The 57,164-nt window shown below is 45.1% G+C and carries 61 protein-coding genes, 1 tRNA gene and 1 other RNA gene (1 of these 63 cut by a window edge); 40 read left to right on the plus strand and 23 right to left on the minus strand.

Features of this window, described 5'->3' with window-relative positions; translation table 11 throughout:
• Window position 1: 1 nt before the first annotated feature.
• Window positions 2-463, minus strand: coding sequence for a phosphate-starvation-inducible PsiE family protein (locus J7W08_RS08645; protein ID WP_233084103.1), 462 nt, complete (start codon window positions 461-463; stop codon window positions 2-4).
• 229 nt (window positions 464-692) lie between these two features.
• Here J7W08_RS08645 and J7W08_RS08650 point away from each other — a divergent pair, with 229 nt between their 5' ends.
• Window positions 693-1,373: a class I SAM-dependent methyltransferase gene (locus J7W08_RS08650; protein WP_233084104.1), complete on the plus strand. Its 681-nt coding sequence runs from the start codon at window positions 693-695 to the stop codon at window positions 1,371-1,373.
• A gap of 61 nt (window positions 1,374-1,434) precedes the next feature.
• On the opposite strand, the gene J7W08_RS08655 is transcribed toward J7W08_RS08650, so the two are convergent.
• Complete coding sequence (locus J7W08_RS08655) at window positions 1,435-1,950, minus strand: GNAT family N-acetyltransferase (protein ID WP_233084105.1); 516 nt, start codon at window positions 1,948-1,950, stop codon at window positions 1,435-1,437.
• 61 nt (window positions 1,951-2,011) lie between these two features.
• Window positions 2,012-2,614: an IMPACT family protein gene (locus J7W08_RS08660; RefSeq protein WP_233084106.1), complete on the minus strand. Its 603-nt coding sequence runs from the start codon at window positions 2,612-2,614 to the stop codon at window positions 2,012-2,014.
• Window positions 2,615-2,742: 128 nt separating this feature from the next.
• Here J7W08_RS08660 and J7W08_RS08665 point away from each other — a divergent pair, with 128 nt between their 5' ends.
• From J7W08_RS08665 to comE, 7 genes are all read left to right on the plus strand, one after another.
• Window positions 2,743-3,876: an aldo/keto reductase gene (locus J7W08_RS08665; RefSeq protein ID WP_233084107.1), complete on the plus strand. Its 1,134-nt coding sequence runs from the start codon at window positions 2,743-2,745 to the stop codon at window positions 3,874-3,876.
• Window positions 3,877-3,963: 87 nt separating this feature from the next.
• Entirely contained in the window at window positions 3,964-5,961 is a 1,998-nt protein-coding gene (locus J7W08_RS08670; RefSeq protein WP_233084108.1) for a PAS domain-containing sensor histidine kinase, read from the plus strand.
• A gap of 271 nt (window positions 5,962-6,232) precedes the next feature.
• A complete protein-coding gene (locus J7W08_RS08675; protein ID WP_259370138.1) occupies window positions 6,233-8,953 on the plus strand; it encodes a sensor histidine kinase in 2,721 nt (906 codons plus the stop codon).
• Window positions 8,954-8,999: 46 nt separating this feature from the next.
• On the plus strand, window positions 9,000-9,233 hold the full coding sequence (locus J7W08_RS08680) for a cytochrome b5 domain-containing protein (protein WP_233084109.1): 234 nt from the start codon (window positions 9,000-9,002) through the stop codon (window positions 9,231-9,233).
• 185 nt (window positions 9,234-9,418) lie between these two features.
• Window positions 9,419-10,663 carry a cysteate synthase gene (locus J7W08_RS08685; protein ID WP_233084110.1) on the plus strand — a complete coding sequence of 415 codons (1,245 nt, stop codon included), beginning with the start codon at window positions 9,419-9,421 and terminating at the stop codon, window positions 10,661-10,663.
• Window positions 10,664-10,712: 49 nt separating this feature from the next.
• The gene (gene comD, locus J7W08_RS08690; RefSeq protein WP_233084111.1) at window positions 10,713-11,210 is read left to right on the plus strand and encodes a sulfopyruvate decarboxylase subunit alpha; all 498 of its coding nucleotides are present in this window, start codon (window positions 10,713-10,715) and stop codon (window positions 11,208-11,210) included.
• Entirely contained in the window at window positions 11,207-11,770 is a 564-nt protein-coding gene (gene comE / locus J7W08_RS08695) for a sulfopyruvate decarboxylase subunit beta (protein WP_233084112.1), read from the plus strand. The genes comD and comE overlap by 4 nt, the downstream gene beginning before the upstream one ends.
• On the opposite strand, the gene J7W08_RS08700 is transcribed toward comE, so the two are convergent.
• The 6 genes from J7W08_RS08700 to J7W08_RS08725 all read right to left on the minus strand — a co-directional run bounded on the left by J7W08_RS08700 (window position 11,739) and on the right by J7W08_RS08725 (window position 18,492).
• Window positions 11,739-13,016 carry a methanogenesis marker 16 metalloprotein gene (locus tag J7W08_RS08700; RefSeq protein WP_233084113.1) on the minus strand — a complete coding sequence of 426 codons (1,278 nt, stop codon included), beginning with the start codon at window positions 13,014-13,016 and terminating at the stop codon, window positions 11,739-11,741. The two genes, comE and J7W08_RS08700, sit on opposite strands and share 32 nt — an antisense overlap.
• 17 nt (window positions 13,017-13,033) lie before the next feature.
• On the minus strand, window positions 13,034-15,034 hold the full coding sequence (locus tag J7W08_RS08705; protein ID WP_233084114.1) for a monovalent cation:proton antiporter family protein: 2,001 nt from the start codon (window positions 15,032-15,034) through the stop codon (window positions 13,034-13,036).
• 136 nt (window positions 15,035-15,170) lie between these two features.
• On the minus strand, window positions 15,171-16,307 hold the full coding sequence (locus J7W08_RS08710; protein WP_233084115.1) for a hypothetical protein: 1,137 nt from the start codon (window positions 16,305-16,307) through the stop codon (window positions 15,171-15,173).
• 99 nt (window positions 16,308-16,406) lie between these two features.
• Window positions 16,407-17,360, minus strand: coding sequence for a tyrosine--tRNA ligase (locus J7W08_RS08715; protein ID WP_048195591.1), 954 nt, complete (start codon window positions 17,358-17,360; stop codon window positions 16,407-16,409).
• Between the two features lie 119 nt (window positions 17,361-17,479).
• Window positions 17,480-18,211 (minus strand): tRNA(His) guanylyltransferase Thg1 family protein, encoded by a 732-nt coding sequence (locus J7W08_RS08720; protein ID WP_233084116.1) that lies wholly within the window; start codon window positions 18,209-18,211, stop codon window positions 17,480-17,482.
• A gap of 8 nt (window positions 18,212-18,219) precedes the next feature.
• Window positions 18,220-18,492: a PRC-barrel domain-containing protein gene (locus tag J7W08_RS08725; protein WP_048195595.1), complete on the minus strand. Its 273-nt coding sequence runs from the start codon at window positions 18,490-18,492 to the stop codon at window positions 18,220-18,222.
• A gap of 190 nt (window positions 18,493-18,682) precedes the next feature.
• Between J7W08_RS08725 and J7W08_RS08730 the strand changes: the two genes are divergently transcribed.
• The 3 genes from J7W08_RS08730 (at window position 18,683) to J7W08_RS08740 (ending at window position 22,195) form a co-directional block, all read left to right on the plus strand.
• On the plus strand, window positions 18,683-19,444 hold the full coding sequence (locus J7W08_RS08730) for a ribonuclease H-like domain-containing protein (protein ID WP_048195597.1): 762 nt from the start codon (window positions 18,683-18,685) through the stop codon (window positions 19,442-19,444).
• 49 nt (window positions 19,445-19,493) lie between these two features.
• Window positions 19,494-21,299: an excinuclease ABC subunit UvrC gene (uvrC, locus tag J7W08_RS08735; protein ID WP_233084117.1), complete on the plus strand. Its 1,806-nt coding sequence runs from the start codon at window positions 19,494-19,496 to the stop codon at window positions 21,297-21,299.
• A gap of 194 nt (window positions 21,300-21,493) precedes the next feature.
• Window positions 21,494-22,195: a YkgJ family cysteine cluster protein gene (locus J7W08_RS08740; RefSeq protein ID WP_233084118.1), complete on the plus strand. Its 702-nt coding sequence runs from the start codon at window positions 21,494-21,496 to the stop codon at window positions 22,193-22,195.
• A 6-nt stretch (window positions 22,196-22,201) separates the two neighbouring features.
• On the opposite strand, the gene J7W08_RS08745 is transcribed toward J7W08_RS08740, so the two are convergent.
• The 6 genes from J7W08_RS08745 to J7W08_RS08770 all read right to left on the minus strand — a co-directional run bounded on the left by J7W08_RS08745 (window position 22,202) and on the right by J7W08_RS08770 (window position 28,347).
• Window positions 22,202-23,308: a TIGR04013 family B12-binding domain/radical SAM domain-containing protein gene (locus J7W08_RS08745; RefSeq protein ID WP_233084119.1), complete on the minus strand. Its 1,107-nt coding sequence runs from the start codon at window positions 23,306-23,308 to the stop codon at window positions 22,202-22,204.
• A 10-nt stretch (window positions 23,309-23,318) separates the two neighbouring features.
• Window positions 23,319-24,437 carry a site-2 protease family protein gene (locus tag J7W08_RS08750; RefSeq protein WP_233084120.1) on the minus strand — a complete coding sequence of 373 codons (1,119 nt, stop codon included), beginning with the start codon at window positions 24,435-24,437 and terminating at the stop codon, window positions 23,319-23,321.
• An 18-nt stretch (window positions 24,438-24,455) separates the two neighbouring features.
• Window positions 24,456-24,869: a phosphomevalonate dehydratase small subunit gene (locus tag J7W08_RS08755; protein ID WP_233084121.1), complete on the minus strand. Its 414-nt coding sequence runs from the start codon at window positions 24,867-24,869 to the stop codon at window positions 24,456-24,458.
• Window positions 24,856-26,043, minus strand: coding sequence for a phosphomevalonate dehydratase large subunit (locus tag J7W08_RS08760; RefSeq protein ID WP_233084122.1), 1,188 nt, complete (start codon window positions 26,041-26,043; stop codon window positions 24,856-24,858). The genes J7W08_RS08755 and J7W08_RS08760 overlap by 14 nt, the downstream gene beginning before the upstream one ends.
• Window positions 26,044-26,067: 24 nt before the next feature.
• Complete coding sequence (locus J7W08_RS08765) at window positions 26,068-27,333, minus strand: anhydromevalonate phosphate decarboxylase (RefSeq protein WP_233084123.1); 1,266 nt, start codon at window positions 27,331-27,333, stop codon at window positions 26,068-26,070.
• A 549-nt stretch (window positions 27,334-27,882) separates the two neighbouring features.
• Window positions 27,883-28,347, minus strand: a complete 465-nt coding sequence (locus J7W08_RS08770) for a DUF5806 family protein (RefSeq protein ID WP_233084124.1) — start codon at window positions 28,345-28,347, stop codon at window positions 27,883-27,885.
• Between the two features lie 253 nt (window positions 28,348-28,600).
• Between J7W08_RS08770 and J7W08_RS08775 the strand changes: the two genes are divergently transcribed.
• The 4 genes from J7W08_RS08775 to J7W08_RS08790 all read left to right on the plus strand — a co-directional run bounded on the left by J7W08_RS08775 (window position 28,601) and on the right by J7W08_RS08790 (window position 31,467).
• A complete protein-coding gene (locus J7W08_RS08775) occupies window positions 28,601-29,770 on the plus strand; it encodes an ABC transporter permease (protein WP_233084125.1) in 1,170 nt (389 codons plus the stop codon).
• A complete protein-coding gene (locus J7W08_RS08780; protein ID WP_233084126.1) occupies window positions 29,763-30,425 on the plus strand; it encodes an ABC transporter ATP-binding protein in 663 nt (220 codons plus the stop codon). The genes J7W08_RS08775 and J7W08_RS08780 overlap by 8 nt, the downstream gene beginning before the upstream one ends.
• Window positions 30,426-30,430: 5 nt before the next feature.
• Window positions 30,431-30,922, plus strand: a complete 492-nt coding sequence (locus J7W08_RS08785; RefSeq protein ID WP_233084127.1) for a Fe-S-containing protein — start codon at window positions 30,431-30,433, stop codon at window positions 30,920-30,922.
• A 134-nt stretch (window positions 30,923-31,056) separates the two neighbouring features.
• Window positions 31,057-31,467, plus strand: a complete 411-nt coding sequence (locus J7W08_RS08790) for a universal stress protein (protein WP_048195617.1) — start codon at window positions 31,057-31,059, stop codon at window positions 31,465-31,467.
• An 88-nt stretch (window positions 31,468-31,555) separates the two neighbouring features.
• On the opposite strand, the gene J7W08_RS08795 is transcribed toward J7W08_RS08790, so the two are convergent.
• Complete coding sequence (locus J7W08_RS08795) at window positions 31,556-32,365, minus strand: sugar phosphate isomerase/epimerase family protein (protein WP_233084128.1); 810 nt, start codon at window positions 32,363-32,365, stop codon at window positions 31,556-31,558.
• Window positions 32,366-32,459: 94 nt separating this feature from the next.
• Here J7W08_RS08795 and J7W08_RS08800 point away from each other — a divergent pair, with 94 nt between their 5' ends.
• The 11 genes from J7W08_RS08800 (at window position 32,460) to J7W08_RS08850 (ending at window position 40,891) form a co-directional block, all read left to right on the plus strand.
• On the plus strand, window positions 32,460-33,494 hold the full coding sequence (locus J7W08_RS08800; RefSeq protein ID WP_233084129.1) for a peptidase U32 family protein: 1,035 nt from the start codon (window positions 32,460-32,462) through the stop codon (window positions 33,492-33,494).
• Window positions 33,491-33,877 carry a DUF5402 family protein gene (locus J7W08_RS08805; protein ID WP_233084130.1) on the plus strand — a complete coding sequence of 129 codons (387 nt, stop codon included), beginning with the start codon at window positions 33,491-33,493 and terminating at the stop codon, window positions 33,875-33,877. Before J7W08_RS08800 ends, J7W08_RS08805 begins: the two co-directional genes overlap by 4 nt.
• A gap of 186 nt (window positions 33,878-34,063) precedes the next feature.
• The gene (gene mtrE, locus J7W08_RS08810; RefSeq protein ID WP_233084131.1) at window positions 34,064-34,969 is read left to right on the plus strand and encodes a tetrahydromethanopterin S-methyltransferase subunit E; all 906 of its coding nucleotides are present in this window, start codon (window positions 34,064-34,066) and stop codon (window positions 34,967-34,969) included.
• Window positions 34,966-35,685: a tetrahydromethanopterin S-methyltransferase subunit D gene (gene mtrD, locus J7W08_RS08815; RefSeq protein ID WP_233084132.1), complete on the plus strand. Its 720-nt coding sequence runs from the start codon at window positions 34,966-34,968 to the stop codon at window positions 35,683-35,685. The genes mtrE and mtrD overlap by 4 nt, the downstream gene beginning before the upstream one ends.
• A gap of 1 nt (window position 35,686) precedes the next feature.
• Window positions 35,687-36,499: a tetrahydromethanopterin S-methyltransferase subunit MtrC gene (gene mtrC, locus J7W08_RS08820; RefSeq protein ID WP_048195629.1), complete on the plus strand. Its 813-nt coding sequence runs from the start codon at window positions 35,687-35,689 to the stop codon at window positions 36,497-36,499.
• Window positions 36,496-36,819 carry a tetrahydromethanopterin S-methyltransferase subunit B gene (locus J7W08_RS08825; protein ID WP_233084133.1) on the plus strand — a complete coding sequence of 108 codons (324 nt, stop codon included), beginning with the start codon at window positions 36,496-36,498 and terminating at the stop codon, window positions 36,817-36,819. The genes mtrC and J7W08_RS08825 overlap by 4 nt, the downstream gene beginning before the upstream one ends.
• Before the next feature lies 1 nt (window position 36,820).
• On the plus strand, window positions 36,821-37,546 hold the full coding sequence (gene mtrA, locus J7W08_RS08830) for a tetrahydromethanopterin S-methyltransferase subunit A (protein ID WP_233084134.1): 726 nt from the start codon (window positions 36,821-36,823) through the stop codon (window positions 37,544-37,546).
• A 5-nt stretch (window positions 37,547-37,551) separates the two neighbouring features.
• Window positions 37,552-37,788 (plus strand): tetrahydromethanopterin S-methyltransferase subunit F, encoded by a 237-nt coding sequence (locus J7W08_RS08835; protein ID WP_048195635.1) that lies wholly within the window; start codon window positions 37,552-37,554, stop codon window positions 37,786-37,788.
• Window positions 37,785-38,012, plus strand: a complete 228-nt coding sequence (gene mtrG, locus J7W08_RS08840; protein ID WP_048195637.1) for a tetrahydromethanopterin S-methyltransferase subunit MtrG — start codon at window positions 37,785-37,787, stop codon at window positions 38,010-38,012. Before J7W08_RS08835 ends, mtrG begins: the two co-directional genes overlap by 4 nt.
• A gap of 14 nt (window positions 38,013-38,026) precedes the next feature.
• Window positions 38,027-38,983, plus strand: coding sequence for a tetrahydromethanopterin S-methyltransferase subunit H (gene mtrH / locus J7W08_RS08845; RefSeq protein ID WP_135609776.1), 957 nt, complete (start codon window positions 38,027-38,029; stop codon window positions 38,981-38,983).
• A gap of 456 nt (window positions 38,984-39,439) precedes the next feature.
• Entirely contained in the window at window positions 39,440-40,891 is a 1,452-nt protein-coding gene (locus tag J7W08_RS08850) for a DUF4139 domain-containing protein (RefSeq protein ID WP_233084135.1), read from the plus strand.
• Between the two features lie 128 nt (window positions 40,892-41,019).
• Here the strand turns inward: J7W08_RS08850 and hdrB are convergent, their stop codons facing one another.
• Together hdrB and hdrC are read right to left on the minus strand one after the other, a co-directional pair.
• Window positions 41,020-41,910, minus strand: coding sequence for a CoB--CoM heterodisulfide reductase subunit B (gene hdrB, locus J7W08_RS08855; protein ID WP_233084136.1), 891 nt, complete (start codon window positions 41,908-41,910; stop codon window positions 41,020-41,022).
• 27 nt (window positions 41,911-41,937) lie between these two features.
• Window positions 41,938-42,432, minus strand: a complete 495-nt coding sequence (gene hdrC / locus J7W08_RS08860) for a CoB--CoM heterodisulfide reductase subunit C (protein WP_233084137.1) — start codon at window positions 42,430-42,432, stop codon at window positions 41,938-41,940.
• A gap of 341 nt (window positions 42,433-42,773) precedes the next feature.
• On the opposite strand from hdrC, the gene glnA reads away from it, so the two are divergent.
• The 8 genes from glnA (at window position 42,774) to J7W08_RS08900 (ending at window position 51,676) form a co-directional block, all read left to right on the plus strand.
• Window positions 42,774-44,123, plus strand: a complete 1,350-nt coding sequence (gene glnA, locus J7W08_RS08865; protein WP_233084138.1) for a type I glutamate--ammonia ligase — start codon at window positions 42,774-42,776, stop codon at window positions 44,121-44,123.
• Window positions 44,124-44,193: 70 nt separating this feature from the next.
• Window positions 44,194-45,246, plus strand: coding sequence for a class II glutamine amidotransferase (locus tag J7W08_RS08870; protein WP_233084139.1), 1,053 nt, complete (start codon window positions 44,194-44,196; stop codon window positions 45,244-45,246).
• Window positions 45,243-46,754: a glutamate synthase-related protein gene (locus tag J7W08_RS08875; RefSeq protein ID WP_233084140.1), complete on the plus strand. Its 1,512-nt coding sequence runs from the start codon at window positions 45,243-45,245 to the stop codon at window positions 46,752-46,754. Before J7W08_RS08870 ends, J7W08_RS08875 begins: the two co-directional genes overlap by 4 nt.
• Window positions 46,755-46,758: 4 nt before the next feature.
• The gene (locus J7W08_RS08880) at window positions 46,759-47,502 is read left to right on the plus strand and encodes a GltB/FmdC/FwdC-like GXGXG domain-containing protein (protein WP_233084141.1); all 744 of its coding nucleotides are present in this window, start codon (window positions 46,759-46,761) and stop codon (window positions 47,500-47,502) included.
• 4 nt (window positions 47,503-47,506) lie between these two features.
• Window positions 47,507-48,523: a Coenzyme F420 hydrogenase/dehydrogenase, beta subunit C-terminal domain gene (locus tag J7W08_RS08885; RefSeq protein WP_233084142.1), complete on the plus strand. Its 1,017-nt coding sequence runs from the start codon at window positions 47,507-47,509 to the stop codon at window positions 48,521-48,523.
• A gap of 139 nt (window positions 48,524-48,662) precedes the next feature.
• Entirely contained in the window at window positions 48,663-49,886 is a 1,224-nt protein-coding gene (xseA, locus tag J7W08_RS08890) for an exodeoxyribonuclease VII large subunit (RefSeq protein ID WP_233084143.1), read from the plus strand.
• 4 nt (window positions 49,887-49,890) lie between these two features.
• Window positions 49,891-50,172 (plus strand): exodeoxyribonuclease VII small subunit, encoded by a 282-nt coding sequence (locus J7W08_RS08895; RefSeq protein ID WP_233084144.1) that lies wholly within the window; start codon window positions 49,891-49,893, stop codon window positions 50,170-50,172.
• 121 nt (window positions 50,173-50,293) lie between these two features.
• Window positions 50,294-51,676, plus strand: coding sequence for an ATPase domain-containing protein (locus J7W08_RS08900; RefSeq protein ID WP_233084145.1), 1,383 nt, complete (start codon window positions 50,294-50,296; stop codon window positions 51,674-51,676).
• 69 nt (window positions 51,677-51,745) lie between these two features.
• On the opposite strand, the gene J7W08_RS08905 is transcribed toward J7W08_RS08900, so the two are convergent.
• The gene (locus J7W08_RS08905) at window positions 51,746-51,985 is read right to left on the minus strand and encodes a MarR family transcriptional regulator (RefSeq protein WP_048195656.1); all 240 of its coding nucleotides are present in this window, start codon (window positions 51,983-51,985) and stop codon (window positions 51,746-51,748) included.
• Between the two features lie 109 nt (window positions 51,986-52,094).
• Here J7W08_RS08905 and ffs point away from each other — a divergent pair.
• The 3 genes from ffs to J7W08_RS08920 all read left to right on the plus strand — a co-directional run bounded on the left by ffs (window position 52,095) and on the right by J7W08_RS08920 (window position 52,887).
• An RNA gene (ffs, locus tag J7W08_RS08910) (signal recognition particle sRNA) lies at window positions 52,095-52,409 on the plus strand.
• 79 nt (window positions 52,410-52,488) lie between these two features.
• Window positions 52,489-52,573, plus strand: a tRNA-Ser gene (locus J7W08_RS08915).
• 68 nt (window positions 52,574-52,641) lie between these two features.
• Window positions 52,642-52,887, plus strand: coding sequence for a hypothetical protein (locus tag J7W08_RS08920; RefSeq protein WP_233084146.1), 246 nt, complete (start codon window positions 52,642-52,644; stop codon window positions 52,885-52,887).
• A gap of 3 nt (window positions 52,888-52,890) precedes the next feature.
• Here J7W08_RS08920 and J7W08_RS08925 read toward each other — a convergent pair whose 3' ends face one another.
• Complete coding sequence (locus tag J7W08_RS08925) at window positions 52,891-53,217, minus strand: ribonuclease P protein component 4 (protein ID WP_233084147.1); 327 nt, start codon at window positions 53,215-53,217, stop codon at window positions 52,891-52,893.
• Window positions 53,218-53,276: 59 nt separating this feature from the next.
• Entirely contained in the window at window positions 53,277-53,942 is a 666-nt protein-coding gene (locus J7W08_RS08930) for an MBL fold metallo-hydrolase (RefSeq protein WP_233084148.1), read from the minus strand.
• A 261-nt stretch (window positions 53,943-54,203) separates the two neighbouring features.
• Between J7W08_RS08930 and J7W08_RS08935 the strand changes: the two genes are divergently transcribed.
• Window positions 54,204-54,599 carry a DUF1699 family protein gene (locus J7W08_RS08935; protein WP_048195665.1) on the plus strand — a complete coding sequence of 132 codons (396 nt, stop codon included), beginning with the start codon at window positions 54,204-54,206 and terminating at the stop codon, window positions 54,597-54,599.
• Window positions 54,600-54,686: 87 nt separating this feature from the next.
• Here the strand turns inward: J7W08_RS08935 and J7W08_RS08940 are convergent, their stop codons facing one another.
• Together J7W08_RS08940 and J7W08_RS08945 are read right to left on the minus strand one after the other, a co-directional pair.
• Window positions 54,687-55,106: a secondary thiamine-phosphate synthase enzyme YjbQ gene (locus J7W08_RS08940; protein ID WP_233084149.1), complete on the minus strand. Its 420-nt coding sequence runs from the start codon at window positions 55,104-55,106 to the stop codon at window positions 54,687-54,689.
• A gap of 13 nt (window positions 55,107-55,119) precedes the next feature.
• Complete coding sequence (locus J7W08_RS08945) at window positions 55,120-55,299, minus strand: hypothetical protein (RefSeq protein ID WP_048195670.1); 180 nt, start codon at window positions 55,297-55,299, stop codon at window positions 55,120-55,122.
• 109 nt (window positions 55,300-55,408) lie between these two features.
• Here J7W08_RS08945 and J7W08_RS08950 point away from each other — a divergent pair, with 109 nt between their 5' ends.
• Both J7W08_RS08950 and recJ read left to right on the plus strand, forming a co-directional pair.
• On the plus strand, window positions 55,409-55,909 hold the full coding sequence (locus tag J7W08_RS08950; protein ID WP_048195672.1) for a hypothetical protein: 501 nt from the start codon (window positions 55,409-55,411) through the stop codon (window positions 55,907-55,909).
• A gap of 22 nt (window positions 55,910-55,931) precedes the next feature.
• Window positions 55,932-57,164, plus strand: the 5' portion of a protein-coding gene (gene recJ, locus J7W08_RS08955; protein WP_233084150.1) for a RecJ family nuclease. It continues 156 nt past the right edge of the window; only the first 1,233 of its 1,389 coding nucleotides appear in the window; its start codon is at window positions 55,932-55,934; its stop codon lies off the right edge, out of view.

Genomic DNA, 57,164 nt, shown 5'->3' on the forward strand with positions numbered 1-57,164 from the left:
CTCATTTATTTCCTGTTTCTTTTTGCTTCCCGGTCATAAATGACGGTACAATATCATGCATGTCCTCAGGAGAATATCTGATGGCAAGCACACGCACGATCCCCAGTACCATTATAAGAGCTGCAAGGGCAAAGATGAATCCGGCTTCGAACTCCTTTGCATACATCCCCACAGCGATCTCACGCATCACGATCAGGATGGTGGCATCAGTAACGTATGTCAGTTTGATGCGCTCATGCTCGTGGTAATCTACAAAGGTGTTGAACAGGTCGATCAGTATGAAGATCGTGAGCACGCTGGAGACCATGTGATTGAAACCAACATCCAGGGATGTAAAAACGGTGAACCTCAAGTCCAACAGGGTCTTTGCCATTCCGACGACCAACGTCAGGAGAAGAAGATACAGGACGATGGTCGTTATTGAATCGATTATTTTTCTGAATACTTTTGTATTGTCTATCATAATTTCGCCTGAAGGAGGAGAAGTCATTTGACATGAACCTCAGGCGTTGAATAGACACAAATACATATAGAATATGTCTGGATAGAATATAGACGGGTAAATTAAATATATATAATATATACTGAATTCACACTCGCTTTGGAAGATGTTGTTAGTCATTTATTAGTAAAACATAGTATAATGAAATACTATCTAAATATTATCAAAGCCAGAACAGGAAACATAGTATATGGCCAATACAACACAATTCATACCGGAAGAGTATGAAAAAAAGGTTCGCAGAACCATTCCATACTATCAGAATTTCCAGAAAGAAACCATCGATCTGCTCAGGACTGTAAAACCTGACTGCAATAACTGGCTTGACACTGGTTGTGGAACAGGTTCATTGGCTGAACTTGCAATAGACACATTTGATAATTGCACATTTCACCTGAACGACCCTTCCGAAAACATGATCAATTACGTGAAAAAGAGGCTGGAAGGCAACTATACCAGAAGAATGTTTTTTCATAACTTTACTACCCTGGATCTTCCGGTTTCCAATATTCCGGAATTTGAGGTCATCACTGCGATCCAGTCGCACCACTACATGAACAGGGAAGAAAGAGCCGCTGCAACAGCAAAATGCTTTGGGATGCTAAAAGAAGGTGGCATCTACGTAACCTTCGAGAACATAATACCAGGATCAGAAAAAGCAACTGATATCGCTCTCAACAGATGGAAAAGGTATCAACTGAAAAATGGAAAAGAGGATATCGTTGTTGAAGAGCATCTGAAGAGATTCAACACAGCATATTTCCCGATCACCATAGAAGAGCACCTTGAGCTGTTAAGAGAAACAGGCTTCAGCACATATGAACTGTTCTGGACCTCTTACATGCAGGCGGGATTCTATGCTATTAAATGACCATCAATGCCCGAAATGACGTCGCGGATTTATTTTTCACCAAAATACCAATATAAAATGATCAGACCTCACTGAACTCCTCGGGATATTCCACAACACCCCTGACATTATCCAGTGCACCATCAACAAGCTCCATTGCCATGAATGCCTCATCCGGCACGTCCTCAAAGGGAGCCCTGATATCCCACTGCGATGCAGGTCTGAAACCAAAGCGTGGATAATATTCAGCATGACCCAGAACGATCACCGACTCATATCCAAGGTTCTCCGCCACGGTAAGCCCTTCCTTTACAAGAGCACTGCCAATACCCTGCTTCTGGAACTTCGGGAGAACGGACATTGGTGCCAGTGAAAGGGAATCAAATTCCTTGCCATCGTCAACGACCTTGATCGGGAAGAACAGGATATGTCCTACAACCTTGCCATCTACCTCGGCAACTAGTGAAAGCTCAGGAACAAAATCGGAGTGCATCCTCAAATTCACAACAAGCTGCCCCTCGTTCACCTGGCCAAAAGCGTGATCATTCACTTCTGTGATCGCGATGTAATCGGTATCTTCTTCTTTTCTGATCTGCATACATGATCCCCAAAAAAAAGATAGATCACCTGAAATAAATAGTTTACTTGCAAGAGGGAGATCAACCATTAATATATGCCACAGTAGCCCTGTTCCGGGTCAGGTCTGTGACCTTTGAGATAAGATCTTCCTCAGTGCCTTTTCTAACTTCAACAGACAGTTCCACGATGTCGGTGTAATTCTCATCCACCAGGTGGCCATATTCTTCGATCAGCTTCTTCACCGGTTGGATGTCGGAATAGGTGACCTTCAATTTCAGGGCTGTCATTTCATGCACTTCAATTATCCCGGCTTCCTCGATGGCTGCAACCGCTGCTTCCCTGTAAGCTCTGGAAAGACCCCCGAATCCCAGTTTTACGCCACCAAAATAACGGGTTACCACCACTGCAACATTGCTCAGCTCCTTAAGCTCCAGCACCTTGAATACCGGCTTTCCGGAGCTGCCTGCAGGCTCGCCGTCATCGTCATACTTTGCCACAAGGGTGCTGCCGTTCTTGATAAGGTAAGCAGAGACATTGTGATTGGCATCACCGTATCGCTCCTTGACGGCAAGCACAAAGGCCTTCGCTTCTGCTTCATTTTTTATGGGAGCAGCATGGCCTATGAAGACCGAATTCTTGAACTCCTTCTGGGCAACACCATCAGACCTGACCGTTCGATACAAAGGATCACCAGCACAACGATTGAATATTAATAACGGTAAACATCTATCATTAGATCAGTAGAAGAAATCCGATGCAATACCGTGCAAGCTCAAGAGATAGCTGATGATACATAAAATAGAGGGATGAGATGTTATACCGCAAATTTGGAAGAACAGGAGAGAACGTTTCAGTACTTGGTTTCGGGTGCATGAGATTTCCTGTGATCGATGGAAAAGATGACCAGATCGATGAAGAGCAGGCAACCCGGATGATCGAATACGCCATCGAACAGGGTGTGAACTATTTTGACACAGCTTATCCATACCACGAAGGAAAAAGCGAACCATTTGTGGGTAAAGTGCTGAGCAAGGGCTATCGTGAAAAGGTCTATCTTGCAACAAAATTGCCGCTATGGCTGGTGGAAACAAGAGATGATATGGACCGCTACCTTAATGATCAGCTCCGCAGGCTTCAGACAGAATACATCGATTTCTACCTCATGCACGGCTTCACAAAAGGTCACTGGGAAAAGATGAAAGAACTGGGAATGTTCGATTTTATTGAAAGTGCAATATCAGCCGGCAAGATCAAATATATAGGATTCTCCTTCCACGACGATCTAGAGGTATTCAAAGAGATCGTGGACGGCTATAACTGGGATTTCTGTATGATACAGTACAACTTCATGGATGAGAACTACCAGGCAGGAAAGGAAGGTCTCCACTACGCTGCAGATAAAGGTCTTGGTGTTGCCATCATGGAGCCACTGCGCGGCGGAAGCCTTGTCCGGATACCGGATGAAGTGCAGCAGATATGGGACAGTGCAGATGTTAAACGCACACCTGCCAACTGGTGTCTGCAATATCTCTGGGACCAGCCACAGATCAGTATCGTCCTGAGCGGTATGAGTAATTTCGAGCAATTGGAAGAAAATATCGCCTATGCAGAAGAAGGAGTTGCAGGATCGCTTTCTGAGAAAGAGCATGAGCTCATCGGGAAAGTTAAAGACGTATATCTTGAAAAGATCGAAGTGAATTGCACTGACTGCAAATACTGCCTGCCATGTCCTTCCGGAGTTAATATACCGGCTGCATTTACCTACTTTAACAGTGCTTCCATGTACGGAAATCTTGAAAAAGCACGTCTTCATTATGACCTGTTCGTGCCAGCTGAGGAAAGGGCATCCAGATGTATTGAATGTGGAATTTGTGAACAGAAATGCCCGCAGCACATTTCAATCCAAAAAATGTTAAAATGTGCGTCAAATGTTTTAGAGTATTGAGGAAATACATATATACATAAAATAATCATATAGATTAAAGTACTCATGGTCATGAGTATAATGTATTCCATTGGGAGGCACTCCCTAATGACAGCTCATATAGAAAGCGGAATAATGCATAATGCATTGAATGTAGAAGAGAACAGATGCAGCATCCTCATAGAGAACATAGCTGACATATCCTACATATTAGATCCGGAAGGAATTATAGATTATATCAGCCCTCAGATAAGGAAATTTGGACTGGACTCCCATAAGATGCATGGCACTTCTTTTTTGAAATACATCAATTCATCAGACCGTGAAGATCTGGAATTCGAATTCCGGAAGATGCTGACTGACAGTACTCCTTTTGACAACTTGCTCAGGGTTCTCGACCAGGATGGCAAAGAACACTGCCTTGAGAACCATGCCGAATTCCAGAGAGGAAGAAATGGGAAGCCATCCAGGATCATCGGCATCATGAAAGATGTCACAAAAAACATCGCAATGCAAAAAGAGCTGCAGAGATATCGCGATAAATTTGATGAAAGCCTGGAAATTCGAAATTCTGAACTGGCAAGTTCCAATGAAACACTTAAACAGGAAATAAAGGACCTGAAAGAAACAGAAGAAAGAATCAGCAGCCTGAGCCAGTTCCAGCAAACCGTTATTGAGAACGCGGACATCTGGCTTGATGTGCTTAACAGAGACGTTGAAGTCGTAATATGGAACAATGCTGCAGAAAGGATAAGCGGTTATACAAGGGATGAAGTTGTCGGCAGCACGAAGATATGGGACCAGCTATACCCGGAAAAAGAGTATCGCGATGAGATATTCTCAACAATTACCAGGATCATAGAAGAAGGGACGAAAGTATCAGATCTGGAAACTATCATCACAAGAAAAGATGGGGAAAAACGAGTCATTTTATGGAACTACAAGAAACTCCTTAATTCAAAAGGAGAGAACATCGGAACGATAGGCATCGGTAATGATATTACCAAAAGAAAAGAAGCAGAAGAGATACAGATAAAGCATGTTCATTTCATGCAGGAACTTATTGATGCCATACCTGCGCCTATATGTTACAAAGATAAAGAAGGAATATATCTTGGATGCAACAAGGCATTTGAGGACTTTTCCGGTATCAAAAAAGAAGAGATAATTAGAAAAAATATCTCTGAACTACAGATTGATATCCAGATCGCTGAATCACATTGCACGGACACGGAACTGATCAAGACAGGAGGATCAAGGACCTATGAAAAAGAAGTGATCTACGCCAGCGATCAGAAAAAACACAATATTATGATCAATAAGTCTGTTTTTACTGACATAAAAGGGGATGTCCTCGGAGTGATAGGCGTAATTATTGATATCACGGACCGTGTCAGGTCTGAGATTATCCTGAAAGAGTATGCCGAACAACTTGAGCGTTCCAATGAACTTAAAGATATCTTCACAGACATCATGCGCCATGATCTTCTCAACCATGCAAATGTGATCAATGGATTTGCATACATGCTCTTGCAAATGGAAAAGGATGAGAAAAAGATAAAGAACCTTGAGAATATCGAGGTCAGTAACCGTAAGCTTATGGAGCTTATCGAATCAGCGGCATCTTTTGCAAAGTTCGAAACTATCGATGACATCAATTTTGAGACAATAGAACTTGCAGGAATGTTAAAAGATATCATAAAACATTTCCAATATCATGCCAAACAAAAGAACGTCGTCATCGAACTTCCGGTACATCGGGAATACAATGCGTTGGCCAATCCTATGATAGAAGAAGTATTTGCAAATCTGATATCAAATGCTATCAAGTATGGCCCTGAAAATTCAAAGGTCATTGTAGATATCATCGATAAAGATACAGATTGGAAGGTCACAGTCACCGATTTCGGAGATGGAATCCCGGATAATGAAAAGTCACTGATATTCGACCGTTTCAAACGTGTTGACAAGAAAGGAGTGAAAGGTACCGGACTCGGGCTCGCCATTGTTAAAAGGATAGTTGACCTGCATGGAGGGGATCTCAGTGTGGAGGACAATCTCGGAAACAGTGGAACCGTTTTTGGAGTAACTTTTACGAAGGTATGAAATATCTTTAATGATCAAATTGATCAAAAATAGCTGTACGGTCACAGATCAGACACTAATAATTTTACAGTTTTGATCTTCAACTTTGCAGTTCACAGATTATACATTAGCAGAGACACTTTGCAAACATTATTGTGTCGATGAACATCGCTTTTTTAGACCAGACAAGTATATTTATATACTCCATCAGAACATAATAATATTCTGTTTTGTTTTTTCATTACCCGGGAGGGGGTAGACTATAAAGACAGATACCATCGACTATGTTTCCATAAAGGATCTCTTAAACAAAGGGGAGGAAAAATATCGATACCTGATCGAGAATACTAAGGATATAATCTACATCACAAATGAGAGAGGTATCATTCTTTACATAAGTCCCCAGATCAAACCATATGGATTTGATCCTGAAAGTATGGAAAACACCTCTTTTGCAGATTACATTCATCCGGAAGACCGTGAAAAACTAGTCGCAGATTTCCGAAAAGCAATGATGGAAAAAAATGCACCAAAAAGTGAGTTCAGATTATTAGACAGTGAAGGAAATATTCACTGGATCGAGAACTACCCTCACTTCCAGAGCGATCAGGATGGTAACTCCCGAGGGTTGATTGGTGTGCTTCGGGATGTAACCGAGCACAAGGATGTAGAAGATGAACTCAAAAAGTATCGTAACCATCTCGAAGAGCTTGTAGAGATAAGAACATCCGAACTTAAAAAGGCCAATGAACAGCTCAAAGAGGAGATAAGTGAAAAAAAGCGTGCTGAGGAAACATTAAAACAGAAAGAACAGCACATAAGCACCCTTTTTGCTGTTGCCCCCATAGGGATCGGACTTACCTGTAATAGAAAGATGCTGGATGCCAATGAGGAAGCTTACAACATACTTGGATACTCAAAAGAAGAGATCTTCGAAAAAGACACTCGCATCTTCTATCCATCTGATGAACATTACAGGCTTGTCGGTGAAGAACTAGAAGCTGTCATTAAAGAAAGACGGACGAGAACTACAGAAACTCAATTCGTGCACAAAGATGGAAGGATCATTGATATTTCCATGAAACTTGCACTTCTGGATCCTGAAGATCCTTCCAGAGGGATCATATACACATTGCAGGACATTACAGAGATAAAAGATTACGAGAAAACTATCAGGGAAAAGGAAGCAAAGATCAGAAGTGTATTCCGTGCAACACCGATAGGAATTGGAGTAGTCTGGGAAAGGGAGTTTAGAGATGTTAATGACAGTATGTGCGAGCTGGTAGGATATTCAAGAGAGGAAATTGTAGGATTTAATACAAGATTCCTTTATCCGGATGAAGAAGAGTACTACAGGGTCGGAAATATATTGAAAGGTTTTGGAGAGGAGAAAGGTCCGATCCAGGCACAGGGTAAATGGATACGCAAGGATGGAAAGGAAATTGACATTGCATTTACTTTTGCCCTTATAGATCCAAATAACCCACCATCAGGAATTACTTTTACAGTAGAGGACATAACTGAAAAATTACTGGCTGATGAAAAGATATGCAACCTCACGCAGTTCCAGCAGACAGTTATTGAAAATGCAGATATATGGCTTAACGTTCTCAACAAAGATGCGGAGGTTGTTATATGGAACAATGCTGCAGAAAAAATAAGTGGATATACCAGAGAAGAGATCATAGGCAGTACTAAGGTCTGGGATCTGCTATATCCGGATGAAAAATATCGTAATGAGGTATTTGCAGAAGCTAAAGCCATTTTAGAACAAGGGAAGCGAGTAGCCGGATTTGAGACCATCATCACAAGAAAAGATGGTGAAGAGCGCATAATATCATGGAACTCTAGAAACCTTGTCAATGAAAATAGAGAAGTCATCGGGTCGATAGCTATTGGAAATGATATTACGCAACTCAAAGAGGTTGAAAAGGTCCAGATAACATATTTCCATTTCCTGCAGGAACTTATAGATGCTATCCCATTACCTGTGTTCTACAAAAATAAAGATGGAATATATCTTGGATGCAACAAGGCATTTGAGGATTTTATAGGAATAAAAAGAGAAGAACTGGTTGGAAGAACTGTTTTTGAAATATCTCCTGAGGACCTTGCAATAAGTTATTATGAGAAAGATAACGAACTTTTCGAAAAAGGTGGAATACAGGTATATGAATCACAATGTGAATCACTAGATGGTTCAAGACGCAGAGTTGTATTCAATAAATCATTGTTCACAGACCTGAACGGAGATAAAGCCGGACTTGTCGGAGCAATTTTTGATGTGACCGAGATAAAGGAAACTGAGGAAATGCTCAGGAAATACGCAAAGCAACTTGAGAACTCAAATGAGCTAAAAGACATATTTACAGATGTTCTTAGTCATGATCTCCTCAACCATGCAACTGTCATAGATGGATATACTCATCTTTTGCTTATCGAGGAAGATGATGAAAATAAGTTACAGAAACTTGACAAAATTGATAACACAAATCAAAAGCTCATCGAAATTATCGAATCTGTGGCAGCTTTTGCCAAATTGGAATCGACGGAGGAGATCGATTTTGAACCTATGGACATTACAAAGATCCTGAATTACTGCAAATCTCATTTTGAATATCAGGCAGCTCAGAAGGATATAAACATCGTGCTAGGAACAAAAGACAGGCATGATGCACTTGTAAACCCGATGATCGAGGAAGTTTTTGCAAATCTTATATCAAATGCTGTAAAATACGGTCCTGAAAATGAAAATATCAAAATTGATGTTAAAGATCAGGATGAATACTGGAAGGTCACAGTAACTGATTCAGGAAAAGGTATTGCAGATGAGGACAAAGACCTGATATTCGATCGTTTCAAACGAGCAACAGGAAATTGCAAAATAAAAGGAAGTGGGATTGGTCTTGCAATTGTCAAGAGGATAGCTGAACTCCATGGAGGAAAAGTTGGAGTAGAAGATAATCCGGATGGACCGGGCAGCGAATTCTGGGTAACTTTAAAGAAAGCGTAAATCATTATTAACACAAGGATAATATATTGACACGGAGGTTATTAAAGTGGAAGAATTTACAAAAGAAGAACTTTCAAAGTACACTGGTAAGGACGGTTCAAAATGCTACATAGCATATCAGGGAAAGGTCTACGACGTAACTGACAGCATGCTATGGGATGACGGAGATCATCAGGGAATGCATGAAGGCGGTATGGACCTTACCGAAGAGATGGATGACTCCCCACATGATGATGACGTCATGGAAGAGGTTCCTGTTATTGGAACATTGATAGATTGAAATATCTTTTTTGGAGATAATTTATCCCATTTAGGGGCATGGCTGAAAATGCCCATAAATATTTATTTTACACTTTTTGCAGAGAGATTTCCCCAAAGTCCACATTAAGTGCCATAGAAACCCAAATCGGCAATTTTTGCCTTTTTAATGGAAAAATATATAAGTAGATTCTCCGACTTGACCCCATGAACAAGTATGTCGTGAAATGTCCGGAGTGCGGACAAGTCAGGGACCCATATGCATTACATTGCCCTAATGATGATGCATTGCTGCGTACAGAGTATTCTAAGAAACAGATAGAACCGACAGACATGCCGGGCATCTGGAGATATTACGACTGGCTCCCGGTAAACGGTATCATAGAGGAAGGTTCCGGCAGACCTGTGACATACAAAAGTGAGGAGTTTGCAAAAGAGCTCGGACTTAACGACCTGAATATCACTTTCAATGGCTATTGGCCTGAAAAAGAGGCTTTCATAAGAACATGCAGCTTCAAGGACCTTGAGTCATTCCCCACAATGCAGCGACTGATAGAGAATAATGAAGAGCGTATAATGGTGGTCGCATCTGCCGGTAATACTGCCAGGGCCTTTGCACATGTGGCATCCATAACAGGACAGAAATTGCTGCTGATCGTACCAAAGAACAGCGCCCATCGGCTCTGGACAGCAGATGAGGACTCCTCTTCCATCTGCACGGTGACCGTTGATGGAGACTACTACCAGGCCATTGCACTGGCAGAAAAGATAGCATCAAGAGATGATTTTGTAAGCGAAGGCGGTGCCCGCAACGTTGCCAGAAGGGATGGTATGGGAACCGTGATGCTGGATGCGGTACTTACCACCAAAAGCCTGCCACAACATTATTTCCAGGCAGTTGGCAGCGGAACAGGCGGAATTTCAGCATGGGAAGCATCCATGAGGCTTCTTGAGGACGGTCGTTTCGGCAACAACATGCCACGACTTCATCTTGCACAGAACCTGCCATGCGCACCCCTCTACTCATTATGGACAGGCATTGAGCTCACAGGCCGCTGTCCTGAAGAAATGCATGATGATGTGCTCTACAACAGGAAGCCGCCATACTCAGCGATAGGCGGTGTGAAAGATGCACTGGATGATACAGACGGGGCCATCTACGGGATCACTAACAAGGAAGCTGAAGCTGCACAGAAGCTCTTCGAAGAAAGCGAAGGGATCGACATATTGCCAGCCCCTGCTGTTGCCTGTGCTGCACTGATAAAGGCACTGGATGCAGGCGAGGTCAAACCCGATGAGCAGATCGTCCTGAACATAACCGGCGGAGGACAAAAACGATTAGAAGAAGCATTTTCGACACAACTACTGGAGATCGAACTTGCCTTATCCCCAACAGACCCGGATGCGGAGAAAAAGATACTGGAAAAGGTATCTGAGTTTTTCGGGAAATGAGGTTGCTTAAAATGAGCAATGCTATCAAGCTGAAAGTGTGGTGAGAAAAATGGACCCAAGCATATCAGTATTCAATGGTATGAGAATGACAGGCATCGACCTTGTTGTCAGTGTACCCTGTATCAACCTGAAGGACATACTTCCGATGATAGATGATGACCCTTCCATGATCCATGTGCCTGTGACCCGTGAAGAAGAAGGCGTGGGCATCTGTGCCGGTGCTTACATGGGAGGAAAGATACCTGCAATGCTCATGCAGAATTCAGGACTCGGAAATTCCATCAACGCACTTGCATCCCTTAACAAGCTGTTCCACATCCCCCTACTACTGATCATGAGCCACAGGGGTGTGGAAGGTGAAACTATCTGTGCCCAGGTACCTATGGGTCAGCTTACAACATCTTTGCTTGATACACTTGACATACCATATGTCGTGCCTACCATAGACAATGTGGAAGAAACGATACTTCATGCGTGGGCGATCGCATCGGAGAAAGGGCGACCGGTTGCAGTCCTTCTTGAGATAGGATTCTGGGAGGCAGAATGAAACGCATAGACGCAATATCCATGATAGCTAGAAAAGCGGAAGAGAAGAACTCACTCATAGTGTGCAACATTGGATTACCCTCAAAGGAACTGCACCATGTGAAAGACAGAGCCGGGAACTTCTACATGCTTGGATCCATGGGACTTTCATCTTCCATTGGCCTGGGGCTTTCCCTCTCCGTTCCAAAGCGACATGTTATCGCAATTGACGGCGATGGTTCTGTCCTCATGAACATGGGCAGTCTGGCAACTATTGCACATCAGAGACCCGAGAACTACCTTCTTGTTGTGATAGACAACGGTACATACGGATCAACCGGGGACCAGCCTACAGCAACGTCCCTTGGAACTGACCTTGGTGCTGTTGCAAAAGGAGCAGGGATACAGGACGTTTACACTACAAATAATGAAAAGGAACTTGAGCAGACACTTAAAAAAGTTGACAGGGGAGTTGTGATCGCACGCGTGGGTGCAGGAAATGCATCCGTACCTATCATTGGCCTGTCCCCTGAAGAGATAATCGAACGGTTCATGACTGAATGTGCTCGACCATCTGAGTAAGTTTGAAAGAACCTTCGAGGATCTTCTCTTTTAATTTTTCTGAAAGCTCCAGAGCCCTTTTCTTGTCAGACTGTCGCAGGACGATCGGAACGTTCGCCGAATGGTCACCGAGCTCGAAATTGATGGAACCCATGTTTCCGGTGAACACATCCCCCACACACAGAGTTGTGCACAGGCCACAGTTAAAGCATGCATACCTGTCAAGTTTCACTTTGTCCCCATCAAAGCTTATAGCAGCCATGGGACAGTTCTCCTGAGGTTCGCATAAGGCGCAATTGATACATTCTTTCGGATCGAACGTTACTTCCAGGTCCACGTCTTCCCATACGTCACCATAAGTGGAATAACCCACACAAGCCCTTTTATCCACAGCCATTACTGACATCTTGATCTGCCTGTCACGCTCTGCTATCGCATCCACTACCGAAGGGTCGGTCACAGCTATGGGCACTGCCCATGAAACGATACATTCCGGACCTGCTGATGTGAAAAAGCCACCCATGTATTCAGGGTCCATACCGTGCATATCTGCAAAAGCCGTAAGGTTTGGTTTTTCCTTGGCGCTACGGGTACCGGAACCAAGTATGAAACCTTCTGAGCCGTTCATAAGGATGCGTGTTCCAATACCGATGGACTTCAGCAGAGGGTCGTTCTTTACAGGATTGATCTGACCGCACCCGGAGATCGTGGCCTCTGTTAGCCTTGGTCCGAAGTCGATGGCATGGAATATGGAAGATACGGTATCATCAGAGGTGTTAACAAAAGCTGAATAGTTCTTGAAAGCGTGACGTGTACCATACATCATGGCATACGGCATATCTTCAAGTGTAACTTGTGTCGTGAAGGTAACATCATTGTCAGTTACCACCCTGACATCCACCGGGTTTCCTGCTGCAAGGTCACGGAAGAGATGGCCGGCACCATAGTGGTGGTCATCCAAGCTGTGATCTGTACCAAAAAGCATCAGGTCAAGGATACCCAACCTTTCGTTGGGACAGGGACCCACATGAGCAGGAACCCCGTTCATGTAGACTTCCTTCGCACGCAGGAAACTGCAGGGTGCATCCACAGGGAAAGAGAGGATCACATAGGTCCCGCTCATGATAGCACGTGTTGCTGCTGTCACAACATCCACTTTTTCGACATCTTCACCACGGTCTGCAAGTTCACAGACCTCCTGTGCAGTAAGCACAACAGCTTCACCTTTACCAATGCTTTCGTTTATACTTTCAATGCTACGTTCCATATAACCCCTCCATTTCCTTAATCGATATTCCCGCCTGCAAATAGCGGATCTACTTTTGAGATCATTTCCGGCGTGCCCATCAGTACGACCACGTCACCCGACATCAGTGAGAGATCAGCATCCGGACTTGCAAGAATTTCCGAGTCTCTGCGGATCGCAAGTATTGTAACACCATATTTTTTCCTCAGGCCAAGCTGAGTAAGTGTTTTCCCAACTACATAGGAAGATGACCTTACCCTTACATTCGTAATGTTCATTTCCGGAATATCAACTTCCATGTCATAGATGTTCATTGTACCGGACAACGTTCTGAACATCTCATAACCATCCGAACGTATCTCTGAGACCAATTTATCGATCTCATCCTTTGGAATAAGATATCTCTTCATCAGCCTTACGAATATCTCGATGGATGTCTCGAACTCCTCAGGAATAACCTCATTTGCACCCAGTGCATACAGAGGTTCCATTTCCTGGAGATATTGTGTACGTGTAATAATGTGTAGATTCGGATTTAATTTACGTGAAAGTGAAACAGTTCTCCGTGTTCCCGCCGGATCGGATATGCAGACCACCAGAACCCTTGCATTCTTGATGTCCGCATGTTCAAGCACGCCTTTCTGGGAAGAATCACCATAATAGACAAGCTCCCCCTTTAACTGTTCTTTCCTAACGGTTTCCGGGTTGGTATCGAGTATGAGATAGGGAATTCCTGCTACCGTTGCTGCCTTTGCAACAGTATGGCCATTGAAACCGAAACCTGCGATGACAAGATGGTCCTTAAGATGTGTCTTTTTGTCAAGAATATCCTCCATAGCCCCGGGATGGAAGCCACATTTGAACTTTGATGGCAGAGGCAGATTCACGACCCGGTCCGCGACCCTGGGTGAAATTGACATTACAGATGAGGTTACTCCCATTGTAATGATGGAGACCACAAGGAACAGTTGGTACACGTTCTGATCAAGGATACCAAATTCCAGCCCGAACCTGGAAAGAACGAATGAGAACTCACCAACCTGTGCAAGTGCAAGTCCCCCCAGGATCGCCGTACGCAGGGGGAAGCCAAGCAGGTATGAGGCCAGGCCGGCTAGTAATGATTTTAACAGAAGTACCCCGGCAGCCACAAGTATGAACAGCACAGGGTTCTCAAAGAAGTGTCCGATATCAAGCAGCATCCCTATGGAAATGAAGAAGAAACTCATGAAAATATCACGGAAAGGAATGAGGTTACTAAGTGCCTGATGGCTGTATTCGGATTCAGAGATGATCAGACCTGCGAGAAAAGCACCCAATGCAAGAGATAGTCCCATGCTGGATGTAAGCCAGGCGACCGAAAGGCAGACAACAATGATGCTCAGGAAGAAGAGCTCGGAATCCCGGGTCTTCGTTATCTGATAGAGAACGTTCGGGACGATCCACTTAGCACTGGCCATGACCAGAACGATCAGGCCGATGCCTTTTCCAATTATGGGAAGCAGTGCTGCATCTCCGGTGGAACCCACCCCTGCCAAAAATGGTGTCACCAGTATCATGGGAACTACAATGACATCCTGGTAAAGCAGAATTGCAAGGGACAGACGTCCATGCGGAGCATGCAGTTCACCCCTCTTCTGCAAAAGCTTGAGCACGATAGCCGTACTACTCAGGGAGAATAAAAAACCAATAAAAACGGATTCTGCAAAACCGTATCCGACCCAGGAAGATATGAAATAGACAACTGCTATTGTAAACAGTACCTGTATGGAACCGCCAATAAGGACAGCCCGTTTCATGCTCCAGAGATCCTTTAAAGATAACTCAACGCCGATCGTGAAAAGCAGCAGCACTATGCCGATCTCAGCAAGCACTTCTACTTCTTCAATGGCATCTATCAGACCATAACCATGAGGTCCTAATAACATACCCGTAAAAAGAAATCCGACAATTATGGGTATATGAAGACGGTGGCAGAAATAAAGAATGGCGATGGACAAACCGAAAATTATGGTAAGATTATTTATTATGAAAGATTCCATCAAGCCTTCCCCCGAATAAATACCAGAAATATACTAATGTTAATCTCTGTTTCAGGTAATATATAAGATAATAAGATAATGCGATCGATAAAAAGATAGGCCATATTAAAAATATGACTATCCGGGTCTTAAAAGATCAGGAGTTCTCCACACCAAGAAGACTTGCGAGTTCCAGGCCTTCACTACCAAACTCAGAAAGCTGGTCGAACAATTCGGCCTTGCTGACATATTTCTCGGTACGTGTTCCATCAGTCTGCTCGATCTTTATTGTGATCTCGCCATCAGAATACCCTCTGTCAATGCATTCGTTGATGATATCCGTGAACTGCTCAGCGATCAGTTTCAGGCAATCGAATGTCTGGTTGTTACGAATAGCATCCTCACCATCGAGCATAAGCTTGACAAGGGTCTTCCTCTTAACATGGGACCGGATATAGTCCCTAAGGGCATCCAGCATTGATCTTACATTCTCTTCTTTGACAGAGTTCATGAGTGCAGGATCTGCTGTGGTCTCATTGCCATCATAATAGATCACAAGGGAATCACCGCTCATATCGACCTTTAACCGCTTGGTAGCTTTCTTGTTAACGAACATTGCACTAATTTGATGATCGTCAAAATCCAGGGTTGAAAGACGGAAATCGGACACATCTTCCAGCTTCACTTTATCTTCCTTGTATATGATACCGGACCTTGTCCAGGTCGGTAAAAAGAGAGTGCCGAAGAATCCTCTTATTGTTGTAGAACTATCGGTAAAGGTAAGTTCGGACTCATATTCCATTCCGGAAACCGTTGAAGTAAGCTTACCCCGCAGAACATTCCGGTCCATGGAAGCAAAATACTTTTCTGTTGTGCCATAAACACCACCTTCAAAGAAGGGATCGAGTATTGAAAGGATCTGCCTTTCCACATCATCCAGACCTTTGTCTATATTCTTGTTAATGCTCTCTATCTCAGAAAGCATGGCACCTGAACTCTTGTTGAAAGAAGACTCGCATGCATCAAGAATAGAATTTCTGTAATCAAGGAGATCTTTTAATTCAAACTCTCCGGTAATGTTGTCAATGAAATCCAGGATCTTACTATTACTGGACTCCAGTTCTTCGGACCCCTTTTCCAGAGATGTTCGCCTGCCTATCAGATCATCATTATTCTCAATGGAAGCATTTTCAATAGGAAGAACTTTGCTGGAGGTATAAACAAAATCCTGAAGATCCTGTATAACATCCCTCTGAATAGATAATTCATTAGAATCTTGAAATGTATATTTCATGCGGTTCCCCAATTCGACTAATTCTTATTGAGTTAATTCTTATAGTGCAAACGTTAAATAGATTACGTAGACAGCAGAAATTCTGCTGTCTCTATCAGATTATCCAAGAACTGACCTTACAGGGTCAAGTATCTCATTGATGTACTTACCGGCACCGTTCTTCAGGTCCATTGGATGAAGACTTCCGTCTGCAAATACTGTCTCAAGTTCTGCATAGCTCTTGCACACAAGGTCGCCGCCAAACTTCTCCGGCCTTTCGAAGACGATCTCATCGTAGCGAGGCATTATGTGATACTTGAATAGCTCAAGCATCGGATTATCTTCAATAACACCTGCAGGACAGAATGCTTTCTTAAGCTTTTTATTAATGGATGCTGCATCATCGTCCACTGAAATATAGTTCTCGTTGGATGATGACATCTTGGTACCATCCAATCCGAGAAGTATCGGAGTGTGGATGCAGAGCGGAGCTTTGAAGCCAAGGCCTGGAAGCCCTTCCCTTGCAAGCATGTGGATCTTCCTCTGGTCGATACCACCTACTGCGACATCCACTCCGAGAAGTGCGATATCAATAGCCTGCATGATGGGGTAGACCATCTGGGAAACCTTAGGGTCTTCCATTTTCCTTCCAACCTCATCCATGCTTCTCTTTGCCCGGTTCAGTGAAGTTGACTGGGTGAGCTTGAGCACATTAAGCATGTATTCAGGAGAAAGCTGGAAATCAGAGCCATATACAAAATTAGTCTTTTCCGGATCAAGTCCAAGTGCAAGGAAACATTCCTTGTTGTAGTCCGCGGTCTTGCGTACTTCTTCCATCGTACCTTTCTGGTTCAGGTATGCATGGACATCCGCAAGAAGGACAGTGATCTCAAATCCTGCTTTCTGAAGGTCCATTAACTTGTTCACAGTAAGAACGTGGCCCATGTGGATCTTCCCACTAGGTTCGTAGCCGGTATATGCTGAAGGGTTTTCCTTGGTCTCCAGCAATGTTGTAAGCTCCGCTTCTGTGACAATCTCCTGCACGTTTCTTTTTATAAGATCGATCTTTTCCATGAATTCACCTTCAATATCATAGTAGAATTAAACTGATCACTATGAATGATGGGACTTTAAAGTCAAGTCATCACCATATAGATTACGGTACATTAGTAACCAATATAGAGTACTGTACATCAGTGACCCATAATATATTTTTTCAAAAAATCAGTCCCATCATCGGATGAGAACATGGGAATATCCCAATCCTGGACCACTTTAGACCTTTTGCTCCGGGTCCTTTCATTTTTCACGGGGTCAAAACCGGTCTTATGATACTCGGTCTTGTGTATTACAACACCCCTTTTTTGCCATGATGGAACCTTATCAAGGTTTATTCCACGCTGGAACAACATCTCATGTATATCCTGAGCCTTCTTACCCTTGATAGCAGCTGCAGCTTCCTTTTCGCTCAGGCCCTCTGAACGCAGCGTGTAATATCCATATGAACTTACACAGTTCCTCCAGGCCTCGTTCTGGCGCCAGACCAGATACTCAGGAACCTGACCTTTTTCGATAGGGATGATCCTTGAATCAAAGGACACAGGCTCATCGAGACCCATCTTAATAGTAAAAGCACTGCTAAGGTAGCTGGCGACCACAGAATCAAGTTTCTCGACCCGGCCATCAAAGGGCAGGTCAAAGAAAAGAATGCTCGCCTCGTCAGAAAAAGTATATGCTAGCGCTGCATTCATTCCGCTTTTTTTGAAGAAAAGTTCCAGAGAATCCGCCATAGCAGATGCAAACCTTTCATCATACGGCTTTTCGCAACCAAGCCGTGAAAGCGTATTTTTGAACGTCCTGCCATCAACGCGTATGATCACAGGAGCAATGCAGCGCAGATCTGAATAGATCTCCCGCTGTTTCATGAGAAGGATCAGTCTTCTTTTTCTTCCTCTTTTGCAGGTTTCTTGAACCTTTTAACGATATCACGTATGAGGACAATGTCCCCGGTAGTTACAACCCATCTATATGGAAGGATGACCCCCCTGGTCGCAACATCAAAGATATCACGGTTGATGTCTGAAAGAGCAAGGCCTGAAACGACCCTCTCATCCACATCAAAAACGAGATCGTTCACTTTTCCCACATACGTACCCTGATTCGTATACACATTTAATCCAAACAGTGATGTTATATCTGCGCGCATGATAGCCCCTGTTGTCTTGATCTATTAAAATTATAAATATGATTTACATGTTGATAATATATATAAAATGCGTATTGATGTGCCTTAAAGGCTTCCAAATACCTTACATTAACAACATATCATCCAACATATCATAACGCACCATCATTAAATAGAAGTATAGCTGAAAAGTCCAGAGGGGCAAAAAAACATGCTTACAAGCACCTACATACATATTCCCGGCATAGGGAAAACAATTGAAAAACGGATATGGGAGAGCGGGCACTGCCAGTGGGACGAATACCTGGAACACCAGGACTGCATTTCAATACCTGCAACGAGGAAAGAAAGGATCGAAAAAGGGATTATCGAATCCAAAGATCACCTTGCAATGAGAGATTTCGAATACTTCGCCAACTGCCTCCCGGGTGCAGAACACTGGAGAGCATTTGAGCATTTCTCGGATTCTGTCGCTTATGTAGATATTGAGACCACCGGCCTCTCTGCTAATAGTTCCTGCATTACTGTTGTAGGGATCTACGACGGGAAAGATGCAAAAACGTATGTCAAAGGAATTGACCTTGATGACATCGTAGAAGAGCTGGAAAAATACGAGCTTCTGGTATCCTTCAACGGGGCACGCTTCGACCTGCCGTTCATCAAGCACGAATTCCCGGAAATAAATTTCAACCAGCTCCATGTGGACCTTATGTACCCTCTGCGTCGCATTGGACTCACGGGAGGGCTTAAGGCCATCGAGAAAAAGCTGGGGATACAGAGAACTGATGATACGGTCGACATTACCGGGTTCGATGCAGTCCGGCTCTGGCACGAGTACGAGCGCGGAAATGAGGAATCGCTGGACCTTCTTCTTGAATACAACCGGGAAGATATCGTCAACCTGGAAACTATCATCAATAAAACATACACGCAGTTCAGCGAAAGGACATTCGAGAAGACCCTCGGAAAATGAGACAAAGCGTCGTTCTTTTCCTTCAATATAAAGAGGATGACAGAATATAATGAAGCCGGACATATCCAATATCCCTGACCTGCCGGGCGTCTACCTGATGAAAGATGGCTCCGACAACATTATTTACATAGGAAAGGCAAAATCCCTGAAGAAGAGGGTCAGCCAATACTTCCAGTCCGGAAAGAACCATTCTTCAAAGACCAAGGCAATGGTCAGGAAGATCGAGGACATCGACTACATTGTTACGGATTCTGAGGTAGGGGCACTGATACTTGAGGCAAATCTTGTAAAGAAGAACAGGCCCCATTACAACATCGACCTGAAGGATGACAAACGATATCCTTACGTGAAGGTCACGGTCAATAAGAAGTTCCCGAGAATATTCATAACACGCAAGAGGCTCATGGACGGAGCCCTTTATTTCGGACCCTATACCAACGTCAAGCCTGTACGCCGTACACTTGACATGATATCGCAGGTATTCAGGATCAAAAGTTGCAACCGGAAGGTCGACGGGAAGAGAACACGACCATGCCTCAATTATCACATCGACCGCTGTTACGCGCCCTGCAACGGTTCCATTTCCAAAGAAGAATATCGTAAGAACGTCATGGAAGCTGTGAAGTTCTTCAAAGGTGACACCGCAGGAATCATCAGTTCCCTACAGGAAAAAATGCAGGAGCATGCAAAAGCACAGGAGTTCGAAGCTGCTGCTGCGGTGCGTGACCAGATCGCAGCCCTCAAAAGCCTGTCCGAGCAGCAAACAGCCACAGCAGGGAACGATGACAGTGACCTCATAGCCACGGCAGCCGATGAGGAAACAATTTTCGTGCAGATATTCTATATCCGTGACGGGAACATGGTAGGCAAGGCCGATTTTTCACTTTCATGGGGAGATGCAGCAGGAGATATCACCAAAATTGTCGCGGAGTTCATCAAGCAATATTATCAGGATGCACCGGTTCCTCCGGAGATCCTTGTGCAGTACCAGATACCTGAAAAGGAACTTATCACAAAATGGCTGTCTGAAAAAGCATCCAGAAGTGTCAGCATACAGGTGCCTGCAAGAGGAGATAAGAAAAAGCTACTTGACATGGCTGCAAGGAATGCGGTCATGACAATGGAACAATCGCATATAAAGAAAAGTGACCAGGAGACTGCACTACAGGCACTGGTACAACTTCGTGATGAGCTCTCACTCCCTACCCTGCCGGTACAAATAGAGGGCTTTGACATCTCCAACATATCAGGGACTGATGCCGTAGGATCACTCGTGGTTTTCAACAACGGAATGCCTGCAAAGGACAAGTACAGGCATTTCAATATCAAGACCGTAAAAGGCATCGATGACTTTGCCATGATGGCAGAAGTGGTCAAGCGCCGGTACAAAAAACAGAAAACTGAGGATAACAAAATGCCTGACCTGATACTCATCGACGGTGGCCCGGGACAGGTCGGTGCTGCAATGGGATCACTTAAGGAACTGGGACTTGACATTCCCCTGGTCGGTCTGGCAAAACGGTTCGAGCATATCATCGTCCCGAAGGAAGGACAGGACGAGGTTGTCATACTTCCACATACATCCGATGCGCTCAGGATGCTCATGCAGGTGAGGGATGAATCACATCGCTTTGCAGTCTCTTCACATCGAAGAAGACGTACTGCAAGGTTGTCCCATTCTGAACTGGATTCAATACCAGGAATCGGCTCATCCAGAAAGAAAGCCCTTCTGAACAATTTCGGGTCCATCGATAAGATTGGGCGCGCTTCTATAGAGGAACTTGCGGAAGTGGAAGGTATCAGCAGAGGACTTGCTGAGAAGATCGCAGATCATTTCAAGAGCAAACAGGATTGAACATGGCCAGTCCCCAACCCCGGGACCAATATAGCATCATACTGACTCCCGGATAGATATAAAGAAGGAAGGATGAAAAAGAGATAAACTGAAGTCAGGCTTTGAAGTTGAGATAGTATTTTATTGGCAAAGTATCTTAATATCGGGTATCTTAATGTTGAAACAGGATATCGCATAAAGAACGATAAAAGGTGATGGAAGTTAATTCTATAGACGAACAGATCGAGGATACAAAGAAGGAACTTGAGGAAATGCTTGCATATCCTGATGAGAAACTGATCGACATCATCAAGGAAGTGGGGTTTGAATGCGACATGTGTGCCAAGTGCTGTACCAAAGAGTTCAACGACCATGTGTTCCTGCTCGACAAAGATACAGAGTTCATTAAAAGCATTGATCCAAACCTTATCAAACCTGCACCTTATTACGAGTTCTGCGACCAGAACGGGCGATTCTATGTTTCAGGTTATGCACTAAGAACAAAGGAGGATGGAAGTTGTGTCATGCTTGAGAACAAAAGATGTACCATGTATGACAGAAGGCTCACCATCTGTCGGCTTTACCCTTACATGCTCCACAGGGAAACGGATGATGAAGGAAACCTTGACTGGAGACAGATATCCGGACTTAACGAGCACGGGTGCTACCACTCCGAAATATCGGACAGTGAAGCTGAAAAAATAGCTGCAGACACAAAGGCTTATGAGGAAGCATACCTTCGCCAGCAGATAAGGTTCCTCGGGAAGGTCAGGGATCACTTCAAAAAGAACGGGCTTCGCCACGTAAAATCGATCTATGACAGGAAGATGCGTTCTTTTTCCAAAGGCGAAGAGATCGAAGTTTACGTATATTACAAGGACGAACTCGAACTTTCACGAGCATCCGTTGATGACTGAATAACTTCATTTATCCCAGTTGCCGTTGAGCTTGCCGTCCCTTGCCATTCTTCCCAAGACCTTGTGAACCGGGTCACTGATGGGCGACGGAACTATGTTCTCATAAGGAGTTGATGGCAGCGGGGTCAGGTAATGTGCCCTTACTTTTCCACCTTTGCGGCATATCCATTTGATCTGTTCAAGTGTGCTTTGCTGATCCTCTTCACGCTCATCCGGGAAACCAAAGATGAAATCCACGATCGGGATTATTTCATGCTCAAAGCAGCGTTCAATTGCAACCGTGACATCATCGGAAGTATGACCGCGGAGCATTTCTTTCAATATCCTGTCACTTCCGGATTGTGCACCCATGCTGATCGTTCTGTTGGTGCAGTATTTGTCTATCAGGTCCAGACCTTCATGAGTTGTGAATTCCGGTCGGATCTCAGAGGGAAAGGTACCGAAATATATATTTTTATCTTCCATTGAATGTAGCTGTGACAGAAGTTTCTCCACCTTATCAAAACGCGGATGGACTCCATCACCTCCATAAGCAAAAGCATTCGATGAAGTAAAACGCAGGTCACTGTAGTGTTTTGCGAACTTCAATATGGAATCAATACTCCTATGCCTCATTCGGTTGCCAAATAAACGGGGCGTCTGGCAGTATTTGCATTTCCAGGGGCATCCCCTGCTGATCTCGATAGGAGCACGTATGCCTTCCGGGTCAAAACATGGATAAGCATCAAGGTTAACAGGTTCACGTTTTTCAGTATACACCACGTTACCGTTCTTCCGATATGCGATCCCCTTTACATCAGAAGGACTATTTCCGCTGAGAAGTGTCCTTACAAGTTCCGGAAGCGTTTCCTCTCCTTCACCGATAACAACATAATCGAAATGCTCAAGGGTATCCTCCACAGAACCAGATGGATGAGGACCTCCTGCAATGTAAATGGAATCGGTGGAAGAATCGTCGACCTCTGCAAAGATATCTTCTTTCTGTTTTGTGGCAAAGCTGTATATCATGATGCCATCATGAGGTTGTTTCACAACCATGTTCCCTGGAACAAGAGGTAAAAGTGATGCAAGGCTGTAAGTGTTCTTCTGCATCCACCTAAAACAAATATCCATACATCTCACCTCAATTCATAACTAGAGTTAACGGCACCAATGTGAAACACAGGATCCCCAGTATAAAAGTGAGAACTCCAAGTGCCATCCTTTTGTTGTCAAGTATTATTTCATCATTTAAGGGTTTTGGATGACCAGCCATTGCAAAGAGCAGAAGGAAGAATGACCAGAACAACCAGATACCTCCATTTTGCTCAAGAACGAAGATCACATACAATGCAAGAGCGCCCAATACCATCGGCATCATGAGAGATACTTTCCTGGCACGCTCACCCAGCATGGCGCGCATGATATGACCACCATCAAGCTGTCCTGATGGTAACAGGTTAAGCACAGTTACCAGCATACCCACCCATCCTGCAAATGCAACCGGATGCATCATTTCTGAAGTACTGCCCATGACCCGGGTTATCGCATCAAAAAGTATCGGAGTCTGAATATCGATCATGATCATCCCGGGATCAGAAGGAAACTCCACCGGCGGCAGTGAAAGACCTATGAAGGTCACGATCACAGATGCCACAATACCTACAAGCGGACCTGCAACTGCTACATCGAACAATGCTCTGCGGTTAGGGATGATACCTCTGTGCTTTATAACGGCACCCATGGTTCCGATAAAAGTGGGAAAAGGAATGAAATACGGAAGTGAGGTTCGCATACCATGCATCTTTGCAGCCATGTAGTGCCCCATCTCATGAGACCCCAACACGAACATTATTGCGAGGGTAAAAGGCAGGCCTTTTATGAAACCTGAAGGTTCGCTGAATATATCCACACCGAACATTGCTGCACCGGCGAACATGGTTGTAAATACAGTAGCTATTGCCAGCACCACATTGACCCAGATACGTTCGGGAACTTCATGAATAGGAGATGCGATCAGCACATCCTCACCAAGCTCGGACACCAGAGCAAAGCGATATCCTTTTGCTCCAAACTTGCCCCATAAGCTATGGGTAATGGTTTGCTTATCCGTGGTTGGAACGCCATAGAAGTATATGTCCCCATCAACATATCCAACTTCATATACCTTAAAAAAAGGATGGACATCACCATAGAGGTTCATGACCAAAGCTTCTATTTGCTGATCGTCCAGATGTCCGGAATTAGAGTCTTTCTTTGCCATTATGTCACACTAATGATCTCATTTTTCAGGGATCTCGATATATCCGTTGCTGCTGTCGACCTTTACATGATCGCCATCAGAAAGAACCTCGTAAGGGTCCTCTTCAAGTCTGTCAACCAGAGGGATATCCGAAATAATGGCACCAACTGCCACTATGGGCTCGGAATCGATGTTGATCATGCCTGCCGGAGCAACATTGTTCTTTTTCAGCTGGTAAATAACATAGGAACCAACAGTAGAGCCTTTCCCATGAGGGAACACCAGGATCTTATCCTTGATGCACTGCCCGTAAATGGCATGAGAAGGGTCAACAACCACGCCGGTCTTTGGATCCACATTGCCTAAAAATGAGAGTGCATCGGTCGATAGGAGGACTTCACCTTCTGCAACACCCCTTGCGATAGTACGACATTTGATCTTAATTGTCACCACCTACCTTTTTGATACATTCTTCAAGACTGCCGATCTTTGCGGCAACCTTGCACATTCCAGGAACATATGCAAGTGCTTTTCCTGAGTTCACCATCATACAATTATGACCTTCCGTAGCAGGAGACACGACCATACATGTGTCGCAGAGCACTTTTGCCCCACTCTGCTCGATCTGCTTAACAAGTTCAGCGTTCTTCTCGGCAACTTCCCTTGAAGTACATACCCACAGTTCCTTGTCAATTCCTTTTCCTTCCAGAAGCCGGGCAATATTCTCCAGCTCATCTGCTGAACAATGCGGGCAGCCAACTGCCGCAATATCGCACTCCAGATCATCAGTACCTCCGATGACTTCTTCGTAGACCTCATCTATCTGGCTGCGTTCGATAATGATCCTATCTTCGGGGTTTGCAAAACTTACCTTTTGTGCTTCAGGAGTTATGTCCTCAACGTGATACAATGCGACTGCCCCTGATGCTGCCATTGCTGCACCCAGTGCTTTAAGGTTGTCAGATGTAGGGGTTGAGGCCATGTAGAAAATAGGAACCCTGTTACCCACATATTTTCCTGCAAGATATCCCAGTGCACCGTAATCAGAACCTGATAGTTCACATTCCACGGTCACGGAAACTGTAGGAACACGATTCTCATCAAGATGATATCCATAGTTCGCAGTCTTGCCCACAAGTGCCGCTGAAAGTGCGGAAGGACCGCCTTCACGGTTTGTGCGTGCTCCTATCACTGAATTTGCATAGGAAACAGCAGATGATTCACTCCATGCCAAATGGTCACCATAAGTAGCTGAAAAGCCCTCAAGATAATATGGAGTGCATGTGCACATAGAACGGATACCAAGGCTCTCGTATGCCTTGATGACCTCTACCTGCTTCTCGGCAAAATCCGGCTCGATGCCCATATCCTTCCAGCGCTGCATGTCCATGCCCGCCGGATTCAGGATGGAAGGTACTTTCACCTTGCCATTGAGGTCAGAGATCCATTCAAGTCCTGCATCCCCTATGGTCTTGTAGGAAACTCCTGCTATCTGTGCGCTCTTGACAGGGATCAAAGTGTCCGCACCATAGATGTCACCAAGTGCGACGAGGATCTCCATTGCTTTCTGCAGGGTTTCCCCGTCCTCGCCGTTCAGGGTCCTCTCTTCTTCTTTTGTAAGATGCATGTTATTTTCCGCTTAGTTTAAGATTTATTCAGGCATCTTGGCACGTTCAAAGTTCTCTTTTTCTGCAAGCACTTTAGTGGCATCGATACCGACCTTGGTGGTCGTACCGTCAGGTGCACCTCTCGGGTCAAGTGAACTGCCGCGAACGTTCGGGATGATCATCATATCAGAATCCCCTTTCACGCGTGTCGCAATGGCAAATTCCACATCCTGCATATCGAAGATGTCAATATCCTCGTCCACAATTACAACATGCTTGAGACTTGTGTGCGCTGCAAATGCCGCCATAATAGCATTTTTGGCATCACCTTCGGTCTGCTTCTCGATCTGCACAACAGCATGCAGGTAGCAGCAGCCACCTTCGGTGAGCACGACGTTCTTTACAGTAGTTACTTCTGAAACAGCATTGTAGATCTTTGGCTCGTAAGGCACGCCCATCATGAGAAGGTGTTCCGGCCCTGCAGGCAGGATGCCGTGATAGATAGGGTCACGCCTGTGCATGATCTTTGTGATGTGGATCACCGGCTCCTTGCGCACAAGGTCGTATGTTCCTGTAATGTCCACGAAAGGACCTTCATCCACTCTTTCCACAGGATCGACGTAGCCTTCGAGTATTATCTCTGCATGTGGCACTTTGACGCCGTTCTCACATTCGAACAGTTCCACAGGAGCACCGCGAAGAGCTGCTGCATATTCGAATTCCTTTCCGGCAGGCACACGGGTGGTGGACGCAAAAGTAATGACAGGATCTGCACCAAGTACTATTGCCACTGGCAGCGGTTCGTTGTTCTCGCATGCCTTCTTGTGCAGGACAAAGCTATGACGCGGAGGAACAAGGCGTGCAGCCAGTTTGTCCTTTCCAACGACCATGAGCCTGTGGATAGATGCATTCATCATCCCGTCGTACTCAGAAACAACAACACCTGCAGTGATGTAAGGTCCGCCGTCCTTTTCAAAATGTGTCATAAGAGGCAGTTTTGTAAGGTCAACCTCATCAGTTATGACCTCCTGTGTCGGGGATGAGTCGACGATCTTAACTTCCCCATCCGGACGAACTTCAGAAAGCCTCTGGATGATACCATCCTTTGGCACACCGAACATGTCAGCAAGCTCGTCCCTTGAACCAAGAAGGTTCATGATCGATTTCTGCCCGTCAATGTCATGAAAAAGTATCGGCCCATTGCTCTTCTTTGCAAGTCTTGGTGCTTCGAAGACCTTCGAAACAGGATCTGTGACCTCAACAAGCCTGTCGCTTGCCCTTAGATGATCGATAAAATCTCTGAAACTCATTGTATCGATATAGTAAAAAGGGTCTCTCGATAAATACATTGTCGTCTTTTTTACGCCCAGGTCTTTATAAGTGCATAAAAAAGAGAATTGCCTTCAAGAAAGGAGTTGCTCCCATCGGTGATGAAAATGGGTTTGGAAATCAGAACTAAAGGAAGTCTGATGGGAGCGGTTGGAAGACAACACATAGAACTACACATAGAAATGCATTATAGTATAAATATTAATGTTTTTGAGTAACTTGTGTTAGTTAAATAGATAATTTGTTATTTGTAGAGCCATAGACCTTCGAACAGAATCACCATCTTCAACCTATTAATTAGTGACAGATATTTTTTGATTTGAAAAATATGTAAAACTTATAAAATTTGTAATTTAAAAAGGAAGTGCTCCCATCGATGAGGAATTGATCAGAAATCAATGAAACTAAGTCTGATGGGAGCGGTTGTAACGAAGAACATAGAGAGATTCATAGCATAAATACTAATGGGTTTGAGTAAGAGCTATTATTTAAAGGGATAAACCAATCTCCAAAGAATAGAGGACATCCTATCAATCCAGGTCAAGAGATTCATTGATCCTATGTAACGCTTCTGCCACCAGCATTTGCACATCGGTCATATGCTCATCGGACACTTCCCCATTCTCGGTCTCGATCAGTTTTTGGAGATCTGCCACGATCTTATGGATGATCAGGATCATTTCCTCTTTGCTGATAAGTCCGGCATAATAGGCATAGAAGAAAGTTGTTCCACTGCGCTGGACCTTATGCTTGAAAGCAGCATGGGCATTAGAGACTTCCTGTCTAGTGTACGGTTCATCTACGAATGGGACCAGATCCGGCAGGTTCTGACCGATCCAGGTCATTTCGGAACGGTTTGAGAGATTCTTGAAGTCTGCGCATAAACGGGCAATGATCCATTCACGTGCAGTAAGATGAGTTGTCTGTTTCAGGAAGCGTGTCACATCCGAGTAACTCTTGTTTTCCAGTTTTGTGAATTTCTCATATTTGTTCATTTCATTCCCTCAATGACCAATGACATAAATGTATTGCAACCAGATAAATACTTTCTTATGGTGGTTTATCTTTAGCACAAAAATGGAGGATAAATGGCTGCATGTGAAATAATTTGCAATGTTTGCAGTATTTTATTTGAATACAATTGCTTAAGACCGATACAAGATTCTTAAAAAAGCAAGCCTGCTTTTGCTAGAGGACATATTTGCCTCATGAGATGTATTGATGTAGTTTTTATTTACTTACGCCTTTATGCGTTTATATTCTGTAGTCCTGAAAGATATTTTCAGACGGAAGAACAAACTTGCAATAGCCATACTGGGTGTGATCGTTGCCACATCTGCTATTGTAGCTGTTGTTACGACATTTTCCGCTGCAACTGACAGTCTTTATGAGGAATCAGCCAACTTTGGTGCAAATATTATAGTAAGACCTCAAACCGAATCAATTCCCCTGATAGCCGGATCAACATCCATGGGATCGATATCAACTGGTGAAAATTATATTGAACAATCCGAGATTACCAGAATATACGATATTGAGAACAATGCCAATCTTGCCGTAGTGGCACCGCGACTTTATGGTGTTGCAGAATCAGGAGAGGGAAATATCATTGTGATGGGAGTGGATCTGGAGCAAGAGAAGATACTCAAATCATGGTGGAACATAAACGGGGAATGGCTTTCTGACCCCGAAGGTATGCAAGTTCTACTGGGAAAGGATATCGCAACTCCGCTTGGACTTACTACCGGATCGACACTCGTACTTGAAAAAAATGGCATCATTATGGACCTTGAAGTAAAAGGCATTATTGAGAGTACAGGCGGGGAAGAAGATGGCTACATTGTAATGCCACTTTTGCTTTCGCAAAAACTTTTTGACAAGGAAGGCAAAGTCAGCAGTATCGAGATCCGTGCCCTATGTAATGACTGCCCTGTTTCAGAAATGAGCCGTCAGATAGAAGAAATACTGCCGGGCGTGGAGGCAAGGGCGATGAGCCAGATCGTGCAAAGCGAGATGGCTATGATCGAACATACCCGGACTTCCGCAATGGCTGTTTCATTTATAACACTGCTTGTAAGCACACTTACTGTCGCTTCGACCATGCTTGCATCCGTAAACGAGAAGATCAGGGAGATAGGGATCATGCGTGCCATTGGGGCAAATGACCGCCAGGTCATAACAATGCTTTTCATTGAAGGAGCAGTGATCGGGATGATCGGGGGCGGTATTGGTTTTAGTTCCGGAACTCTGCTATCCTACTCAATTGCTCCGTTATTGAATTTTGCGGAACCATCCCCTATGTGGGTGCTGCTTCCCCTGGTTACAGGAATATCTGTAGCGGTAGGACTTGTTGCATCCATCCTACCTGCAAAACGTGCACTGAAAATAGATCCTGCAGAGGTGTTGAGAAGTGTCTGACGGAAGTATTCAGGTAAAGGGGCTCAAAAAGAGCTATAGGATCGGTTCCAGTGATGTCGAAGTATTGCACAATATTGACATGGACATCAAGAGTGGAGAATTTGTGTCTGTAATGGGACAGTCCGGATCAGGAAAAACCACACTTATGAACCTGATAGGCATGCTTGACAGGCCTACCGGTGGCAGCATACTGATCGATGGAGTGGATGTTACCCGCAAATCTCAGAAAGAACTGGTAGATCACAGGCGAAAGACGGTTGGTTTTGTTTTTCAGCAATTCCACCTGATCCAGTCCCTCACAGCATACGAGAACGTTGCATTGCCTCTTGTTTTTGCAGGAGAGAAGGAACAAAACAGGATCAAAGAGGCTCTTGAGAGAGTGAACCTTTCTCACAGGCATGACCATAAGCCATCCGAGCTTAGCGGCGGAGAACAACAAAGAGTTGCAATCGCCAGGGCACTGGTAATGGGACCCAAGATACTCCTTGCGGATGAACCTACGGGGGCACTGGATAAAGAAACAGGAGAGATGATCATTTCGCTTCTAAGGTCCCTGAGAAGTGAAATGACAGTTGTTATGATAACACATAATCACGATCTTGCTGCAATGTCAGACAGGATCATCAACTTACAGGACGGAAAAATAAAGGAGTGATCTGAATGAATTCTAAATTAGCAGGATTTATAATATTAGTTACAGTTGCAGTTGTATTTGGCGCCGGGTGTCTTGATAATGATGCACAGACAACAGCATCGGCCATTCCCGTTACTGCGACATGGATAGAACCACAGGTGATCGACAATACGGTTACGATCCCTGTTCAGACCATCAACAAGAGCATAAATACGCATTTCAAAGTGACAACACCAGCCGGAGAGATAGCAGTAATGGCATACATGCTTGGAGACGATATCATTGTCCGATCTAATGTTTGCCCTCCCTGCGGATCAATTGGTTTTAGCCTTGACAGGGACATTCTTGTTTGTGATGCCTGCCGGACGACCTTTGATGCGGAAACAGGGCAAGGGATACAGGGAGCTTGTGTCGATTATCCAAAAGAGAGCATACCTTACACAGTTTCAGGTGGAAATGTCGTTATGGAAATGGATGATATTGTAATCGCTCACACAAATACGGTACAGAGAGGATGAAACATTCATTCTCTTTACACTTTTTTGATTGATTTTGATTCGGATAGAATTGCCCTTTAACGGAACCCCGGGAACAAAATAGCATGGAACAAAATCCAATAACTTAAATACGTTTAATGCTAACCCAAAATTGTATGAAACTATTACTACCCACGGACGGTTCCACATACTCAAGGAACGCAGCAAAAGTTGCGGGCAGGATCGCAACGAAACATAATGCAGAGATAGTAATAGTCCATGTGGTAGAAGATAAAGGGCTTGGAAGGAAGACCTGGCGTGAAACCGGTGCAGAACAGGTGATCAGTTCCATAAAAGAGGAGCTGGTCTCGATGGGATGTGAAGCATCAAAGCTCCATGCAGAGATCGTGGATGGGAATGCACCGGAAAAGATCGTGAAAACTGCCCGTCTGCATAGCGTTGACAGGATAATCATCGGGACACGGGGGCAGACCGGCATCAAGAAGATAATGGGATCTGTCACACAGAAAGTTCTTCAGATGTCCGATATCCTTGTTCTTGTAGTACCACCTGATTACAAGATGTAAAGTTCTAAAACAGGAGTTATTGTGAAATAACCCTAATTTAAAACAATTATTTAAACCAGTTTTTAAAGATCAGAACTTTAACTAACTTTTATGGCATCACGTACTTACCTATCACTTTTTTACCGGCAAGAACATCATCCAGAGAAAATACTTCCAGATTGAATATTCCATTATAATTTTTGAGACCTTCGAGGACAGAATAATCAATATTGCCACTTCCAGGTGCCATATGTTCATCGCCATCATAATTGGAGGTCCAGAAACCGTAGTTATCGTGTAAGTGTACATGTACCACGTGTTCCGAGATGGTCTTCACAAAATCAGCCAGTTTTTCAGGATCACCGCCGCAGGTCAGATTTGCGTGCCCTACGTCAAATGTCACACCGAGGTTTGGAGAATCCACCGCATCTACCACCTTTAACAGTTCTTCTGCCTCACAACAAAGGTTCCCGGGATCGGTCGCTTCCTTGTTCTCAAGTCCGAGCATTACGTTGTTCTCTGATGCAAATGCGGAAAGCTGCCTGAGATTGGAGATCATCCTGCCCAGTGATATTCCCCTGTCATCACCGACCCTTCCGGGATGAAGTACCACAGCTTTTGTGCCAAGCATTCCTGCAATTCCTATACATTCCTCCATCAAAGAGAAGTGTGCTTTTTCCATTGAAGCAGTATCCACAACAAGTTCCTTAGGATAAGTGGGGACATCCGCAAAGTAGTGCGCATGCATGGAGGTCTGCAGGTCACATGTTGAAAGCTCATCCAGAACCTTGTCCAGTCTGTCCTTTTGGAGTGCAGAGCCTTCATAGACACCAAGTTTTGGCATATAAAGCTCAACTGACTGTACATGATCATCCAGTTCCCTTAGCTCACCTGCAAAAGAAGATGCACCTATCATCATATTAACTAGGACTAAAATAGATTTTAATAACTATTTTGGTCCGGGACGAACAAACCAAAATCCTTATCTAAAGTCACCCGATAAGAAAGTTCCAATGAAGCTGTATGTACCACACATCGGTCATTTTGAAGGACTTGAGGAGCTTTTAGCGGGTTCTGATAACATATACGCAGTATACATGGCTGGATCCCCCGAATATGTCGGGACCGGCAGGACGAACCTTAGTGCCCCGAAACTCGACGAGATAGCGCAGCAGACCGAGTACGCACATTCAAAAGGCGTCAAAATGGAGATCGTGCTGAACAGTTCCTGTATGGGCGGACAGCACCTTACCCCTGAAGGTTACCGCGCCATAGACTGGTATTTTGATAAGTTGAACAGCATCGGGATCGACTCCATAACCGTTGCCGACCCATACCTTGTGGAAATGCTGGCAAAGGATTATGACATGGATGTAGTGGTCTCAGTACTTTCATTCGTGGACACGCCGCAAAAGGCAGAGTTCTATGAGCAGTTGGGAGCCACGACCATTGTAGTGGACCCTGCGGTGAACAGGCATTTCGACAAGCTGGAAGCTATAAAGGATACAGTCTCGTGCAAGCTTAAGCTGCTCGTCAACGAAGCATGCCTTTACCAGTGCCCTTTCAGGTACGCTCACTTCAATTTCTTTTCACATGCCAACGGACCCGGACCTAAGCCGAACGTCCTTGACGATTATTATTACTACAAGTGCCTTTCCCTGAGAATAAAGGACCCACAGCAGATCATTAAATCACCATGGATCAGGCCTGAGGACCTCAAAGAATACAAACATATCACTGACACCTTCAAGATCGGAGGGCGCACTCATTTCGTTAACTGGATCCTCAATGATGTGGAAGCCTACGCAAATGAAAGATATGAGGGTAACCTAATGGACCTGCTGGACAGCATAAAGGATCTCAAAGACACATTTTATATACCAAACAGGGAACTGGATGGTGCCATCGAGCAATGGAAAAAATGTGATAAGGTATGCCACAAATGCGGCTATTGCAAGCGACTTGCTGAAAAGGTCATACACACATATTCCGGAAGTGGAGAAGATATCCGGAAAATTCCACTGGGATCAATAGGAGATAGAATATGAGCATGACACAAGAATTGCTGAAAGCGCGCACATCCCTGGAAAACAACCTGCGGGAACTTTTAGGAGTGCCTGTGTTCCTTATAGAGATGGATGCTTTCGCACTCCCCTGCGGATGCGGAGGGGTCACTATCAACACAAGAGGACTGCAACTGGATGACCTGGAAGTTTTCGAGGAGCACATAATTAAGCACCTTACAGATACTGTGACCTCACTTGATATTGAACCGTCTTTTCTTTTTGCACGCATGATACCAGGTACAGCAGAGATTGCTTCGATCAATGCACGCGTGCTTTGCAACAGCTGCTACATGGACTTTGGAAGAGGAAGTGGGAAGCAGCCAAGGCCTGACATTTACATAATGAGATTTGACAGACGTGGATGAAATTATCCACCTGTCAGCAACTTCTTTTTTCAGGAAAGTTCCGAAAGGTTTATGAAGGATTTCAGATAATCCACACCATCTTACGTTAGTCTATGCCATAATTATATACATGGCTGAATTATCGAAGGACGTGCAGAATTTCGCACTTATACATATCGATTTAGAACTAGGAAGGAGGATAAATAAATGGAACCACTCATGGGCATGGGTGTTTTAGCACTTATGGGTGCTGCCGCAACTATTGCTGGCACAACTGAGGATCTTGAATCTGATGTCGGATCTCAGAGTAACCCAAATTCACAAGTGCAATTAGCACCCCAGATGATGTACCCACACAGGATCTATAATAAGGCAATTTCCGGTGAACCACCATCGAATGCATTGATCTGTGCTATTGGCGGAACCGTGGCATCTGTATTGATGACCGCTGGTCTGTCCGTGGTCTTTGCTATCGCTGTTGGTGCGCTCATTGCTACAGCAGTACATGGAACATATTCTATTACGTCTTACATGGGACGTACTGCAAGTCAGAAACGTTTCAGACAACCAATATATCTTGATATTATCCGATCACACACGCCGGTGATCATGGGATATGCATTCATTACAACATTCTGTATCCTTGTTGTATCATACATTATGGTAGCTGTTCTCGGACACCCATTCCCACTTGCACTCATTGCATTCATTTGGGGAATCACCGTCGGAGCTATCGGTTCATCAACTGGTGATGTTCACTATGGTGCAGAACGTGAATTCCAGAACGTCGAGTTCGGATCAGGTCTTAACGCTGCAAACTCCGGTAACATTGTAAGGAAAGCAGAATCAGGACTTCGTAACGGTATCGACAATTCATGGTTCTGTGCAAAGTTCGGAGGACCAGTAACTGGTCTCGCATTCGGTATGACCGTTTTCTTAAGCGGTTGGATCACAGTTGTTTTTGACCCTGCAATGAGCATCACAATGGGATGGCTTTCAGTTGTAGCAGGAGCAGTTCTTGTATTACTTATGATCATCTGGAACAGAAGGATCGAAGTAGCAGCACGTGAGGCATACGGACCTTACAAGGAAGACGAGGAGGTCGCTGCATGATAGATATAGCAGGAATTCTCGCAGAGAATATAGCATACATAGTAATGGTCACCCTTGGTGGCATGTTAATTTCATGGAGTGTTCACTTCGTGCCTGTAGGTGGAGCACCTGCAGCTATGGCACAGGCAACTGGTATTGGTACCGGTACTGTCCAGCTGGCAGCAGGAGCAGGTCTTACCGGACTTGTCACCGCAGGAGCAGTTATGAACGTCAGCGACAGTGTTGCACTGGTAGTCGCATCCGGCGCAGTCGGCGCAATGATCATGATCGCTGTAACAATGATCGTCGGTACATGGGTATACGTTTATGGAGTTGGTGTACCACCAGCATCCGCAAAGGTAGACTACGACCCGATCACAAAGGACAGGCAGGACCTCTATGTATCCCAGGGTACAGAGGGACACGGACTTCCAACCGTTTCATACGTAAGTGGTGTTATCGGTGGAGCTCTTGGTGGTATTGGTGGAGCTATGATCTACTACGCACTTATGAGCACAAGCACAACCCTGAGCCAGAGTGACCTTGTAGCACTCGCAAGTATATTCGCAGTGGGTATCTTCTTCGTGAATGCGGTTATCCCTTCATACAACATTGGAGGAACCATCGAAGGATTCCACGACCCTAAGTTCAAGAAATGGCCAAAGGCAGTAGTCGCATCCTTTGTAGCAACATTGATGTGCGCATTTGTCGGTGTAATGACAATCGGAGGTCTCTAAGATGTCAGCAGGAGGAGCTGGTGGAGAAGCCACCGGAGGTATTCCACAGAACACATTGATCGCTGTCGGAGCGCTTGGCGGACTCATTGCCGCATACGCAGGACACTTCCTTGTACAGGCTGCAGGACCAGCATTCGCATTTATTGGCGCTCTTGGAGCGATCTGTGCGATCGTTTGGGGCGGTGCAGCAGTAAGACGTGTAGCAAGCTACGGTCTTGGTACCGGTGTACCATCCATTGGTATGATGGCACTTGGTATGGGAGTTGTCGCATCTATGTTCGGACTTGCCGTTGGTGGCATTGCCGGACCTATCGTCGCATTCATAACAGCATCCATTATTGGACTCGTTATTGGTGCACTCGCTAACAGAGTACTTGGAATGGGTATTCCTATTATGGAACAGTCCATGACAGAGATCGCTGGAGCAGGCGCACTTACCATCATTGGACTCAGTGTCGCAATGACAGGTACTTTCATGTTCGATGCTGTACTGGAAACCGTTGTAGCAACAGGATACATCGCTGTGATCTTCATCGCAGGCGGTATGGCGATCCTTCACCCATTCAATGCAAACCTTGGTCCTGATGAACAGCAGGACAGGACACTCACAACAGGTGTTGAGAAAGGTGCTATCGCAATGATCGTTGCAGGTATCGTCGCAACTGTATCAACCGATGCATCAGCTATACCAACTATCGTGATCGGTATTGCTCTGTGGTATGTTGCATTCAGGAAATACGTTGAACTCGTTAACAGGGACGCATACAAGGTACTTGGAACAGGTCTCCTGCCATCCGAGGAGGAATTAGAATGAGCATGGTACACGTAGCACCAGAAGCACATCTTGTACTGGACCCACTTACATCAGTCCTTGCAGAAGAGCGTGAAGACATCATCTGTTACTCAATGGATCCAGTCATGGAACAGATCGATGAACTTGACAAGATCGCTGATGATCTGATCAATTCACTCTCACCTGACAGGAAGCTATTGAACTCATACCCAGGAAGGGAACAGACAGCACTCAAAGCCGGTTTCTACGGTAACACTTTCTATGGTGTTGTTGTCGGTCTGATCTTCTCAGGTATGGTTGCATTGGCTATTTACATACTCAGTCTGATCGGAGGATTCTAATATGGCAGATAAAAGAGAACCAGCAGATGGTTGGCCAACCCTCAAAGGTGAATATGAGATAGGGGACGTTAAGAACTGCGTCGCAGTCATCACCTGTGGATCACACCTGCCAGGAGCACCTCAATTAGAAGCAGGAGCTGCTATCACAGGTCCATGTAAAACAGAGAACCTTGGTCTGGAAAAAGTAGTTGCACAGATTATCTCAAACCCTAACATCAGATTCCTCATTGTAACAGGTTCTGAAGTAAAGGGACACATTACTGGTGAAGCATTCATGATGATCCACAAGAACGGTGTCAGTGACAACCGTATTGTTGGAGCAACAGGTGCAATTCCATATGTTGAGAACCTGAGCGATGAAGCAGTCGAAAGGTTCCAGCAACAGGTAGAGCCTATCGAAATGATCGGTACCGAAGATATGGGACAGATCATTGCAAAGATAAAGGAATGTGTAGCAAAAGACCCTGGAGCCTTTGATGCTGAACCTATGCTCATCGAAGTCGGCGAAGCTGGCGGCGAAGAGGAAGAAGAGGCTGGCGGACTTAAGCCAATGGCAGCTGAGATCGCAACCATCAGGAACAGGATCCTTGACATTGACAGGGAAATGGTCATTGCCGGTAACTGGAACAAGTACCACGCAGGTGTACACGCGGGTAAGGTCGAAGGTATCATGATCGGTCTTGCAATTACGCTGTCACTACTTGGCCTATTGTTATTCGGGAGGTAATTGACATGGCAGAAGAAATAGAAGGACAAGGAGTCCCAATGGTCATCAGCCCACAGATGGGCGCCATTGAAAGCGTTGTCGAAAGAATTCGATACAGGGCTCAGCTTATTGCAAGGAACCAGAAGCTCGACTCCGGAGTTAATGCTACAGCTGCAACCGGTTTCATTGTCGGTTTCGCATTTGCAGTGCTTATGGTACTGATACTCCCATTGATCATCTGGCAAGTAGGTGGTGTAATATGAGCGATGGAAAAAGCGCAACAGCAAGTGTTGTAACAGACCCTGCAGATTTCAACGAGGTTCTTGAGAAGCTCAATGAGATCGACGAAAAGATCGAATTCGTAAACAGTGAGATCGCACAGAGGATCGGAAAGAAAGTAGGAAGAGACATAGGAATCATATACGGAGCAGTCGCTGGTATATTGATGTTCCTCATCTACATTTCAATATCCCCGATACTCATCTGATAAGAGGTAATAACATGTTTAAATTTGACAAGAAACAGGAAGTATTCGAGGTTGGAGGCGTCAAGTTCGGCGGTCAGCCTGGCCAGTACCCAACAGTTCTGATCGGTTCAATGTTCTACAACAGACACAACATCGTGACCGACGAAGATGAGGGAGTTTTCAACAAGGAAGCAGCAGACAATCTCTGGAACCACATGCTTGAGATGACTGACGTAACCGGTAACCCATGTGTTAACCAGATCGTCGGTGAAACACCACAGGCAATCAAGAAGTACATCGACTGGTTCGTTGCAGAGGATGATAAGACACCATTCCTTATCGACTCTTCAGCAGGAGAAGTACGTGCAGCAGCAGCTGAGTACGTAACAGAGATCGGTGTAGCTGACAGGGCTATCTACAACTCTATCAACGGTAGTATCCACGACGATGAGATCGAGGCTATCAGAAAGAGTGACATCGATGCTTCAATCGTCCTTGCATTCAACGCAACAGACCCAACCGTCAAAGGAAAGCTCGAAGTCCTTGAGTCCGGTGGACCAGGTCAGAGCATGGGTATGCTCGACATCGCAAAGGACTGTGGAATCACAAAGCCACTCGTAGACGTAGCTGCAACTCCACTCGGAGCAGGTGCAGGTGCATCCATGAGAGCAGTCGTCGCTGTAAAGGGACACTTCGGTCTCCCTGTTGGCGGTGGATACCACAACCTTGCATCCGCATGGGACTGGATGAAGGAATACAAGAAGCAGTTCGAAACAAAAGAACAGCGCAAGGCAGTATACATGCCAGCAGATATCGGAACAAACCTTGTCCCACAGACACTCGGTTCCAACTTCCAGCTGTTCGGTCCTATCGAGAACACTGACACAGTCTACCCTGCAACCGCACTCGTAGACATCATCCTTGCTGAGACCGCAAAAGAACTCGGTCTTGAAATCATGGATGAGAACCACCCAATCAACAAACTGGTTTAAACAAACCAGTTTTCTTTTTTTCTCTTTTTTTATTAACTGAGATTTCAATTCCCCAATCTCGATCTTGCGATCATTACCAGGATCATAAGAGTCGTGAAACTCCAAGGAATATCCAGACAATAAAGGATTCTTTTGTAAAAATAACATTGTGCATGGATTTTTATTTATACTGTCGCAATTCGTTACACAGCATGAATCAAAATAATTTCCTAAGTCGAATTATAGTCCTCATAATCGTTCTTGCAATTATAATGTTGCTACTTTGCCTTGTTATTTGGGAGATAACTGACATGGCAAAAGAATAGAATCCAAAGAGGAACTCAATGGCCAACACCCCTCTGCATCCTGATATATTTAAAGCTCCAAAAGCGATTTATAAGACAATAAGATGTACCATTCACAAAAATAATCACACATCGCAATATTTACTTATACAGTTGAACTTAATTACAACTTATGAATCGAAATAAATTACTAATTATCATCTTTGCTACCATATTCATTGCAGGCATGATAGCACTGGCACCAAATGCCATCAAAAATGATGATCCTCTGACCATATCCCACACATCGGTCGTTACAAAGACCCATCCATCCGACCTCCTGTTCGAACTTGCATCAGCAAGCCCGATGACCGGCAGTACAGAGGTCACAGTCTATAACCAGGACCTTGCACTTGTCAAAGAAAAGAGGGACATTACCCTCAAGAACGGATACAATCATGTGCAATACAGCGATGTGGCATCCAGGATCGATCCAACCTCCGTGATACTTGAATCCCCGGATGAACCTGGCATATTCGTGGTAGAGCAGAACTACGAGTACGACCTCGTCAGCAGCAGCAAACTCCTTGACAAATACATCGACCGGGAGATCACAGTCACCGATCCTGAAGGCAATGAATACCAGGGAACTTTACTGAGTCATGGGGACGGCATGATACTCAGAACCAGAGATGGAGTTGTTACCCTATCAGAGGTCGCAAAGGTGGAGTACCCCGACATTGCAGGCTTGCTGACCAAGCCCACACTTGTCTGGCAAGTCTATTCTCCTGTTTCTGGAAATCGTGACATATGGACATCCTACCTAACAGGAGGAATGAGCTGGAAAGCAAACTACATCATAAAAAACAATCCGGATGACAGTATGGTCGATATTGATGGGTGGGTGACCATCGATAACAAGGCAGGAACATCTTTCAATGACGCAAGCCTCAAGCTCATTGCAGGAGACATTAACAGGGCATCAAATGATAGGACAGTATTCAGTGGATTCTATTATGATATGGCAGCAACGGATGGTCCAGCGGAACAGTTCGAAGAGGAGTCCTTCTTCGAGTACCATATGTATACTCTGGACCGTCACACTAACCTGAACGACAACGAAATAAAACAGATATCACTGCTTTCCGCAAACAATGTTCCTGTCACCAAAGAATACCTGTATGACGGAGTGCAGGAAGACAAGGTGAGGGTCACCCTTGCAATGAACAATTCTGAAGCCACCGGTCTTGGGATACCCCTGCCAAAAGGTGTTGTCAGGGTTTACAAGGCAGATTCTCAGAATCAACTCCAGTTCCTTGGAGAAGATTCCATTGACCACACACCTGCTGATGAAAAAATGAGTGTATCGGTAGGATATGCCTTTGACATCATAGGAGAAAGGAAAAGGAGCGAGTACAAGAAGATATCTGACCGCATGTACCGTGTAACCAACAACATAGAGTTGCGTAACCACAAGTCAGATGCTGCCACTATCACAGTAGTAGAACATCTAAGCGGAGACTGGGAAATGATATCCAATTCACATCATTACACAAAGATAGATTCAAACACTATTGAATTTGAGTTGACAGTACCGGCAGACAGTAGTGCGACCATCACATACACAGAAGAGTATAGCTATTAAAAAATATTGAAAAGAAAGGCCGCCATTCTTGAGCCACTCATTTTCTTTTCTTTTCTTTTCTTTTCTTTTCTTTTCTTTTATTTTATTTTATTTTCTTTTATTTTCTTTTATTTTCTTTTCTTTAAATATCAGGAATCTGACAGTATCTTTTCAAGAAATTCAAGGTCCACTACTGCATTAAGGTCGATCCCCAAGTCCTCTACAGAATAACCAAGAGCTAATCCCAGAAGCTGTGTGTAGTGGAGCACAGGAATATTGTGAGAGGTACCATTTTTCTCATTAAGGTCCACCTGTCCAACATCCAGCTGCATATGGCAGAAGGGACATGCGTTCACGATGCAGTCAACTCCTGCAGATTCGATCATGGACAACTTGTGACCAGTAAGTGCAAGAGCTTCGTCAGGTAATGCGGAACGTACACCTCCACCGGCCCCGCAGCATTCCATCTTATCAGGATACTCCACGCTTTGTGCACCTGTAGCTTCCACAAGTTCATCAAAGAACGATGGCCTCTCTACACTTGAACCAATACGTCCTTTAGACGGTTTCAACAGATGGCACCCATAGTGCACAGCAACTCTCAGCTCCAGTGGATGAGTAATGATATCACGGATCTTCTCCGAACCTACTTCCTTGTACAAAAATTCAGTGATGTGACGGACATCATGGCTACCCTTGATGCTCCTTCCGATCTTTCCAAGATGGGTGTTCACGTCTTTTTTAAGCTGCTCATCTGCCTTGACCTCATGATTTGCATCAGCAAGTGAGCCATAGCAACCATTGCAGATCGTTAACAGGTCGCGATCCAGCTCTTCAGATAATGCAATGTTCCTGCCGGCCAGGGCAAGCCAGGTGGCTTTGTCAAAGGAACGGAGCACACCCGGAGCAGGACAGCATGATGCGCCTTTCAGGTCTACACAGTCTACTCCAAGCTTATCAAGGCAGAGCTTCGTGCTCTTTTCAATTCCAGGATAACGATTAGGGATCACACACCCCAGAAAAAGTGATACATTTGCCATATCTTTACCTCACAGAACTTAAAGACATCATTTTTCGGACATCAATTCATCGAACTTACATGATGCCAGCAATTTCTTAACCTCTTCCAGCCCTTCAGGGAAACTGTGAACTGTGGGTGGTAGCGGATCAAGCCCCAGAGCTTCTCTTTTTGCCCTGTTCTCTTCGTTAATGGGGACAGCATGCCCGTGTTCCAGCAGCAATTCACCCACCATCCGGTGCTCAGGGTAAATGATACCTTCGTGAACAGCAAGTGTGCGTATCTCGAATATAGCATCAACAATGTCTATCCCACGAGGGCACCTTTCCTGACAATTGTAACAGGTAGTGCACATCCACAAGGAATCATCAGAAAGAACTGCCGTATCATTCCGTGCCTTCTTCAGGAGCTTTCTGACATTCAGGCTTGTATGCCTTCCCGAGGGACAGCTACCGCTGCAGACACCACAATGCATACATTTTAAAATGTCAGAGCCGGTCTTTTCCATTCGGGAAAGTACATTCGGTTCATTTCTGATAGACATCAAAATGAGTTATAATTTCATACATTATAAAAGATGCCATTGTACACTTTAGTGAAAACCGTGAAAAGCAATAGTTATATTTGAGTACAGTTATAAGATTTATATACTCTGAATATAACCAGTAACACGATCATTCACACAAGCAGAGAAAACTAATAGGCACCGTTTAAATTTATGGGAGCTGGGGGACTTTGACAGATCCAAACGTGTGCTTTTATTGCCAATAGTAGTAGCGATCAGAATAAAAATCAGAGGTTTCGGCTAAAGGTATATAAATAAGCAAAATGTATAAATAATATAAGACGGAAGAAAGATTCTGTATTCCCAAAGGAAGTGCAGATATGACAAACTCTGACAAAAAGATACAGACCAAGGAAGAAGTTCTGGAAGCAATTACCGAATGTGATGTGAAGTTCATCAGAACACAGTTCACCGACACATTGGGAATGATCAAAAGCTGGGCGATCCCTTCAGAGAACCTGGAAGATGCCTTCAATGACGGTGTCATGTTCGATGGCTCATCCATCGAAGGTTTCACAAGGATCGAAGAATCGGATATGATGCTCATGCCCGACCCGACCACCTTCAACATACTCCCATGGAGACCATCTGAAGGTGCAGTGGCACGCATCATCGGTGATGTCAAACTTCCTGACGGGACACCTTTCCAGGGAGATCCAAGATACATCCTAAAGAGAGGTATAGAGCAGGCAAAGGACATGGGGTTCACCATGAACGTCGGACCGGAACTCGAGTTCTTCCTTTTCAAACTGGACGAGCATGGCAATCCAACTACCGAACTGACAGACTATGGCGGATATTTCGACTTTGCACCACTGGACAGGGCTCAGGACGTTCGCAGGGAAATCGACTATGCCCTCGAACACATGGGATTCAAGCTTGAAGCTTCCCATCATGAAGTTGCACCCTCACAACATGAGATCGACTTCAGGTTTGGAGATGTACTGACCACAGCAGACAGTGTTGTGACATTTAAATACGTGGTCAAGTCCATTGCATACCACAAAGGATACTATGCGACATTCATGCCAAAACCACTATTCGGAGTGAATGGCTCAGGAATGCACGCAAACCAGTCCCTGATGACAGAGGACGGGAAGAATGCGTTCTACGATCCTGAAGCAGAGAACGGTCTTTCGGAGAACGCCAGATACTACATCGGCGGTCTGCTTGACCACATCGGCGAATTTACAGCCATCACAAATCCGGTTGTAAACTCTTACAAACGCCTCGTACCGGGCTATGAGGCACCGATATACATCACATGGTCCGACAGCAACAGAAGTTCACTCATCCGCATCCCTGCTGCAAGAGGCAAGGGCACCCGTGTGGAACTCAGGAACCCTGACCCGTCATGTAACCCATACCTGGCATTTGCAGTTATGCTGGAAGCAGGACTTGATGGTATCAGGAACAAGATCGAGCCAGGAGAATCACTCAGGATGAACATCTTTGAGCTTAGTGAAAAAGAAAGAGAGGATATGGGGATCGAGTCACTGCCCGGCAACCTGAAGGCAGCTATCGACAAAATGAACAAGAGCAAATTCGTGAGAAACGCTCTTGGAGACCATGTATTCGAAAATTATCTCGCTGCAAAGACTGCGGAGTGGGATGCTTACAAGGCACGTGTGCATCAATGGGAACTTGACACGTACCTCAGTATATTGTAAGGGCATTTACCCTTACACCCTCCGCCCTGGCAGCAATATGCTGATCATATAGATTTAAAAAGGTGATAAAATGTGTGGAATTATAGGTGTGATCGACAGGAAAAGGGCACTAATGGATGGATCCAGTATTCGCGATGCACTGAGTCTTATGAATGAAAGAGGAAGTGGAGAAGGTGCAGGCTATGCAGCATATGGCATATACCCTGATTACCAGGACTGCTATGCGATCCATGTATTCTTTGACAACATTGTGGAACCAAAGTCCCAGCTTGATCATATGCTCCACAAATGGGGCCGTATCGTACACCAGGAAGCCATACCAACATACGAGCAGGAAGGACTTAAAAGGAGCCACATCCCCTGGAGATACTTCTTCAAGCCTTACAGTGACCTGATGGCAGGAAGTTCGACCCCTGAAGATGATGTCATGAAGTACATTGTCATGGAAACAAATTCCAACATACAGGGAGCACTGATATTCTCATCTGGAAAGAACATGGGTGTTTTCAAAGCTTCCGGCTGGCCCGAGGATGTTGCCAACTTCTATCGCATTGAGGACTACAAAGGATACATCTGGCTTGCACACAACCGTTATCCAACCAACACCCCGGGATGGTGGGGGGGAGCGCATCCGTTCAACCTTCTTGACTGGGCAGTAGTGCACAACGGAGAGATCACCTCATACGGCACGAACAGACGTTATGTTGAAAGCAATGGATACACCTGCAGTATGTTCACAGATACCGAAGTAGTGGCATACCTTTTCGATCTTCTCGGCAGAAGACACGGGCTTCCGGAAGACATTGTGGTAAAAGCACTTGCACCACCATTCTGGGACGAGATCGATAACATGCCCGAAAAGGAGCAGGAACTCAACCACGCGATCCGCCTTACCTACGGACCTGCCCTCATGAACGGACCATTCGCGATCGTTGTGGCCACACATGAAGGAATAGTAGGATTTACGGACAGGATCAAGCTCAGACCACTGGTAATCGGAGAGAACGGAAACCGGCTTTACATCTCAAGCGAGGAAGCTGCCATCCGCGTCATGGACCCTGAAGTACAGAACATTCACATGCCAAGAGCAGGAGAACCTGTCATCGGGAGGTTGAACGTATGAGCCTTGGAAGCGTACCCCTGAAATACAAGATTACCATCGACCGCGAGCAGTGCATGCACTGTATGAGGTGTATCGATAACTGTTCGTACGGAGTTTACCACAAGGAAGATGACAGGATAATCATCGATTCCCGAAAGTGTACAGCTTGCCATCACTGTATCTCCATGTGCCCAAGGGATGCAATATCCCTGCAGGAAAGACCTGTGGATTACCGCAGCCACCCCCTCTGGACAGCTGAGGCACGTGAGGACATCATCAACCAGGCACGTACAGGAAAGATCATCCTTGCAGGAATGGGGAATGCAAAACCTTATCCGGTGATCTTCGACAGGCTTGTGCTGGATGCCTGCCAGGTAACAAACCCGAGTATCGACCCGCTGCGTGAACCCATGGAGCTTCGAACATACCTTGGAAAGAAGCCGTCAAAACTTGAGATAGACAAGAAGGATAATGGTGATGTCGAACTGCTCACCAAACTCACTCCAAACCTCAAGCTTGAAACTCCCATAATGATCGGGCACATGAGCTATGGTGCCATCAGCCTGAACGCACAGCTAAGCCTTGCAAAAGCTGTGGAAAAGACCGGTACGTTCATGGGAACCGGAGAAGGAGGACTTCATGAAGCGATCTACCCGTACCAGAAGAACATGATAGTCCAGGTGGCATCCGGACGTTTCGGTGTGGACATCAACTACCTCGAAAGGGGAGCAGCCATAGAGATCAAGATCGGACAGGGTGCAAAGCCCGGTATCGGCGGACACCTTCCTGGAGAAAAGGTATGTCAGGACGTTTCCTGCACCCGTATGATACCTCTTGGAAGTGACGCTATCAGCCCTGCACCTCATCATGACATATACAGCATAGAGGACCTCGCACAACTTGTGAGAAGCCTAAAGGAAGCTACCGAGTGGAAGAAACCTGTGTTCGTGAAGATAGCAGCTGTGCACAATGCTGCGGCAATTGCAGCAGGTATTGCACGTTCCTCGGCAGATGCTGTGGTGATAGACGGATTCCGCGGAGGTAGCGGAGCAACACCAAAGGTCTTCAGGGACAATGTAGGCATCCCGATCGAGGCAGCCGTTGCAAGTGTTGACCAGAAGCTCAAGGACCAGGGCATCAGGAACAAGATCTCGGTCATTGCAAGTGGCGGCATCCGCAATAGTGCGGATATTGCGAAATCCATCGCCCTTGGAGCAGACGCCGTTTACATCGGAACTGGAGCACTCATAGCAATGGGATGCCGTGTTTGTGGGCAGTGTTACAGAGGTATGTGTCCATGGGGTATCGCAACCCAGAGGCCGGACCTTGTAGAACGCCTTGACCCAGAGGCAGAATCCGAGCATGTGGCAAACCTCATCCGCTCATGGACACTCGAGCTTAGCGAGCTGATGGGAGCTGCCGGCATCAACAGTATTGAAAGCCTGAGAAGCAACAGAAGCCGCCTGCGAGGATATATGCTGGACGAAGGGACACTGGATGTCCTGCAGGTCAAACCGGTAGGGGCCTGATAACATGGAAAAAGTAGAGATCGATGCAAAAGACATGCAATATACTCCCCTCAATGAGACGATAAGAGAGGCAGTCAGGAATGGTGCAAAAGAGATAATCCTGGACAATGTGATAGGCCAGCGTTTCATCGCTGATGGATTGAAAGGTGATGTCACAATCCGGATCAATGGAGTTGCCGGAGGTGACCTTGGAATGTTCATGAACGGGCCCACCTGCATAGTAAACGGAAATTGCGACCATGCACCCGGCAATACCATGGACGGAGGAACAATTGTGATCCATGGAAGTGCAGGAGATGCAGCAGCGCATAGTATGCGTGGTGGAAAGCTTTTCGTAAAAAATAACATTGGATACCGCGGAGGCATCCATATGAAGCAGTACGAGGAAGAACGGAAACCTGTCTTGGTCGTGGGAGGTTCTTCACACGCATTCCTTGGAGAATATATGGCAGGAGGCCTGATCCTTGTACTGGGCATCGGACAGGAAGATCCTGCAAAGGACCGTGGGATCGGAAGTGGCATCCACGGAGGAATGATAGTTATCCGTGGTGAAGTAAAGGATGAGCTTCTGGGTGTGGGTGCCAGAAAGGCAGAATTCGGAGAAAAGGAACTGGAAATGATCACACCCTATGTAGAAGAGTTCTGCAAATATTTCGATACGGAACCCTCCGGATTGCTTGATATGAACTATACATGTATAGTACCTGCAAGCGCCAGACCGTTCGCAGGCAAGTACACATGGGAGTGATAACATGTATGAGAAAAATTACAATGATCTTGAAGACACCGTATGGCATACTGGAAAATGTGCATGTTGCGGTGCATGTGTTGCAGTTTGCCCGGCAAACTCACTTTTCTTTGAAACCGGAGAGAATTCCACACACCCGATGAATGACGGATATTGCAAATCAGCTGTTGACGGAGTGCCCTGCGGCGCCTGCTATGAGGTCTGCCCGAGAACAGACGAGAGGAAGATCGAAACCATCGGGAATTCCATCGACATAGTCGCTGCTTCAGCAAACTTCGATGTTGAGAAGAAGCAAAGCGGTGGTGCGGTCACTGCAATTCTTATGAACGCACTGGAACAGGGTCTTGTGGATGCTGTCATTAATGTTGCAGAAGACCCATGGAACCTCAAACCCAGGTCAACGATCATAACTTCCAGTGAGATGATTACCAGACAGGCCGGAAGCCGGTACAACTGGTGGGTACCCCTCCTATCCGCGTTAAAGGAAGCCGTCATCACCAAAAAGTATCGCAATATAGCGATAGTAGGTGTACCTTGTGTGGTCCAGGCGATCAGTGAGATGCGCAAAAGTGAGCATGACCTGATAAGACCATTCCGAAATTCTATCCGGCTGATGATCGGTCTTTTCTGCACAGAGACATTCGACTATGAGAAAATGGTCGAGGGAAAGTTCAAGAAAGAGCTTGGTATCGACCCATGGCAGATCAAGCGCCTCGATGTTCCGGGAAAACTGGAGATCACGACCGAGAACGGAGAAATTCATACGATCCCACTTTCCGAAGTTGATGATTGTATACGCCCGGGTTGTGCTATATGTGCAGATCTGACAGCACTTGATTCGGATATTTCTGCCGGATCCATCGGAAGTCCGCAGGGCCAGACCACACTTATCATACGCACACCTGTGGGAAACAAGTTCTTCATGAGCACTGTTGATGACGGAAAACTTGTGGTATCGGACAATGTGGATTTGAAGCCCATAGAAGCGCTCGCGAACAAGAAGGCAAAAAGGAGAGCATGAAACTGCATTTATGCATCGGGAGCCAGTGCCTGATGCTTTTTTTATCAATAGCATCCCCAACTCATTACTTTCAATATGCTCACAGCAGGTACAAATAATAAGTACAATATAACGTTATGCGAAGTTGGAGAAAGTGTCAATGCCTGCCTATACCGTTACGGAACTGAACAATTTTATCAAAAATATCCTGACAAATGACCCGAAGCTCAACAATATCTGGGTACAGGGAGAGATTTCAAATCTCACAAAACATAGTTCGGGACATTACTATTTTACCATTAAAGATGGAAAGAGCCAGATCAGCTGCGTTAGCTTCAGGTCTGTGAACAGGACACTTCGCTTCGAGCCTGAAAAGAACATGAAGGTACTTGTCTTCGGATCCGTGGACGTATATACCATCCGCGGCCAGTACCAGCTGCGTGTGATGGACATGCGGCCTGATGGGATCGGGGAATTATACAAAGCTTATGAGCAGCTTAAGGAAAGACTTCAAAAGGAAGGACTTTTCAGCGATATACACAAGCAGACCATACCTAAATTCCCGAAAAAGATCGGTGTTGCCACCTCTGTCACCGGTGCTGCAATACATGATATATTGAATGTTATAGGGCGCAGATACCCTGTTGACATACTGCTCTCACCTACCATCGTACAGGGAGAAAAATCTGCGGAAAGTATAGTACATTCCATAGAACTGCTGAACATGACCGATGTGGACGTGATAATAGTAGGCCGTGGCGGTGGCTCCCTTGAAGACCTATGGTCCTTTAATGAGGAAGCGGTCGCGAGAGCTATTTTCAACTCCGATAAACCCATTGTTTCAGCAGTGGGCCATGAAACTGATTTTACCATATCGGACTTCACGGCCGATCTTCGGGCACCAACACCATCTTCGGCTGCAGAGCTTGTAGTGCCTGACCAGAAGGAATTGAAAAGACACATGATGAACCTCTCCACGAGAATGGAGAGCGAAATGCGTCACGTCATGTCTGAGAGAAAGAAGCACCTGGAACATCTTCGGGAAAAGATAGAACCTGAACATTTCAAGGATATGTTAAGGCAGGATTACCAGCATCTTGATGAGCTCACATCAAAACTGACAACATCCATTGGCAGGATTGTAGATAACAAGGCATCTGAGCTCAAACTTCATGCTTCCAGACTCAATTCGGTCAGCCCTTTGAACACCATTGGAAGAGGTTACAGCATTGCAGTATCCCCGAATAGCAGAAGGATCATCACAAACGTTGCCGAGGTAAAGAAAAAAGATGCGGTTGATGTAATTGTCAGCGATGGCATTCTGGAATGTAATGTTAAGAGCATAAAGGAAGACAGGAAAAAGTACCTGCTATTTGAGAGGTGAACATATGGGAAAGACGGATACTACCAACGATATTGGTGAAGACAATATTAATGAAGAGAGCATTGAAGAACTTACATTTGAAGAAGCACTTGAAGAGCTGGAAACCATTGTTGAGCATCTTGAAAGGGGGCAGCTTACTCTGGATGACAGTATCGGGACCTTCGAGAAAGGTATGAAGCTGGCACTCCTCTGCAACCGGAAAATAGAGGCTTCTGAAAAGAAGATTGAGCTCCTGATAGAAAAGAATGGTAACCTTGCGACAGAACCATTTAGTGAAACGGATTGATCAGTAAGGTCTCTGAAAAAGAAGAAACTATCATATAATATGATACAATATATTTTTAATAAGTAAACCTATCTGGAATCAAGAAATTATAAGTAACCCTTTATCCATATGGAAAATTACAATGTCAGAACTTCAAAATATGTCATGCTGTATCGACGGCCTTGATGAGATCCTTGGGGGATTCGGGAAACCATCGACAATACTAGTTGCGGGTACGGCAGGGGTTGGCAAGACCACAATGATACTGCAGATGCTATCAAATGCTGCCAAAAAGGGAGAAAAAACCCTATACATACCTCTTACAACGGAAACTGCCGGGAAAACTGAGAGACTGCATTCCATATACCCGTTCCTGGATGAGAATGTCAAAGTATATCCGGTAAGCCGTCCTGCAGCTGAAAAGGATCCGCTGAGCACATTGATAGATGTGGGAAATGTAATAGCATCGGAAAATCCCGACCGTCTGGCAATTGACCCGATCACACCTATAGGATTTGGTTTTGTTGAGCAGGAGAGAAGGCGTTTCTTCTACACGCTAGATTCCATGCTTAAAGAATCAGAAGCCCTTGTGATGCTCACAGGAGAGCTTCTTGAAGATCAGATACACGAATATGTTGCCAGCCACCTTACAGATGGTATAATCTACCTTTCAAAAGAGAACTCTGGCTATCATACTGCCCACAAACTGAAGGTCCTGAAGATGCTTGCCATCGAGCCGAACAACAAGGCAAGATGCACTGCCCGCGAGTACAGTTACGACGTTAGCTCAGAAGGATTTACAGCATACCCCCGCCTGATCGTTGAAGACGTAGATGAGCTTCCTGAAACAAGGATAAAGTCCGGAGTGGAGAACTTCGACCTTATGCTTCACGGCGGCATAATTGCAGGTAATAGCACCCTTATTGCAGGTGAACCCGGAACAGGAAAGAGCATATTTGGATGGCAGTTCCTCATGGAAGGACTGAAGAACGGAGAGAAGGGGATAATAGTCACATACAACGACCTCCCACAGCAGATCATTCAGGGAGCGGCAAAGTTGGGATATGACATGCAGCAATACGTTGATTCCGGAATGCTGAAGTTCATCCATTCTAATCCGGAGGAGATCCATCCCGATGAGCATGCCACAAGGATAAAAGAACTTGTGGAAAGCATGGAAGCTACAAGACTTGTAGTAGATGGATTGATAAATCTGGAGATCACGTTCCCCGACATCATAAAGCTTCGAGGGTATCTTCAGCGCCTTACAGCCTATCTGAAGACCAGAGGAGTCTCATCGGTCATTACCACAGAACTGAGCGCCCAGGAAAATGACAGGATCATGAGCAAAGATGCCTCTTTTATCGTTGATACCGTAGTAACGGTCAGGCAGGTCGTATTCTCGAATGACGTAAAGCGTTACATCAGAATACTCAAATCTAAGGGTACGAAACATGCACTGAACATGCGTGAGTATGTGATATCAGAAACAGGAATAAAGATCAACTGCGATGTTATTCTTTAAAATGAGCATTCAATGAACTAAAAATGAAAAAGTAAGAGAGCCAGGTGGCTCTTAAATATCTCTTTTTGATCAGATAGCGTGGATCGACCTCTCAACACTTGTTCCGAGCTCCGTGAGGCCGTAAACGCCACCTTCTTCGCTCAATAATTCCTTTACGACAAGCTCGGCCAGTATCCTATCAACAGATGGCTTTACCACATGCATGTTCTTTGCGATGCGTGCTGCGTCCATCTCCCCTTTAGATCCAAGCAGAGCCAGTAATTTCTGCCTGTTCTTGTTACCTGTTACAAATCCCATTAGTTCATCCATGATATCACCATAACAAAGTGTACTAATGCATCATATAATTATTTACTCACAATTGCCTTTCAACCGATTAAGAGGAATACTTTTATTACCTGTAATGCATATGTATGCGTGGCGGGCTAGTCTGGGTAGGCCGGCGTTACCTGTAACCCGAAATCGCCGATATGCGGGAGACGAAGCCAAAAGAAGTTGTTTTGATCATTTCCAAACCTGTGATCTCAACTGAGAAGCCCCGTCCTGCTTGGATGGTGTTGGTAGAAGAACTAATTGGAGAATTGGTTTTCTTATCTTCACCGTGGGAACCAGTCGAGGCCCGGAAGGGAGCAGACCTACCATGGACACTTGTCGCTTGTAGGGCTGCGGGGTGGAGAAGAGATCCCAGATCATTTGGTTATGTGATGGACAGCAACTCACGGCGTGCCCGTCACTTTGAACTTCAAACGAAAAGCATTAAATAAGGCTATTGCCATTAAGGAGAACGCGTGGCAATAACATGCTAACCCAATGACGAGATAGCCAAGCCCGGTATGGCGCAGGATTGCTAATCCTGTGGTGCTTTGCGCCTCGGGGGTTCGAATCCCCCTCTCGTCGCTTTTTTATACACCATTGAACTCATAATGGATATACCATCGTTTCATTAATCGTTGCAGGCGAAGATCATGCCAAGAACAAAACCGATAATTTCAGTGCTTAACGAAATGCCAGCAGAGAACAACGTAGCTGAAAAAGCACCCAGCGGGTGCGGAGGCTGTTCAGGCGGTACTTGTGGAGCTTTTGGCATCAGGGCAGGATCTGAAAAGGACGTAGTGGTCAGGAACCTGCTCCTCTTCGCAATTATGGGGATCGGAATGCTCCTTGCAGCGTACCTTATTGTAAAGCTCCTGAACATTGTAACAGGAATTTAAGAATTAACTTTTTTTGTCTGCCCTATAAGGATAACGCATCTCTTTTCCACATTTAAGGCAGGTCATTGTCATATATCTGCCATGAAGCCTTATCCTTGAGCTGTTGCCAGGAACCAGAAAAGAATTGCAACCTTTGCATACCCTGCGCTTTAAGTAAGCAGGAAGCCTTACCCGATACCTCATCCCGATCCGCCTTGCCAGAGCTACGTATCGGTCACTCCTATCGGGATGGGAACTATAGTTCTGCCCTGCAAGTTTGAAAAGATATTCGATCCTTTCAGTTGCTATATCCTTTATCAGGTTCTTTTGCTTCTTTTTAATTCGTGCCATAGAAAAATACCTTTGTGTATCTTACATACATTTACTTACTTGCGCACTTCGCTAATTGCTTACTGGTCCTGCAGAATTATCACTTCTATACCGGGAGCCCTTTCGTTCACAAGCTCCTTAAACCTTTGTGGGTCGGACTCCGTACCTTCCACATGACCATAATGCATGGGTATAGCGACCTTCGGACCTATAAGTGCAGCAGCTTCTGCAGCTTCCTCTTCACCCATAGTATAAAGTGTACTGATAGGAAGAAGGACAACATCTGCATTCACGTCCTTCATTTCAGGAATGAGGTCCGTATCGCCTGCATGGTATATTCTCACGCCATCAAGTTCGACAATATAACCCACACCATCCCCACGAGGGTGATTGGGCTTGTCCAGGTTATATGCAGGTACCACTTCGATGTTGACACCTTTTATTGCAAGATCACCGGTCAGAAGATCGCCTTCAATGATTCGTCTTGCATCACCCTTGAACTGTAAACTCATTTTTTCAGGAATGATAGTTGTAGTCGTGCTTCCACGCACCCTCCTTATGGATTCCGGATCACAATGATCAAAATGTTCATGTGTCAACAATATAATATCTGCATCGACTTCATATCCAGGGCCATCAGGCAACATATATGGATCGATGTATACGACCCTACCCTGACCTTTCAATACAAATCCAGCATGCCCGAGCCATTCTATAAGGACATTATCAACCTGCGTACTTCTCATCCTATACACTCCTTAGATAATTGCATCATTACAATTTCATCTTAGACCAGAATGTGAGAACAACACGATCCATCTTAAAACTGCCGAATTCTTTTATAGTGCTCGTATATCAGATAATAATACCGTGTAATTTTTTCAACCACCATTCGATAATCTTTATATAGAAGTGGGTGTTGTATATACAATAAGAGCGATGTGAAAATATATTTGAAAGTGTGTTTGAAAAATATAGGCATGCTCTAAAAAAAGGAAGTGACAAAAATGAAGATCAGAGTTGTAAGTTCAAAAGAAGAGATCCAGTCCTTGAGTGAAAACGAAGAGATTGTACACCTTGCATTCAGACCATCAAACACAGACATATTCTCATTAGTTGTAAAATGCCCTAGTGTAAAAGCACTTCACATACCAAGCTCATACAAGAAAACAATATCCAAATCCGCCAAGATGTATCTTGAGATGCAGGGCATCAACCTTCTTGAAGGTGACGTATGGGGCCACAGAAAAGACATCAATGAGTACTCTGAAGTATCACAGAGCGTCTACGACCGTATAAAAGATTACAGGGCAGAAGGCCTTTCCGAAGAAGAGATCAATGAGAAAATGGTCAGGGAAACAAGACTCAGCCCGGATTTCATAGAGTTCCTGATGAAGCAGTAATACTGCAACTTAAAAAACGGAAAAAGCTAAAAAACGACAGAGGACTGTCCAACAACGGACGGTCTTTTCTACTATTTTTAAATCGATTCACTCACCAACGATCTGAACGACCAATTTGCGTGACCGTGCCTTGTTATCCAGATCGATGAATATTATCTGTTGCCAGGTCCCAAGAAGTAACCTGCCATCTATTAACGGGAAAGATTCACTTTGACCCAGAAGAGATGCACGCACATGTGAATGACCGTTGCCATCATGCCATCGCTCGTTGTGCTTATATTCGATATTCTGCGGTGCTATACGTTCAAGTGCCTGCTGCAGGTCATGAATAAGTCCGGGTTCATACTCGAGAGTCGTCACTGCCACAGTAGAACCTGCCGCAAAAACAGTAACATTCCCATTACTAATTCCGGATCCACTCACTGACCTGATGACATCGTCAGTTATATCGATTATCTCGGAATTACCTTTTGTACTATATTCCAGATATCTTGTAAGAACCGGCATAATATTGATCTGCTTAGTCAATACGTGTTATTTTGATACCAGCAAAAGAAACAGCCAGTACGAACAACATTAAAGCTGCTGTAAAACCATATCCCTGAGGCTCTATTCCAGCAAGATGCACGAATATAAGCATTACAATAAACATGAGCACTGAGCCTATGCCCAGAACGATCTCCATTGTTTTCTTGTTCATCACACCCTACATTACATCAGTAATACATCAATGTAACGCCGCCTTAAGCGAACAACATTTTAAAAGATGCCAATATTATCTAAACAAAAAGACAGGATAAGGTTATGATATGACAGAATTCGAAAGGGAACTTGTGCAGTCGTTCAATGCTTTTTTTGAAAAGAATAACGTAAGAGGGATAGCGCATCGTCTCAAACAGCACCGATTCACACCGCAGTTCCTGGACGTCCTGGTAGACTCCCTGAACCCGGACTATTATATGGGCATAGAATGCAAGAGCATATCGGTAGAAAAAGGTGCCAATGCACTTTATTTTACTCAGCATTTTACAGTAGACAAGAAAGGTTCACACCAGATAGACCGCATATCCGACTTCCTGAGAAGATCCGGACGTAACGGATTTCTGGCGGTCGAACTGAGAATGGGAGCAGGATGTGCAAGAAAAGCACATATTATCCCATGGGATGACCTTTACAGCAGGTTCCATGATGAGTCATCGCTCAAATACACGGTTGAAGAGATACAAACATACCCACCGATCGAGCGCAAGAGCGGCCATTATCTGATAGAACCTGTAAAATGGAGAGCCGGAAAAAGGATCATTGAGTAATAGATCGTACTGGAGCATATAAATGATTGAAAAAATCCAACAGATAAGGTCAAAAGCTTTGAAGTGTTCATCTGAAATACAGAGGTACGATTCTGTATATGTAGTCTCACACATAGATGCTGACGGCCTTACATCCGCCGGGATCATTGGCAAAGCTCTCGAAAGGGCAGGCATTGATCATTCCATCCATTTTGTCAAGCAACTGGACGAAGTTGAAATTGAGGCCATAGCCAACCAGAATCCGGAACTTGCGATCTTCACTGACCTTGGCAGCGGTATGATAGAGTCGCTCAACTCACACGGCATCAATTCAATAATATCAGACCATCACCAGCCACGGGGAGAACTGGAACATCACCTAAACCCCCACCTTTTCGGGTTCAACGGATCATACGAGCTCAGCGGCTCCGGAATGACCTACATGCTTGCAAATGCCCTTGGGGACAACAGGGATCTTGCCGACCTTGCCATAGTTGGAGCCATAGGGGACCTACAGCATTTGAAACGAGGACATCTTACAGGAATTAACCGCTACATCCTCGAAGAGGGGGCAAAGGAAGGCAGCCTGAGTTACGAGAAGGACATAATGCTCTTCGGAAAACAGACACGCCCTGTCTTCAAACTACTCCAGTTCGCATCCGACCCATACCTTCCCGGACTTACCGGAAATGAAGATGCATGCATTGGATTTTTGCATGACCTTGGAATACGCTTCAGCGGGGATGAACGTTGGAGAAGATGGATCGACCTTGAGCAAAATGACAAGCAGAAAGTTGTATCCGCCCTCGTGCAATACTGCCTTCGTTCAGGCTTACCACCATACAAGATCGAGAGACTCATTGGAGAGGTATACCTGCTCATGAAAGAAAAGGAAGGCACAGAAATGAGAGATGCATCAGAATATTCCACTTTGCTCAACGCCACAGCACGCTACGGACATGCGGACATTGGCCTGGCGGTCTGCATGGGCGATCGCGGCAAAGCTTATGAATCCGCCCGCCAGCTGCTGAGCGAGCACCGGCAGAACCTTGTGAACGGACTTATGTTCGTCAAGGAGAACGGCATCACAGAACTCAACAACATCCAGTATTTCGATGCAGGATCCAATATAATGGAGACCATCGTTGGGATCATTGCAGGCATGAGCACATCCATCGCAGGAAACCGCTCCCTTCCGATAATAGCCTTTGCAGATTCGAAGGACGGTGTAAAGGTCTCAGCCCGCGGAACGCAGGATCTGATCAGGAAAGGGCTC

Origin of the sequence: Methanococcoides orientis, assembly GCF_021184045.1 — an archaeon.
In the GTDB taxonomy this organism is placed as follows: Archaea; Halobacteriota; Methanosarcinia; order Methanosarcinales; family Methanosarcinaceae; genus Methanococcoides; species Methanococcoides orientis.

Coding starts and splice junctions, on each gene's coding strand:
- J7W08_RS08875 (WP_233084140.1), top strand. CDS start 45,243: ATGAGCCTTGGAAGCGTACCCCTGAAATACAAGATTACCATCGACCGC.
- J7W08_RS08935 (WP_048195665.1), top strand. CDS start 54,204: ATGAAGATCAGAGTTGTAAGTTCAAAAGAAGAGATCCAGTCCTTGAGT.
- J7W08_RS08930 (WP_233084148.1), bottom strand. CDS start 53,942: ATGAGAAGTACGCAGGTTGATAATGTCCTTATAGAATGGCTCGGGCAT.
- J7W08_RS08710 (WP_233084115.1), bottom strand. CDS start 16,307: ATGAAATATACATTTCAAGATTCTAATGAATTATCTATTCAGAGGGAT.
- J7W08_RS08775 (WP_233084125.1), top strand. CDS start 28,601: ATGCGTTTATATTCTGTAGTCCTGAAAGATATTTTCAGACGGAAGAAC.
- J7W08_RS08715 (WP_048195591.1), bottom strand. CDS start 17,360: ATGGAAAAGATCGATCTTATAAAAAGAAACGTGCAGGAGATTGTCACA.
- uvrC (WP_233084117.1), top strand. CDS start 19,494: ATGAAGCCGGACATATCCAATATCCCTGACCTGCCGGGCGTCTACCTG.
- hdrC (WP_233084137.1), bottom strand. CDS start 42,432: ATGTCTATCAGAAATGAACCGAATGTACTTTCCCGAATGGAAAAGACC.
- J7W08_RS08730 (WP_048195597.1), top strand. CDS start 18,683: ATGCTTACAAGCACCTACATACATATTCCCGGCATAGGGAAAACAATT.
- J7W08_RS08825 (WP_233084133.1), top strand. CDS start 36,496: ATGAGCATGGTACACGTAGCACCAGAAGCACATCTTGTACTGGACCCA.
- J7W08_RS08900 (WP_233084145.1), top strand. CDS start 50,294: ATGTCAGAACTTCAAAATATGTCATGCTGTATCGACGGCCTTGATGAG.
- J7W08_RS08670 (WP_233084108.1), top strand. CDS start 3,964: ATGACAGCTCATATAGAAAGCGGAATAATGCATAATGCATTGAATGTA.
- J7W08_RS08885 (WP_233084142.1), top strand. CDS start 47,507: ATGTATGAGAAAAATTACAATGATCTTGAAGACACCGTATGGCATACT.
- comE (WP_233084112.1), top strand. CDS start 11,207: ATGAAACGCATAGACGCAATATCCATGATAGCTAGAAAAGCGGAAGAG.
- J7W08_RS08920 (WP_233084146.1), top strand. CDS start 52,642: ATGCCAAGAACAAAACCGATAATTTCAGTGCTTAACGAAATGCCAGCA.
- mtrH (WP_135609776.1), top strand. CDS start 38,027: ATGTTTAAATTTGACAAGAAACAGGAAGTATTCGAGGTTGGAGGCGTC.
- xseA (WP_233084143.1), top strand. CDS start 48,663: ATGCCTGCCTATACCGTTACGGAACTGAACAATTTTATCAAAAATATC.
- J7W08_RS08870 (WP_233084139.1), top strand. CDS start 44,194: ATGTGTGGAATTATAGGTGTGATCGACAGGAAAAGGGCACTAATGGAT.
- J7W08_RS08795 (WP_233084128.1), bottom strand. CDS start 32,365: ATGATGATAGGTGCATCTTCTTTTGCAGGTGAGCTAAGGGAACTGGAT.
- J7W08_RS08950 (WP_048195672.1), top strand. CDS start 55,409: ATGACAGAATTCGAAAGGGAACTTGTGCAGTCGTTCAATGCTTTTTTT.
- J7W08_RS08945 (WP_048195670.1), bottom strand. CDS start 55,299: ATGAACAAGAAAACAATGGAGATCGTTCTGGGCATAGGCTCAGTGCTC.
- J7W08_RS08940 (WP_233084149.1), bottom strand. CDS start 55,106: ATGCCGGTTCTTACAAGATATCTGGAATATAGTACAAAAGGTAATTCC.
- J7W08_RS08785 (WP_233084127.1), top strand. CDS start 30,431: ATGAATTCTAAATTAGCAGGATTTATAATATTAGTTACAGTTGCAGTT.
- J7W08_RS08770 (WP_233084124.1), bottom strand. CDS start 28,347: ATGAACAAATATGAGAAATTCACAAAACTGGAAAACAAGAGTTACTCG.
- J7W08_RS08925 (WP_233084147.1), bottom strand. CDS start 53,217: ATGGCACGAATTAAAAAGAAGCAAAAGAACCTGATAAAGGATATAGCA.
- J7W08_RS08665 (WP_233084107.1), top strand. CDS start 2,743: ATGTTATACCGCAAATTTGGAAGAACAGGAGAGAACGTTTCAGTACTT.
- J7W08_RS08880 (WP_233084141.1), top strand. CDS start 46,759: ATGGAAAAAGTAGAGATCGATGCAAAAGACATGCAATATACTCCCCTC.
- J7W08_RS08760 (WP_233084122.1), bottom strand. CDS start 26,043: ATGCATCTTACAAAAGAAGAAGAGAGGACCCTGAACGGCGAGGACGGG.
- J7W08_RS08740 (WP_233084118.1), top strand. CDS start 21,494: ATGGAAGTTAATTCTATAGACGAACAGATCGAGGATACAAAGAAGGAA.
- comD (WP_233084111.1), top strand. CDS start 10,713: ATGGACCCAAGCATATCAGTATTCAATGGTATGAGAATGACAGGCATC.
- J7W08_RS08790 (WP_048195617.1), top strand. CDS start 31,057: ATGAAACTATTACTACCCACGGACGGTTCCACATACTCAAGGAACGCA.
- J7W08_RS08685 (WP_233084110.1), top strand. CDS start 9,419: ATGAACAAGTATGTCGTGAAATGTCCGGAGTGCGGACAAGTCAGGGAC.
- mtrE (WP_233084131.1), top strand. CDS start 34,064: ATGGAACCACTCATGGGCATGGGTGTTTTAGCACTTATGGGTGCTGCC.
- J7W08_RS08655 (WP_233084105.1), bottom strand. CDS start 1,950: ATGCAGATCAGAAAAGAAGAAGATACCGATTACATCGCGATCACAGAA.
- J7W08_RS08850 (WP_233084135.1), top strand. CDS start 39,440: ATGAATCGAAATAAATTACTAATTATCATCTTTGCTACCATATTCATT.
- J7W08_RS08765 (WP_233084123.1), bottom strand. CDS start 27,333: ATGAGTTTCAGAGATTTTATCGATCATCTAAGGGCAAGCGACAGGCTT.
- hdrB (WP_233084136.1), bottom strand. CDS start 41,910: ATGGCAAATGTATCACTTTTTCTGGGGTGTGTGATCCCTAATCGTTAT.
- glnA (WP_233084138.1), top strand. CDS start 42,774: ATGACAAACTCTGACAAAAAGATACAGACCAAGGAAGAAGTTCTGGAA.
- J7W08_RS08645 (WP_233084103.1), bottom strand. CDS start 463: ATGATAGACAATACAAAAGTATTCAGAAAAATAATCGATTCAATAACG.
- mtrD (WP_233084132.1), top strand. CDS start 34,966: ATGATAGATATAGCAGGAATTCTCGCAGAGAATATAGCATACATAGTA.
- J7W08_RS08700 (WP_233084113.1), bottom strand. CDS start 13,016: ATGGAACGTAGCATTGAAAGTATAAACGAAAGCATTGGTAAAGGTGAA.
- J7W08_RS08720 (WP_233084116.1), bottom strand. CDS start 18,211: ATGAAACAGCGGGAGATCTATTCAGATCTGCGCTGCATTGCTCCTGTG.
- J7W08_RS08835 (WP_048195635.1), top strand. CDS start 37,552: ATGGCAGAAGAAATAGAAGGACAAGGAGTCCCAATGGTCATCAGCCCA.
- mtrC (WP_048195629.1), top strand. CDS start 35,687: ATGTCAGCAGGAGGAGCTGGTGGAGAAGCCACCGGAGGTATTCCACAG.
- J7W08_RS08650 (WP_233084104.1), top strand. CDS start 693: ATGGCCAATACAACACAATTCATACCGGAAGAGTATGAAAAAAAGGTT.
- J7W08_RS08805 (WP_233084130.1), top strand. CDS start 33,491: ATGAGCATGACACAAGAATTGCTGAAAGCGCGCACATCCCTGGAAAAC.
- J7W08_RS08800 (WP_233084129.1), top strand. CDS start 32,460: ATGAAGCTGTATGTACCACACATCGGTCATTTTGAAGGACTTGAGGAG.
- mtrA (WP_233084134.1), top strand. CDS start 36,821: ATGGCAGATAAAAGAGAACCAGCAGATGGTTGGCCAACCCTCAAAGGT.
- J7W08_RS08705 (WP_233084114.1), bottom strand. CDS start 15,034: ATGGAATCTTTCATAATAAATAATCTTACCATAATTTTCGGTTTGTCC.
- J7W08_RS08725 (WP_048195595.1), bottom strand. CDS start 18,492: ATGCGCGCAGATATAACATCACTGTTTGGATTAAATGTGTATACGAAT.
- J7W08_RS08745 (WP_233084119.1), bottom strand. CDS start 23,308: ATGGATATTTGTTTTAGGTGGATGCAGAAGAACACTTACAGCCTTGCA.
- mtrG (WP_048195637.1), top strand. CDS start 37,785: ATGAGCGATGGAAAAAGCGCAACAGCAAGTGTTGTAACAGACCCTGCA.
- J7W08_RS08905 (WP_048195656.1), bottom strand. CDS start 51,985: ATGGATGAACTAATGGGATTTGTAACAGGTAACAAGAACAGGCAGAAA.
- J7W08_RS08750 (WP_233084120.1), bottom strand. CDS start 24,437: ATGGCAAAGAAAGACTCTAATTCCGGACATCTGGACGATCAGCAAATA.
- J7W08_RS08895 (WP_233084144.1), top strand. CDS start 49,891: ATGGGAAAGACGGATACTACCAACGATATTGGTGAAGACAATATTAAT.